The 57671-nt window shown below is 37.8% G+C and carries 59 protein-coding genes, 1 riboswitch and 1 other annotated feature (1 of these 61 running past the window's edge); of the genes, 19 read left to right on the forward strand and 40 right to left on the reverse strand.

The genetic code is table 11. The annotated features are described in order from the left end of the window. Positions 1-130: 130 nt before the first annotated feature. Positions 131-3001: a DNA translocase FtsK gene (locus BT1A1_RS12555; protein WP_034771845.1), complete on the reverse strand. Its 2871-nt coding sequence runs from the start codon at positions 2999-3001 to the stop codon at positions 131-133. A 307-nt stretch (positions 3002-3308) separates the two neighbouring features. Here BT1A1_RS12555 and BT1A1_RS18740 point away from each other — a divergent pair, with 307 nt between their 5' ends. Then, the gene (locus tag BT1A1_RS18740; protein WP_156103235.1) at positions 3309-3572 is read left to right on the forward strand and encodes a hypothetical protein; all 264 of its coding nucleotides are present in this window, start codon (positions 3309-3311) and stop codon (positions 3570-3572) included. A 59-nt stretch (positions 3573-3631) separates the two neighbouring features. On the opposite strand, the gene BT1A1_RS18745 is transcribed toward BT1A1_RS18740, so the two are convergent. From BT1A1_RS18745 to BT1A1_RS12585, 7 genes are all read right to left on the reverse strand, one after another. Next, entirely contained in the window at positions 3632-3847 is a 216-nt protein-coding gene (locus BT1A1_RS18745; RefSeq protein ID WP_156103236.1) for a hypothetical protein, read from the reverse strand. Positions 3848-3988: 141 nt separating this feature from the next. Then, entirely contained in the window at positions 3989-4597 is a 609-nt protein-coding gene (gene ytpR, locus BT1A1_RS12560; RefSeq protein ID WP_034771847.1) for a YtpR family tRNA-binding protein, read from the reverse strand. 4 nt (positions 4598-4601) lie between these two features. Next, positions 4602-5411, reverse strand: coding sequence for a DUF1444 domain-containing protein (locus BT1A1_RS12565; RefSeq protein WP_034771849.1), 810 nt, complete (start codon positions 5409-5411; stop codon positions 4602-4604). Positions 5412-5443: 32 nt separating this feature from the next. After that, on the reverse strand, positions 5444-5758 hold the full coding sequence (locus BT1A1_RS12570) for a thioredoxin family protein (protein ID WP_034771851.1): 315 nt from the start codon (positions 5756-5758) through the stop codon (positions 5444-5446). A 214-nt stretch (positions 5759-5972) separates the two neighbouring features. Continuing rightward, a complete protein-coding gene (locus tag BT1A1_RS12575) occupies positions 5973-6482 on the reverse strand; it encodes a hypothetical protein (RefSeq protein ID WP_034771852.1) in 510 nt (169 codons plus the stop codon). A gap of 2 nt (positions 6483-6484) precedes the next feature. Continuing rightward, a complete protein-coding gene (locus BT1A1_RS12580) occupies positions 6485-7012 on the reverse strand; it encodes a DUF84 family protein (RefSeq protein WP_034771853.1) in 528 nt (175 codons plus the stop codon). A gap of 247 nt (positions 7013-7259) precedes the next feature. After that, positions 7260-8336, reverse strand: coding sequence for a M42 family metallopeptidase (locus BT1A1_RS12585; protein WP_034771854.1), 1077 nt, complete (start codon positions 8334-8336; stop codon positions 7260-7262). Between the two features lie 351 nt (positions 8337-8687). On the opposite strand from BT1A1_RS12585, the gene BT1A1_RS12590 reads away from it, so the two are divergent. Beyond that, positions 8688-9002 carry a PepSY domain-containing protein gene (locus BT1A1_RS12590; protein ID WP_034771855.1) on the forward strand — a complete coding sequence of 105 codons (315 nt, stop codon included), beginning with the start codon at positions 8688-8690 and terminating at the stop codon, positions 9000-9002. 164 nt (positions 9003-9166) lie between these two features. Here the strand turns inward: BT1A1_RS12590 and BT1A1_RS12595 are convergent, their stop codons facing one another. The 3 genes from BT1A1_RS12595 to trmB form a co-directional block, all read right to left on the reverse strand. After that, entirely contained in the window at positions 9167-10012 is an 846-nt protein-coding gene (locus BT1A1_RS12595; protein WP_034771856.1) for a YtnP family quorum-quenching lactonase, read from the reverse strand. A gap of 129 nt (positions 10013-10141) precedes the next feature. Then, positions 10142-11014: a YitT family protein gene (locus BT1A1_RS12600; RefSeq protein ID WP_034771857.1), complete on the reverse strand. Its 873-nt coding sequence runs from the start codon at positions 11012-11014 to the stop codon at positions 10142-10144. A gap of 228 nt (positions 11015-11242) precedes the next feature. Further along, positions 11243-11893, reverse strand: a complete 651-nt coding sequence (trmB, locus tag BT1A1_RS12605; protein ID WP_034771858.1) for a tRNA (guanosine(46)-N7)-methyltransferase TrmB — start codon at positions 11891-11893, stop codon at positions 11243-11245. 215 nt (positions 11894-12108) lie between these two features. On the opposite strand from trmB, the gene BT1A1_RS12610 reads away from it, so the two are divergent. Next, positions 12109-12387 carry a YtzH-like family protein gene (locus tag BT1A1_RS12610; RefSeq protein WP_034771859.1) on the forward strand — a complete coding sequence of 93 codons (279 nt, stop codon included), beginning with the start codon at positions 12109-12111 and terminating at the stop codon, positions 12385-12387. A gap of 78 nt (positions 12388-12465) precedes the next feature. On the opposite strand, the gene BT1A1_RS12615 is transcribed toward BT1A1_RS12610, so the two are convergent. The 4 genes from BT1A1_RS12615 to dat all read right to left on the reverse strand — a co-directional run bounded on the left by BT1A1_RS12615 (position 12466) and on the right by dat (position 16089). Next, positions 12466-13239 carry a phosphotransferase family protein gene (locus BT1A1_RS12615; protein ID WP_034771860.1) on the reverse strand — a complete coding sequence of 258 codons (774 nt, stop codon included), beginning with the start codon at positions 13237-13239 and terminating at the stop codon, positions 12466-12468. Between the two features lie 204 nt (positions 13240-13443). Further along, entirely contained in the window at positions 13444-14403 is a 960-nt protein-coding gene (locus BT1A1_RS12620) for a hypothetical protein (RefSeq protein ID WP_034771861.1), read from the reverse strand. Positions 14404-14506: 103 nt separating this feature from the next. Continuing rightward, positions 14507-15067 carry an RNA 2',3'-cyclic phosphodiesterase gene (gene thpR, locus BT1A1_RS12625; protein ID WP_034771862.1) on the reverse strand — a complete coding sequence of 187 codons (561 nt, stop codon included), beginning with the start codon at positions 15065-15067 and terminating at the stop codon, positions 14507-14509. Positions 15068-15222: 155 nt separating this feature from the next. Continuing rightward, on the reverse strand, positions 15223-16089 hold the full coding sequence (dat, locus tag BT1A1_RS12630) for a D-amino-acid transaminase (RefSeq protein WP_034771863.1): 867 nt from the start codon (positions 16087-16089) through the stop codon (positions 15223-15225). 872 nt (positions 16090-16961) lie between these two features. Between dat and BT1A1_RS12635 the strand changes: the two genes are divergently transcribed. After that, positions 16962-17183, forward strand: coding sequence for a DeoR family transcriptional regulator (locus tag BT1A1_RS12635; RefSeq protein ID WP_034771864.1), 222 nt, complete (start codon positions 16962-16964; stop codon positions 17181-17183). A 77-nt stretch (positions 17184-17260) separates the two neighbouring features. On the opposite strand, the gene BT1A1_RS12640 is transcribed toward BT1A1_RS12635, so the two are convergent. After that, positions 17261-17977 (reverse strand): pseudouridine synthase, encoded by a 717-nt coding sequence (locus tag BT1A1_RS12640; RefSeq protein ID WP_034771865.1) that lies wholly within the window; start codon positions 17975-17977, stop codon positions 17261-17263. 494 nt (positions 17978-18471) lie between these two features. Between BT1A1_RS12640 and BT1A1_RS12650 the strand changes: the two genes are divergently transcribed. Continuing rightward, positions 18472-18732: a hypothetical protein gene (locus tag BT1A1_RS12650; protein ID WP_034771867.1), complete on the forward strand. Its 261-nt coding sequence runs from the start codon at positions 18472-18474 to the stop codon at positions 18730-18732. Between the two features lie 114 nt (positions 18733-18846). Here the strand turns inward: BT1A1_RS12650 and BT1A1_RS12655 are convergent, their stop codons facing one another. Beyond that, a complete protein-coding gene (locus tag BT1A1_RS12655) occupies positions 18847-20457 on the reverse strand; it encodes a putative polysaccharide biosynthesis protein (protein ID WP_034771868.1) in 1611 nt (536 codons plus the stop codon). A 548-nt stretch (positions 20458-21005) separates the two neighbouring features. Between BT1A1_RS12655 and BT1A1_RS12660 the strand changes: the two genes are divergently transcribed. Continuing rightward, positions 21006-22301: a BaiN/RdsA family NAD(P)/FAD-dependent oxidoreductase gene (locus BT1A1_RS12660; protein ID WP_034771869.1), complete on the forward strand. Its 1296-nt coding sequence runs from the start codon at positions 21006-21008 to the stop codon at positions 22299-22301. Between the two features lie 36 nt (positions 22302-22337). On the opposite strand, the gene BT1A1_RS12665 is transcribed toward BT1A1_RS12660, so the two are convergent. The 8 genes from BT1A1_RS12665 to BT1A1_RS12700 all read right to left on the reverse strand — a co-directional run bounded on the left by BT1A1_RS12665 (position 22338) and on the right by BT1A1_RS12700 (position 30245). Beyond that, the gene (locus BT1A1_RS12665) at positions 22338-22523 is read right to left on the reverse strand and encodes a sporulation protein Cse60 (protein WP_034771870.1); all 186 of its coding nucleotides are present in this window, start codon (positions 22521-22523) and stop codon (positions 22338-22340) included. A 178-nt stretch (positions 22524-22701) separates the two neighbouring features. Then, on the reverse strand, positions 22702-23016 hold the full coding sequence (locus BT1A1_RS12670) for a rhodanese-like domain-containing protein (RefSeq protein ID WP_034771871.1): 315 nt from the start codon (positions 23014-23016) through the stop codon (positions 22702-22704). A 343-nt stretch (positions 23017-23359) separates the two neighbouring features. Then, entirely contained in the window at positions 23360-25774 is a 2415-nt protein-coding gene (leuS, locus tag BT1A1_RS12675; RefSeq protein WP_034771932.1) for a leucine--tRNA ligase, read from the reverse strand. A 99-nt stretch (positions 25775-25873) separates the two neighbouring features. Next, positions 25874-26106 (reverse strand) — a binding site (T-box leader). Between the two features lie 288 nt (positions 26107-26394). Further along, positions 26395-27387: a biotin synthase BioB gene (bioB, locus tag BT1A1_RS12680; protein ID WP_034771873.1), complete on the reverse strand. Its 993-nt coding sequence runs from the start codon at positions 27385-27387 to the stop codon at positions 26395-26397. A gap of 37 nt (positions 27388-27424) precedes the next feature. Next, on the reverse strand, positions 27425-28009 hold the full coding sequence (locus tag BT1A1_RS12685) for a biotin transporter BioY (protein WP_034771875.1): 585 nt from the start codon (positions 28007-28009) through the stop codon (positions 27425-27427). A gap of 79 nt (positions 28010-28088) precedes the next feature. Continuing rightward, positions 28089-28337: a hypothetical protein gene (locus BT1A1_RS12690; RefSeq protein WP_034771877.1), complete on the reverse strand. Its 249-nt coding sequence runs from the start codon at positions 28335-28337 to the stop codon at positions 28089-28091. Positions 28338-28472: 135 nt separating this feature from the next. Then, positions 28473-29660 (reverse strand): MDR family MFS transporter, encoded by a 1188-nt coding sequence (locus BT1A1_RS12695; protein WP_034771879.1) that lies wholly within the window; start codon positions 29658-29660, stop codon positions 28473-28475. 318 nt (positions 29661-29978) lie between these two features. After that, positions 29979-30245 (reverse strand): YtzC family protein, encoded by a 267-nt coding sequence (locus tag BT1A1_RS12700; RefSeq protein WP_034771881.1) that lies wholly within the window; start codon positions 30243-30245, stop codon positions 29979-29981. A 335-nt stretch (positions 30246-30580) separates the two neighbouring features. Here BT1A1_RS12700 and BT1A1_RS12705 point away from each other — a divergent pair, with 335 nt between their 5' ends. Beyond that, entirely contained in the window at positions 30581-31546 is a 966-nt protein-coding gene (locus tag BT1A1_RS12705) for a tRNA modification radical SAM protein MnmL/YtqA (RefSeq protein ID WP_034771883.1), read from the forward strand. Continuing rightward, positions 31543-32115 carry a tRNA 5-(aminomethyl)-2-thiouridylate-methyltransferase MnmM gene (locus BT1A1_RS12710; protein WP_034771884.1) on the forward strand — a complete coding sequence of 191 codons (573 nt, stop codon included), beginning with the start codon at positions 31543-31545 and terminating at the stop codon, positions 32113-32115. Before BT1A1_RS12705 ends, BT1A1_RS12710 begins: the two co-directional genes overlap by 4 nt. 209 nt (positions 32116-32324) lie before the next feature. Here the strand turns inward: BT1A1_RS12710 and BT1A1_RS12715 are convergent, their stop codons facing one another. After that, entirely contained in the window at positions 32325-33326 is a 1002-nt protein-coding gene (locus tag BT1A1_RS12715; RefSeq protein WP_034771885.1) for an LLM class flavin-dependent oxidoreductase, read from the reverse strand. Positions 33327-33512: 186 nt separating this feature from the next. Next, a complete protein-coding gene (locus tag BT1A1_RS12720; protein WP_034771887.1) occupies positions 33513-34583 on the reverse strand; it encodes a tetraprenyl-beta-curcumene synthase family protein in 1071 nt (356 codons plus the stop codon). A gap of 201 nt (positions 34584-34784) precedes the next feature. On the opposite strand from BT1A1_RS12720, the gene BT1A1_RS12725 reads away from it, so the two are divergent. Continuing rightward, positions 34785-35309: a gamma carbonic anhydrase gene (locus BT1A1_RS12725; protein ID WP_034771889.1), complete on the forward strand. Its 525-nt coding sequence runs from the start codon at positions 34785-34787 to the stop codon at positions 35307-35309. Positions 35310-35353: 44 nt separating this feature from the next. On the opposite strand, the gene hmpA is transcribed toward BT1A1_RS12725, so the two are convergent. Beyond that, complete coding sequence (hmpA, locus tag BT1A1_RS12730) at positions 35354-36556, reverse strand: NO-inducible flavohemoprotein (RefSeq protein ID WP_034771890.1); 1203 nt, start codon at positions 36554-36556, stop codon at positions 35354-35356. Between the two features lie 437 nt (positions 36557-36993). On the opposite strand from hmpA, the gene BT1A1_RS12735 reads away from it, so the two are divergent. After that, positions 36994-37440, forward strand: coding sequence for an Rrf2 family transcriptional regulator (locus tag BT1A1_RS12735; RefSeq protein ID WP_034771892.1), 447 nt, complete (start codon positions 36994-36996; stop codon positions 37438-37440). Positions 37441-37642: 202 nt separating this feature from the next. Here the strand turns inward: BT1A1_RS12735 and metK are convergent, their stop codons facing one another. Further along, positions 37643-38839, reverse strand: a complete 1197-nt coding sequence (metK, locus tag BT1A1_RS12740; protein WP_034771894.1) for a methionine adenosyltransferase — start codon at positions 38837-38839, stop codon at positions 37643-37645. A 331-nt stretch (positions 38840-39170) separates the two neighbouring features. Then, positions 39171-39275: riboswitch (SAM riboswitch) on the reverse strand. A 242-nt stretch (positions 39276-39517) separates the two neighbouring features. On the opposite strand from metK, the gene pckA reads away from it, so the two are divergent. Next, the gene (gene pckA, locus BT1A1_RS12745; RefSeq protein ID WP_231553335.1) at positions 39518-41098 is read left to right on the forward strand and encodes a phosphoenolpyruvate carboxykinase (ATP); all 1581 of its coding nucleotides are present in this window, start codon (positions 39518-39520) and stop codon (positions 41096-41098) included. 363 nt (positions 41099-41461) lie between these two features. Here the strand turns inward: pckA and BT1A1_RS12750 are convergent, their stop codons facing one another. Both BT1A1_RS12750 and BT1A1_RS12755 read right to left on the reverse strand, forming a co-directional pair. After that, positions 41462-41833, reverse strand: coding sequence for a PH domain-containing protein (locus BT1A1_RS12750; protein ID WP_034771896.1), 372 nt, complete (start codon positions 41831-41833; stop codon positions 41462-41464). 157 nt (positions 41834-41990) lie between these two features. Beyond that, positions 41991-42233 (reverse strand): DUF2584 family protein, encoded by a 243-nt coding sequence (locus BT1A1_RS12755; RefSeq protein WP_034771897.1) that lies wholly within the window; start codon positions 42231-42233, stop codon positions 41991-41993. Between the two features lie 269 nt (positions 42234-42502). Between BT1A1_RS12755 and BT1A1_RS12760 the strand changes: the two genes are divergently transcribed. From BT1A1_RS12760 to BT1A1_RS12770, 3 genes are all read left to right on the forward strand, one after another. Next, positions 42503-43507: an ABC transporter substrate-binding protein gene (locus BT1A1_RS12760; protein WP_152617961.1), complete on the forward strand. Its 1005-nt coding sequence runs from the start codon at positions 42503-42505 to the stop codon at positions 43505-43507. A gap of 179 nt (positions 43508-43686) precedes the next feature. Then, positions 43687-44466, forward strand: a complete 780-nt coding sequence (locus BT1A1_RS12765; RefSeq protein WP_034771899.1) for an ABC transporter ATP-binding protein — start codon at positions 43687-43689, stop codon at positions 44464-44466. Next, positions 44444-45250, forward strand: a complete 807-nt coding sequence (locus BT1A1_RS12770; protein WP_034771900.1) for an ABC transporter permease — start codon at positions 44444-44446, stop codon at positions 45248-45250. Before BT1A1_RS12765 ends, BT1A1_RS12770 begins: the two co-directional genes overlap by 23 nt. Before the next feature lie 83 nt (positions 45251-45333). Here the strand turns inward: BT1A1_RS12770 and ytkD are convergent, their stop codons facing one another. Continuing rightward, positions 45334-45807, reverse strand: coding sequence for an RNA deprotection pyrophosphohydrolase (ytkD, locus tag BT1A1_RS12775; RefSeq protein WP_034771901.1), 474 nt, complete (start codon positions 45805-45807; stop codon positions 45334-45336). 47 nt (positions 45808-45854) lie between these two features. After that, positions 45855-46181: a hypothetical protein gene (locus BT1A1_RS12780; RefSeq protein ID WP_034771902.1), complete on the reverse strand. Its 327-nt coding sequence runs from the start codon at positions 46179-46181 to the stop codon at positions 45855-45857. 196 nt (positions 46182-46377) lie between these two features. On the opposite strand from BT1A1_RS12780, the gene BT1A1_RS12785 reads away from it, so the two are divergent. Continuing rightward, positions 46378-47454: a branched-chain amino acid aminotransferase gene (locus BT1A1_RS12785; protein WP_034771903.1), complete on the forward strand. Its 1077-nt coding sequence runs from the start codon at positions 46378-46380 to the stop codon at positions 47452-47454. Between the two features lie 149 nt (positions 47455-47603). Further along, a complete protein-coding gene (locus BT1A1_RS12790) occupies positions 47604-47855 on the forward strand; it encodes a DUF6154 family protein (RefSeq protein ID WP_043988499.1) in 252 nt (83 codons plus the stop codon). Positions 47856-47916: 61 nt separating this feature from the next. Here BT1A1_RS12790 and BT1A1_RS12795 read toward each other — a convergent pair whose 3' ends face one another. Continuing rightward, positions 47917-48351, reverse strand: a complete 435-nt coding sequence (locus BT1A1_RS12795; protein WP_034771904.1) for a Dps family protein — start codon at positions 48349-48351, stop codon at positions 47917-47919. Between the two features lie 215 nt (positions 48352-48566). Between BT1A1_RS12795 and yidD the strand changes: the two genes are divergently transcribed. Beyond that, on the forward strand, positions 48567-48857 hold the full coding sequence (yidD, locus tag BT1A1_RS12800) for a membrane protein insertion efficiency factor YidD (protein ID WP_043988500.1): 291 nt from the start codon (positions 48567-48569) through the stop codon (positions 48855-48857). 244 nt (positions 48858-49101) lie between these two features. Further along, positions 49102-50079 (forward strand): metal ABC transporter solute-binding protein, Zn/Mn family, encoded by a 978-nt coding sequence (locus tag BT1A1_RS12805; protein WP_034771905.1) that lies wholly within the window; start codon positions 49102-49104, stop codon positions 50077-50079. A 36-nt stretch (positions 50080-50115) separates the two neighbouring features. Here BT1A1_RS12805 and BT1A1_RS12810 read toward each other — a convergent pair whose 3' ends face one another. Further along, positions 50116-51618: an o-succinylbenzoate--CoA ligase gene (locus BT1A1_RS12810; RefSeq protein WP_034771906.1), complete on the reverse strand. Its 1503-nt coding sequence runs from the start codon at positions 51616-51618 to the stop codon at positions 50116-50118. Between the two features lie 77 nt (positions 51619-51695). Continuing rightward, positions 51696-52514 carry a 1,4-dihydroxy-2-naphthoyl-CoA synthase gene (gene menB / locus BT1A1_RS12815; protein ID WP_034771907.1) on the reverse strand — a complete coding sequence of 273 codons (819 nt, stop codon included), beginning with the start codon at positions 52512-52514 and terminating at the stop codon, positions 51696-51698. Positions 52515-53014: 500 nt separating this feature from the next. Here menB and BT1A1_RS12820 point away from each other — a divergent pair, with 500 nt between their 5' ends. Continuing rightward, positions 53015-53950, forward strand: coding sequence for a 1,4-dihydroxy-2-naphthoate polyprenyltransferase (locus tag BT1A1_RS12820; RefSeq protein ID WP_034771908.1), 936 nt, complete (start codon positions 53015-53017; stop codon positions 53948-53950). Between the two features lie 78 nt (positions 53951-54028). On the opposite strand, the gene BT1A1_RS12825 is transcribed toward BT1A1_RS12820, so the two are convergent. The 4 genes from BT1A1_RS12825 to BT1A1_RS12840 form a co-directional block, all read right to left on the reverse strand. Then, entirely contained in the window at positions 54029-55117 is a 1089-nt protein-coding gene (locus tag BT1A1_RS12825; protein ID WP_034771909.1) for a tartrate dehydrogenase, read from the reverse strand. A gap of 89 nt (positions 55118-55206) precedes the next feature. Next, positions 55207-56199, reverse strand: coding sequence for a hydroxyacid dehydrogenase (locus BT1A1_RS12830; RefSeq protein ID WP_034771910.1), 993 nt, complete (start codon positions 56197-56199; stop codon positions 55207-55209). 63 nt (positions 56200-56262) lie between these two features. After that, positions 56263-57450, reverse strand: coding sequence for a thiolase family protein (locus BT1A1_RS12835; RefSeq protein WP_034771912.1), 1188 nt, complete (start codon positions 57448-57450; stop codon positions 56263-56265). A gap of 5 nt (positions 57451-57455) precedes the next feature. Continuing rightward, positions 57456-57671, reverse strand: the final stretch of a protein-coding gene (locus tag BT1A1_RS12840) for an acyl-CoA dehydrogenase family protein (protein WP_034771914.1). It continues 942 nt past the right edge of the window; only the last 216 of its 1158 coding nucleotides appear in the window; its start codon lies beyond the right edge, outside the window; its stop codon occupies positions 57456-57458.

Consider the following 57671-nt stretch of genomic DNA (forward strand, 5'->3'; position numbering starts at 1 on the left):
ATATCCTTGCCCGCCAAACCTAAAATTTTCAACAAAAGCCGAGTTTTATAAAATTTTTTTTGAATCGGTTCGGTAGGATTTTTCGATCAGTCGACCCGGTTTCTGCAATTTTATTTGCATGTTTCCATCTTTATAGAAGCTCCTTCAACTGGTCTAAATCGTTATTTGTCATTAATACATCACGCGGTTTACTACCCTTTGCCTCCGAAATCATGCCTTTTTCTTCCATCAATTCAATAATTCGTGCTGCCCGATTATAGCCGATTCGAAAATGTCTTTGTAAACTTGATGTAGAGATATTTCCTTGTTCTAATGCATATTCACAAGCCTCATAAAGAAGTTCATCATTCTCGGCTAAATCAGATTTTTTAATAAGTTCTTCTTGTTCAAATAAGTAATTCGGTTCACCTTGGGTCCGAACATGGTCAACCACTTTTTCAATTTCTTCATCTGTAATAAAAGCACCTTGAATGCGGACCGGTTTTGCCGTTCCGTTTGCCACAAATAGCATATCGCCTTTTCCAAGCAGACGTTCCGCTCCACTAATGTCAATGATCGTACGGGAATCAATTTGACTCGATACGGAAAAAGCAATCCGTGTCGGTACATTTGCTTTAATCAAACCGGTAATGACATCAACAGAAGGTCGTTGGGTCGCAATCAACAGATGAATACCACATGCACGAGCCTTTTGGGCAATTCTGGCAATCGCTTCTTCGACATCAGCCGGTGCCATCATCATTAAATCAGCTAATTCATCAATAATAATCACAATATATGGTAATTTTTGTTCTTGCATTTCACACTTCTCGTTAAATTTACTAATGTCACGTACACCGGAATGAGCAAACAATTCATATCGTCTTTCCATCTCATCGACCGCCCACTTTAACGCCTGGGTTGCTGCTTTCACATCGGTAATGACGGGACTAATTAAGTGTGGAATGCCGTTATATGGAGACAACTCCACCATTTTTGGATCGATTAATAATAATTTTACTTCTTCAGGTCTGGCCTTATATAAAAGACTGATAATAAATGTGTTAATGCAAACACTTTTTCCGGAACCTGTCGCACCGGCAATTAAACCATGGGGCATTTTTTTAATATCGGTCATAATCGGTTTACCCGTAATGTCGAGACCAAGAGCCGCTGTTAATGGAGAGTTTGCATCAATGAAACTCGGTTGATCGATGATGTCTCGCAGATAAACCGGCCGGCTGATTTTATTCGGTACTTCAATCCCGATTGTGTGTTTACCCGGAATCGGTGCTTCAATTCGAATTTCTTTCGCGGCAAGACTTAGTTTTAAGTCATCCGTCAAGTTGGTAATTTTACTTACCTTCACTCCCATATCAGGGGATAATTCAAAACGAGTTACTGTGGGACCGACAGAAACATCAACGACTTTCGCACCGACATGGAAACTCCGTAACGTATTGTTTAGAATCGCTTTTTGATCCTCAATCCACTCGTCATTGGATTGTTGAAAAGTAAATTTATTTAAAAGATTACGGGACGGGAATTGATAGTCCTGTTCTTCAACTGTATTGGTTTCTGTAGCGGCAGCAGCCATTTGTTGAAAAATTTGCTGTTCCGCTTTCTTTTTCAAAAATTCCCGGTCTTTTTTCAACATAAGAACATTGAAAGGAAGATGTTTTTTCGTTGTCGGTTTCGTCGCTTGTTCTTGATCGTTTCGTTTACCAGATTGTTTTTCTTTCGCAACATTTTCCTTATGTTCATTCATTGATTTTGCTTTTTGAATTTCTTTTGCCTCTACCTTTTCCATATTGTTATTTGTTGGGTCGATCTCCACTGTATCGGTTAATTCCTCGACAGTGACTGTTTCCTTATTCAAGTCATCATCCGGTTCTTTGGCAAATTCATCTTCTCGCATGACCGGCTCTTGATTATTTTTTTCGAATTCAAGCGCTTCTTGTTGCTTGGAATCTTGATTTACAGTTGGGACATCTTGCAAATAGTGCTTCTCTGGTTTATCTGTTTCAATACTCCACTCGGTCAGTTGTATATCTTCCCCGGATTCAGCTGTTTCTGATGACGTTAAAAGGGGGGCTTCAGTCCTCTCCGCTTTCATGAAATCATCGTTAATTTCTTGATTTTTTTCTTGTTCCGGAGTTGTTTCTTCCATTTTTCCGATTGCTTCCTGCGACAACGAAGAAAGATCTTGTGTTTCGGTGTCAAAGTCAGATTGTTTTGATTGGATCATATCCGGAAATGAGGTTGACTTATCACCATTATTTTCCGTCTGTACCTCTATTTTCATTGATAAGGAATTTTCTTTATCTGTTATCTGACTATTTGTGGCAGCCCATTGCTGACTATATTCCGGCTGATCCGGTTTTTCCTTCCTATTGGGAAGTTGATTGATTGTTATTTGTTCTTTTTCTTGACCATCCTCATATAAATTTGAATGATCTCTGCTTTGAACAGTTTCCCTTATCTCATCTTGGTCATCATGGAACTCGTGACCAGACAATTTTTTATTTTCTGCATTTCTCTCAAAAGTGGTCAGTTCAAATTCAATGATGTCATCCTGTTTTTTTCTCCTTTGAAACCCGTAAATAGGTGAAGGAATTTCAGTTGGATGAAATGGTCGCTTTTTATGAATCTTTTCTTGCCGAACCTCATGAACATCATTGCTAATTGCTTCAGATGCTTGATTATTTTGTTTTGAGGTGGGTCCCAATTGCGGTGCAGAGGATGTCTTTTCCTTTTTCTTTTCATACCGGCGAATATCAGCTTCGTGGCGCCGCTGTAAAAGATCACGGATATCGGACATACCTTCTTTCATGTTTGCACGATGATGCATGATATGTTTGCCCTCACCCTTTTCAATTAAAGGCCGATTCGTGGAACTTTTTGGATATTGATATGTTACTTTTGTCTTAAGCTCTTTGCTTTGAACCGCATCGTTAGTTGGGCCTAGCCATTCATCCTCATCATCTTGGTAAAAAGAAAACCATTTTTTATACCAATCCATTTCCATCACTCTCTTTCAAAACATACAATAACATTTTACTATAAAATGAAGTTGAAAGGGGGTAAAACTAACATGACAATTGAAGCAGTCATTTTACAAGTTGATCATTTTTTTACATTTGCTCAGGAAATAGAAATTCCTCAACTAGGAAAGGGGGGTTCGCATTAATGTGACTGACGAGAGATTTGGCCTCGTCGCCAAAAACAAGCATTTTTCACCTTAAAACGGTGACGAGATTCAGGCTCGTCGCCAAAAAAGTGCGTTTTTCACCGGAAAATGGTGACGAGATTCAGGTTCGTCGTCAAAAATGGGCATTTTTCACCTTAAAACGGTGACGAGATTCAGGCTCGTCGCCAAAAAAGTGCGTTTTTCACCGGAAAATGGTGACGAGATTCAGGTTCGTCGTCAAAAAAGTGCGTTTTTCACCTTAAAACGGCGACGAGATTCAGGCTCGTCGTCAAAAATAAGCATTTTTCGCCTCAAAGTGGTGACGAGATTCAGGTTCGTCGTCAAAAATAAGCATTTTTCGCCTCAAAGTGGTGACGAGATTCAGGCTCGTCGTCAAAAATAAGCATTTTTCGCCTCAAAGTGGTGACGAGATTCAGGTTCGTCGCCAAAGAAGTGCGTTTTTCACCATAAAACGGCGACGAGATTCAGGCTCGTCGCCAAAAAATCAAGATTTTCACCCAAATACGACGACGAGAATAGGTCTCGTCGCCAAAAACAGGCACTTTTCACCTTAAAACGGTGACGAGATTCAGGCTCGTCGCCAAAAAAGAATATTTCTCGCTCCAAAATGTCAACGAGAACGTATTTCATCGATTTGATTGGTTTTCTAAAATGCAAAACTAAACCATTTTATTGTAATATTTGATTTAGGATTCTGCCTCTTATTTGAAAAGCGGAGTACCAGTGATAACACACTACCAGAATTTAAGACGCTTGAGTTGCAACTGCAGCCAATTTAATCTTGTTTTTTAGCTGCTTTTAATATTTAAATTCAGTTCCTACCGTATATGTATCTTCCAGAACAAGAATCCCTTTTTTCTCCGGAGCATTTGGAAGTGCTAATTCCCGGGCTGAACAAATCATTCCTTGTGAAGATATACCGCGAAGTTCAGCAGGTTGGATAACAAGACCGCTCGGCATCACTGCACCAATTTTAGCTACAACGACTTTTTGCCCGGCATCCACATTAGGCGCACCGCAAACAATTTGTAATATTTCGGTTCCAACATCGACTTTACAAACACTTAATTTGTCTGCTTGCGGATGCTTTTCCTTTTCTTTCACATAACCGACAACAAATTTTGGTGAAAGATCAGCAGTTAACTGATCGGTGAATCCGTGACTGTTTATGATTTCATTTAATTTCGCCACCAATTCCTCCGTCAAGTCTACAAGTCCTTTCGTCACAGTAAAAGAAACATAGTTTGAGGCATTGAAAAGGTTGAACCCTGCTGTCTCACCTGTCTCACTGTTTACGATTTTTACAACATCATCTTTTTTCTCATATGTAAAATTTGCATGATTTACCGGCTTCAACGAAATTAAAAATATATCGCCGACTCCTTCTTTATTGTAAAAAATGTTCATTCGATTACTCCTTTCTAATCGGCCGGTTTTTGGCCATAATAAAAATCGGTTCAAGTTTCCCATCTTCATAATAAAAAGAGAGGGCAGTAATTGGAATCGCCCCATTTGTAAAAAAACTCATCGTCATTTGGGCCAATATATCATATCCGATATCATTTTTTATGTCAGCAAAAATCAAAACATCTTGATGGGGAATGGAGATAGCGAGTTTCCCTTCAACCTTTTCTTCCATTTCTTTCAATAAGTTTTCATTCAAAATCCGGCTCGCATCATATCCGTCATTCGTATTTAAAAAATAAAAGTCATTCCCGCGGACGGAGTCTTTTTTCAACGGATTAGCAAGTGATCGTAAATTAAACTTGGCCATTTCCCGGATCATGTTCGGCTCCCAATTTTCTTTTGCTAACATATTTTCATCAATTAGTCGATATGTATTGCCTAAATCTAGGGCATAATAAATCCTCGTTTCCGCGGTATGCTCATCCACTAACATTTCTCCACCTGTATCTGTTCTTTTCGGAAAAGAGGTGGAACGAATGACCGGAAAGATGTTTTTCTCCTGTCCGGTCAATTCGATTGATGACGTCATCGCTTTTAATGCTTCTTCTACATAATAGACAACTTCATCAATAGCATGATCCCGTTCTTTTTCCCATTTCCCGATAATTGGTGGTAAAGAAATATTAATTCCTTTTTTGATTTTTGTATCTTCCACCCTTAGTTCATCTTTATCACGATTGAAAGTAATTTTCCGATTATCGCCTGCTAAACGTTGTTCTAAAATTTTTTTCAAGGTTGTAACCGACATTTTCATAGGAATCACTCCATATTATGGACGTTCAGGAACTACTTTAATGAATCCATAAATTTTTCCACTTCTTCTTTTGTTTTCCGATCTTTGCTGACAAAACGTCCGATTTCTTGACCTTCTTTAAAAGCAACAAAGCTTGGGATGCCAAAAATATCCAGTTCCCCGCATAAGTCGATAAATTCGTCCCGGTCAACGGAAACAAAAGTGTATTCTTTATATTCATTTTCAATTTCCGGCAAAAACGGTTCAAGGAAACGGCAATCCGGGCACCATCCGGCCGTAAATAAAAAGACATGACTTCCACTATTCTTTAGCGATTCAAATTGTTCAACGGATTGTAATTTTTCCATTTATAAACCCTCCAGCAATATTTAAAAATTTTGGTTGGAAATATTCTCTTATAGAGTTTAGCAAAGCAGGACAAGACTTTCCACTATCTTGTTTTTAGTACTTCTTTTGCAGCTTCCCTTGCGGAGGTCTCCAATGTGAAGATGTTTTACCGCGTCAACTCGTTTTTATGCTTCTTTGAGTTTCAAAGCAACATATGGTACCAATTAGCTGTTATTATCCCTTTAATTCAATAGAAGATACCACTTTCATCATCGTTTCCGCATCTTGGGTCAATCGCTTCCTATCTGTCATGGTAGTCATTTTATAGCCGCCGATTCCGACCGTCAGTTCATATTCATCTTTTTTTGTTTCTTTTAAAAAAACATAACCGAACTTATTTTTATACGTAAATGTTTCAGTAAACGTATAGGAATTAGCTTCCTTTAACATCGCCTCGTAAACAACCAGGCTATCCTCTTTTTCATTCTTATTGATGAATAAAATAAATATTTGGTCTCCTTTTGTAACAAGGATATTATTTGCATCCGATTCATTCATTTTCATTGCGAAAGGTAAATAGAAACGAATATCATCGGTCTCTTTATTTGGTTTCTCACTTTCTGCCGTCACACTTGACTCCAACAGCTCTTTAACATCTTGCTGTTTATCCTGAAGTGAAGAAGTACAAGCAGATAAAAGAAAAACGAACAACAGTAATTGAATTACTTGTAATTTTCGAAGCATGATCAGCCCCCGTAACTTGTATTGTTGGCATAATCGAATTGCCCTTTTAACAATTTCACTACATGTGTAAACATCTCAACCCGGTTTACTTGGCCATCGGTAAAAATTCCGATTGCCCCTTCATGAGAACGAATATTTTCTTGTTGACAAAAGTCATCCATTACCGGTCCCAATTCTTCCCCATTTCTTAATCTCTGACTAATATAAGCAGGCAAAACAATTCGTGCACCGCCGGCGATAAAAGGTTGTTCTGAAGATTCGCGTATAACAAGTGCTCCCCAATTACACAACATTAATCCGTGTGGTGATTCATTTACCCCTCCTTCCAAACCAATACCAATATCAGCATTTGTTTCAGCAATGGCATTTTTTGCTCGATTGATCGCTCCTTGGATCGTTTCCTCATCAGAAAATGGCTGATCGCTTACATTGGATGGAACTTTGCACGGAATTATATTCGCCCCATCATTAAATATATTATAAATAGCCTGCAATTTTGCCTGATTTGTTGTACCTGCCGCCAGTCTCATGATCATTCCTCTTTCTTTTAAAAAAATTTTTGTAAAAAAAGATAGGGTAAAAACAACAGTTCCTACCCGATGGCTTCATAATATATAAATATAGAAAGAACTCAATGATTGGGGGCGTTTCCGGGTAAAGCGGAAAACGTGAGCCCCCTAAGAATAAGGATTTCAATTTACGATCTTATTCAGTTCCGCTGCTTGCGTAAATAGCTTTCGATTAAGCTTGATCAAGGAAATATACGCAAATCGATGGTTATACATTGGCTTTTATACTCGCAACCGTTGTTTTATCAGCGGCTTTGACAAGTTTGATAAGCAATTCTTTCGCTGCCAAATAATCATCAACATGAATAATGGATGCATGCGAATGAATATACCGTGCACAAATTCCGATTACCGCACTTGGTACTCCTTCATTGGCAAGATGAACTTGACCCGCGTCCGTACCGCCACCGGAAACAAAATATTGATACGGTATATGATTCGATTCTGCCATATCTAATATGAATTCCCGTAACCCCCGATGTGTGACCATGGTTGGATCATAAATGCGAAGAAGCACACCTTCACCCAGATGACCAAATTGGTTTTTATCACCGGTCATATCATTTGCCGCACTGGCATCCAAAGCAAAGTATAAATCCGGTTTAATCATGTATGCGGAAGTTCTTGCCCCGCGTAAACCTACTTCTTCTTGAACGGTCGCTCCGGAATATAATGTGTTCGGCAATGTCACTCCTTGAAGCTCTTTTAAAAGTTCAATGGCAAGTCCACAGCCATAGCGGTTGTCCCAAGCTTTTGCCATGATTTTCTTCGGATTGGCAAGCGGTGTAAACGGGCAAATCGGGACAATTTGTTGCCCGGACTTAATTCCGATACGTAAAGCGTCTTCTTTATCGTCGGCACCGATATCAATTAATAAGTCTTTTATTTCTGTTACTTTGTTCTTATTTTCAGTACCTCTTAATAAGTGTGGGGGAATCGAGCCGATCACACCATCCACCGGCCCATTGTCCGTAAATATTTGGACGCGTTGTGCTTGTAATACTTGGGGTGACCAACCACCTAAAGGCTGAAAACGGATCATTCCGTTTTTTGTTATCGCTGTAACCATAAAACCGACTTCATCCATATGACCGGCGACCATAATCTTCGGACCGTCTTTTTCACTATGTTTTATTCCAAAAATACTCCCCAGACCATCTTGAACAATTTCATCCGCATATTTCGTCAACTGTTCTCGCATAAAATTTCGGACAAAATGTTCATTTCCGGAAGTTCCCGGAAGCTCAGTTAACACTTTAAATAAATCCATTGTCTCTTGATTCACATGATTACCCCATTTCTTTAGGATTACGAAAAATATGTACATTGTTTATTTTACAGAACTTTTATCGCTTATGCCATAAAATGAAACTTGAAGAAAATCGGACACTTACGATAAGTGAAACTCCTATCAGTGGGGTTTTTCCACTCCACTAATAGATAGTTAAACCAATCGGACCTTTACGGGCAATTCCCCCATCTATCCTCTTTGTAAACTCGAAAATTTTAAGGTGGAGACTTGACTCGCCGTTAAGGTAGGATAAAAAACCGGTTTTCTTTATATACCAAACTAAAATTAGCTATAGTATTTTATCTGAAAACTAGGTATACTTTTTCATAGTAGGAGGCGAAATGAATGAACAAAAAAAGTTTTCTTGCCGGGATCATGTGCGGAATCGCTTTTGGATTTCTCTCAAGCAAAGCAATGACAGAAAACCGCAGCAAATTTACATCTGAAGAAATTTTACATCTCATAAAAAACACTGCAGGGGCAAATGGGAAAGTGACCGGATCATGGATTATGACTAAACCCGAAACTTTGAATCAAAACTCATTCACATATCAAGCGTACCGTGGCGGGATTACGAAAATAGAAGACAATGATGAAAAACATTTTGAATTTTTAGCCGATGCCAATACAGGGGAAATTTTGGAATGGTCAATCGTTTAAACTACCACTAGGCTATAGGCGTAAGGGTTTTACGCCCATTTTAAAAAAATTTCAAACCGGACATCTCAATATGATACGAAAACCCAGGATTGCTGAAACATCCCTGGGTTTTTTCTTGATAACTCAATCGCCGTTTTAAAGTAATTTTTGCGACAGGTTAAAAATTAATTTTTTTGGATCGCAATCGACTGAACGATATTCCCTTGAATATCCCATTTAAGCGCACGATAAACAGCATCATGATAAAAGGTAAACCAAGCATTATGTTCCTCTGCATAAGGAATCCACTTTTGCTTTTCAGCGATGGAGTTCATTGGATAATCGTCATAGGCCATTACCCAAAGTACATTTTGATGTGCATGTGTCGGTAACAGGTCAGCCAGATGGATGGCCGTTTCCCCCTCTGATTCCATGATTATAATTGCATGACCGTTACTGTGCCCGCCTGTATGAACCATGCGGATACCGGGTACAATTTCTAATTCATTATGAAAGGTTTCAACTTGGTCTTCAATTCCCTTCCAATTATTTTCCCAATAGGTTGATTTTGAGCGTATATTCGGATTCCGCATTTCATCCCATTCCGTTTCTGTACAATAAATGATCGCATTTGGAAAACCGGGTACAAACTTATCTTCTTTTGGTAAAGTTAATCCACTCGCATGATCAAAATGAAGATGAGTCATCAATACCGCATCGATATCGGTTCTTTTCAATCCAAGTTCAGCCAATGATTCATCGATCTTAGATTCCTCTGTAACACCATAATTTCTTTTTTGCTTATCCGTTAATTTTCCATTGCCGATTCCTGATTCGATTAAAAAACGTTTTCCATTTACTTCAACAAGAATTGGATCTGTTCGGCACTCGATTTGGTTTTTATCGTTAACTGCATATTTTTTCGTCCATAACGGTTTCGGGACAACCCCGAACATGGCCCCGCCGTCCAAATGGGTCACGCCACCATTCAGCCAAGTCAACCTTATTTTCCCAATATGTAATTGTTCCATTCTCCCACCCTTTCCGGAAAACCTTATTTATCAAAATATTAATCTAAAGTTAAATATTATTACAAGTAAAATCTATTTTCCGTCTAGGGGGGTTGGAAAAAAATTAGATTTTTACCAATGATTCGAAAATCAATGAATGCTTTTCTTTTTGAATTGCCCACCTTTTACATCGCTAACATCCGACATAGCCAAAAAAGCATTCGGATCAAAATAGCGAACAATCGCTTTTAATTTTGCTTCCTCCAAGCGGGTTATCACACAATAAATGACCTTCTTCTCCTCTCCGCTGTAGCCTCCCTCACCGGTGAAATATGTAACTGTTCTCCCTAAACGATTCAACAAAGCTTCACCGATTTCTTTATATTTATCCGAGACAATCAAGACGGATTTTGATTCATTCATACCAACAATAACAATATCAATAACTTTAAAAGCGATAAAGTAAGCAATTAACGAGTAAAATGTACTGTCAATACTAAATACGAAACCGGCGCTACCAAGAATGAAAATATTAAAAATCATAACAACTTGTCCAACAGAAAATGAGGTTTTACTACTGATTAAAGTGGCTAAAATCTCTGTGCCGTCGAGTGCGCCATTATTTCGCAAAACCGTGCCGACACCGACCCCGAGTACGATTCCGCCAAAGATCGCTGCCAACAACGGATCGTCAGTGATTGGCTCAACATGGTGAAATAATTCCGTAAAAATGGATGCCAAAATAATCCCGTATAAACTTTGGAATGCAAACGATTTCCCGATTTGCTTGTAGCCGATGAATAAAAAAGGAATATTTAAAACAACGAGGAAAATACTGAAAGGGATAGGTACAATGAGTTCATCTAAAATTAATGATATACCGACAACGCCGCCATCGATCACTTGATTGGGAACTAAAAATGTTTCCAATCCATAAGCAAATATAATTGCACCAATTGTTATAAATATATAATTCTGAAAAATCTCCTTGAATGAATTTTTTTCTTGATAACGATCAGACATAAAATTCCTTCTTTCCTTATAAAATAAACTTATCTTTATATACTATTATAAAACGAAACTTTTTTATAAGGAAAGAATTTATTATTAAATTTCCAAAAAAAATTTTATGAGCAATATTTTCGTTACGAGAAATAGTCGCTGAAAACTTTGTTTCTCCGTGGCACAGTAAACTTATTTGGCTAACTAATCACACAGAAATCCAAACAAAAATCAAATCTATCTAAATTTTTATTTGCTAATTGTAGGAAATTGCACTTCACAACGATAAATCCGATTCCCTTTTTGTGAAAATTTCTCTTCATATTCGGTCATTATATTCCCTTGAAAATCACTATTGTGTAAATCAAGGCTAATATATTTCAATTTCAGTCCGTATTCAGAAAAACTAATAAGGGAATATTCAAACAAAGCTTGATTATCTGTTTTAAAATGCAGTTCGCCTCCACTAACCAAAACCTTCGCGTACATGTCTAAAAATGATTTATAAGTAAGCCTCCGCTTCTCATGCTTATTTTTTGGCCACGGATCGGAAAAATTTAAGTAAAGACGGTCAATTTCACCCGGACCGAAAACATCAATCAATTTTTGGGCATTCATATTGAGCAATTTTAAATTCGGTACTTCAGCTTCAATGGCACGGTCCAATGCCGAAACAATCACGCTTGTATACGCCTCAATCCCGATATAATTGATTTCAGGATTCGCCTTTGCCATTTCCGTAATAAAACGCCCCTTTCCCGTACCAATTTCTATATGAATAGGGTGATTATTACCAAAAAGGTCATGCCATTTTTCCTTCCACGTTTCCGGATGATGTACAACAAATTGCGGATAGTTCAACAATTTTTCTTTTGCCCACGGTTTATTTCTTAATCGCATCTTGCCACCTCTTTTGTTAAATGTATTACTTATTTTTGCATCAATCATTAAGTATAAAAACTGAAATTTGTTATATGATAAGAAAAACAGCAGCGCCAACTTAGCGACGTACAAATCGATCGGCTAAAAGCGCAATGCTTTGTTGATACAGCTTAAAGGCCCTGACGCCGAAGTTTTCTTTATATTATAAAAGATCTCATCAAGGGGGAATCATGATGCCTATCCAATACACTGATCAAATGAATTTGTTAAAAGATATTTTACAAAACCATTCTAAAGATTGCTGCGGATCTGTATCAGAATGTGAACAAATTGAACGACTCGCCAAGGCTTTGATGGTTAATCAAAATATTGATCAAACCGGAAAAGCAATACTAAGCGAAATTTATTCATACGGTCAGAATGGAAAATATACCCAACATCTTGATGAACATATATCAAATCACCAAGATCAATTAAACTCTTGGGTAGACCAGATTAATCAATTCAGTTAGTTCAATTCAGATAACGTGAAAAAATCTCCCTGACTTCGAAATTAGGGAGATTGTTTCAGTCGGTTTTCTTCGTACATCTTACTTGATTGTGTCTAAATATTCAAGCCAAAATACACGATCTTTTTCATTTCCTTTACTATCAAAAAATTGAATCGATAAGAGCGTCTGATAATAAACATACCATTTTAAACGATTATAGATGGAATCAGTCAAGTATATCCCATAATTATTTAACCAATTTTCCCATTCATCCTCGGGTACGTACCAATATAATAACGGTCCAAGATCGAAAGCCGGATCCCCGATAATGGCACTTTCCCAATCAATTAAAAATAATTCATTCTCATCGGTAATCATCCAATTATTATGATTCATATCTCCATGGCAAACTGCCCAATTATTCGGTCGTATTTCAGGTACATGTTGCTCCAAGTAACGAATCGTCTTGGAAATAGCGAATTCTTTTATTAAGTTCGCATTAAGTTTGCTCTGTAGTTGAGTAAGTAATATTTCAGGGGAAAAAGGTGTTTTTCCTAATCTTTTCATCATTGATAAAAGAGGCTTTGAACGATGAATTTTTTTTAATAATTTGGCAACATCTTCACCACTCATATCATTCGGTTCAAGTTTTCTGCCCTTGATCCATTTTTGTGCAGTAAACACATCCCCACTTTCCGACCGCTTTGTCCAAATCAATTTGGGAACAATTCCTTCAGCAGAAAGCACGGCCAAAAATGGTGATGAATTTCGTTTTATAAATAGTTTTTTGTTTTCATGAGAAGCGATGAAAGCCTCACCTGTTAAACCGCCGGCCGGTTCTAACACCCAACCATTTTCAAGTATATGTTCCACCGTGTTCACCCTCAATGCTGCTCTTTGGTCCCTAATAATGCATCGTATATAGAAAAGAAAAAATGATAAAGTTGCCGTTCAATAATAGTGACTTTATGATTGTATCCCTTTGTGAACGTTTGCGTCAAGTCAAAATTTCCTAAATCCTGCCATATGGAATATATTTACACAAAAATGCGAGCGCAAACTTTGTAGTGGGATGATTTAGTAAATTCTTGACTTGGAAACAGAATGACAATGAATAAGTAAAGCTCTGGCCGCTTTCAATTGTCCGTTTTTCATTGGTGCTTTAAATTCTCGCATTCTTTTAAACCATTCGGGATAGTTCCGATGGTCAACCAATGTAATTCCGTACGGAGCAGACGGAAAATCAATGAAACCGTTGCGGCTGATTAACACTTTTGATATTGGAAAATCAATATTCGCTTGCTTCCATATTCCCTTTATAATCGATTCCGTACGATTTAGTGCAATAAGTGGGTTTAAAAATTTTTTCCGTTGATGATTAACCCTTTTTTCCCAAAAATGGTCTTCCAAGCCTATATAGACTGCTTGATCCTCTGATTCTATAAATTTTATACAAACAACTTCCAACGGGGTTAACAAAATGGTCTCCGTTTGAATCTCGGCCTTTTTTAAAGAAAATACCGGTTTATACAAAAATAAAAATGTATCCGGGAACCGTAACATAAAATATTTCAGGTTTTTTTCCAAAAAATAAGAAATGTCGACATTCGATTGTTCAAAAACGGTTGAACTTGCCCACTGAATTTGAACTTTAAATATTTCCTCCAAAAATTGGTACTTCAATTCGTCAACTGTTTTAGGCATTGTTTCAAACTGGAATGGAAATCTGTTCATGTTCGCGTCTTCATCGTCTATTATTGTCCATTCCTTGACTTGACCCGCAGCATCTTCCTGCCATTCTTCTTTATTTTTTGTAAATACCGATTTCATTTTTCCCCAGATTTTTTCCTTCCCTAACGGTTCTTCTGTCGCTGTACTAATTATTTCAGGGCTTGAATGTACTAATACGCCTTCATCCCAAGCTTTATACAATTGCTGCCACTGCAATCTTTTCAAACGAATAAAGCGGGAAGGATATTTATATATATCCAGTTCATATCTGGAAACATAGTCTTGCAGCTTTATCAATTGTCCCATTATTTCTACCCTTCCTTTTTAATACATCAGAAAAAATACTGAAGAACAGCCTATACATACGCTTTATTGTCCGGCCACAGACGGCATGTTCTTTTTCTTACCATCAAGCATCCAGTTGAAACACATGATATTCTTTATATTTTGGCGTTTGATCAAGATGTGTTTCATATAAAACAATTTGATTAACAGAAAATGAAAAAGATTGCCGGAAGCTATACAGATCCAACAGGTTCATTTGGAAAGGATCGGTTCCACCCCATTTTCTGGCTAATGTAATATGAGGGCGGAATGGTTTTTTATCAAGTGAAAACCCGAGTTTTATACATTGATTATACACGTTTTTCTGTATACCTGTTAACCGTTCGCAAGTTTTAACATCCAGCCAAAAAATCCGCGGTTCCGTCGCCTTTCCAAATGTCCCCAACTGATGAAAAGTAAGCTCAAATGGTTTTTCTTCCTTTGCAATTTTCTCAACAGCAACGATTGCTCTTTCTAACATTTCTATTTCTTGATCCCCTAAAAAAGCAAGGGTGATATGATAATCTTCGGGATGGACCCAACGTTTAAACGGAAAATGCTCTTTATTCGTCATAACCCATTGGTGAATAAATTTCTTCGCTTCACTCGGTAATTTTACGGCAAAAAAATAATGATTCCCTTTCATAATGGTACTCCCTCGTACATTTTTATTCATTATTTATTGTACACCAAAAAAGGGAGTAGTACTCAAAGATTTATAAATAAACATACTGTAATTGTTAAAAAATTCTCTTATCTGGGCCATTCCGTTTCGTGTAGAAGTATATTTGTAAGAGACAATTATTCCACCTTGCTTAAAAGATGACCACATTCATGCTCTATTTCTTGTTCAAATAATGTTTGAAGTTTTCTCGTTACATCCCCTGGCGTCCCGTTTCCAATTTTTACACCATCTACTTCAACAATCGGGATGATTTCCATTGTCGTACTCGTTAAAAACAGCTCGTCGGCATTTTGTAATTGTTCCACAGTAAAACCGGTTTCTTCATAAGGCAGTTGGTTGAAGTCAAGCAATGAAATTACTTTTTGTCTGGTAATCCCATTTAAAATAAATTGATTAGCCGGATGAGTAAATAGCTTCCCGTTTTGAACCATCCATATATTGGTCGAACTACCCTCTGTAATGATGCCATCTCGATGTAAAATTGCTTCCAGACAGCCGGCATCCGTTGCTTTTTTCTTTGCCAAAACAGCTCCTAACAAACTGATCGACTTTATATCACAATAATGCCAGCGTAAATCCTCCGTAATAACGGCTTTCCCCCCGGTTTTCATTAAATCAACCGGACGAGTACCGGGCATAAGATAACCGATCAAGGTGGGTGAAACCGTTTCAGGAATAACATGATTTCTGGGAACTACACCTCTTGAAATTTGCAAATACAGATTACATGTAGAAGCATTCTCTTGTTCAAGCAAATTGATAATTAAATCCGTTATTTCTTGTTTAGAATAAGGAATCTCCATATAAATTTTTTGGGCACTTGCATAAAGCCGATCAATATGCTCTTTTAATGTAAAAGGCTTTCCATTGTAAATCCTGATTACTTCATAAACACCGTCACCAAACTGAAATCCGCGATCCTCAATATGAATGATCGCTTTTTCCCGATCAACAATATGACCATTAAAAATAACTTTTCCCAATGTTCTCCCTTCCCTTCGTTGAAATCAGCCTACATTTAAGTGAAATCTCACCTTTGCTGGAAATTTATTCTTAAACGTATAAGAAAATAACCTATTACCATTCAAACATCTATTGAATGAATTTCTTTGAATATTTTATAACATTATTCATATAATGGCAAAAAAGGAGGTGAATATTTTATTAGCTTTCTATTAAACTTCCGAAAATTTTACGTAACTTTAGAAAAGACCGTCATTACATAATTCTTGACAATAGAGTGAGCCTTCCATCAGTGGGGGTCTCATCCTACTGATGGTTAGTTAAACCAATCGAGCACTTACGGCACTTATCTTCCCCTCCTTTCCATCTTTGACTTTCTTTTACCCATAAGAGGAAGTTTTAGTGACCGTTTGTGCGGACAAATTTTACAAGATATTCAACAATTTGTTCAAAAAAATTTATTTTCTAATAATATAAAAAGACTGGCAATTTAAATGTCAATTCGTTATAATATTAGTATTACATTTTCCATTTATCAGAAATCAATGTCATGAAACCTCATGATATAGCTATTGAGATGATATGAGGAAAAATATTTTCTTAGATATGAATGGTAAGCAAAAGTTTTTAGTCGAGCCTTATCCTAATGTGAAAGTAATTTATTGGAACATGCATTGTTAGTAAAAATCCTTATCAAAACAAATGGTTCTATGTGCTGTATTACTCCATTGAGAAGTTAGGTTTTACTAAAATGGAAAAGGTGCAATTAGAAGAAGTTTGCGTAGATAAGAACCTGCCGACGATAGTTGTGCAGAGTCTCAGAGAACAGGGATGCTATTCCCCGTTGTCGTTTGCAGTTCGCCAATTAATAATTTTATAGGGGTGTGGTTTTTTGAAAAACTCAACAGACCGAATGCTAACTCGAATCAAATCCGTATACATGTTTATTTATGAAAACGGAACGGTGTCAACACAGGAATTAGTTGACGAGTTTGGCACGACTCCTCGGACCATTCAAAGAGATTTAAATGTTTTGGCATATAATGGCTTAGTTACAAGCCCAAGCCGAGGCAAATGGACAACGACAGATAAAAAAGTGAGAACTTCATCTTAGATATAAAGATTTATATAGGGATCGCCTTTAATTGGCGATTTTTTTCAGCCCGCACTTCATAATTATAAAAAAACAGGTCATTGCCTATTTTTCAGAAGATCGATTTCTTCATCGGTCAGTTCTCGATATTCCCCTTCAGCTAAATCCCCATCCAGCTTAATCGGTCCCATGGAAAGCCGCTTTAGATAAACTACTTTTTTTCCTACCGCTTCAAACATGCGTTTCACTTGATGAAATTTCCCTTCTGTAATCGTCAATTCAATTTCCGACCGAATTTCACCGCTCCGTAAAATATTGAGTTGAGCAGGCTTTGTGACATAACCATCATCAAGCTTAATTCCGGCTGCAAACGCTTTTTTGTCTTCCTCCGTAATGGTTCCATCCACTAATGCATAATACGTTTTCGGTACATGCTTTTTCGGTGACAACAGCTGATGCGCCAATCCCCCGTCATTCGTTAGAAGCAACAGACCCACTGTATCTTTATCGAGTCGTCCAACGGGAAAAGGCTCATAAACAGCATCCTCCATTTCTAACAAATCAATCACGGTTTTCTCACGGTCGTCTTCTGTCGCAGAAATCACACCGGCCGGTTTATTCATCATTAAATAAATATATTCTTTGTATTCAATTTTTTCCCCATAAACAGTCATTTTATCTTTTTTCGGGTCGACATGAGTTTTCGCATCTGTCACGGTCTCCCCATTTACAGTTACCACCCGATTCTTCAATAATTTTTTCACTTCTTTCCGGCTCCCGTAGCCAATATTTGCCAAAATTTTATCAATACGCATTCAACAGCCTCCTAACGTTTTTCTGGTATAATAACATTCTTTCCATTTTTAAATAAAGAAAGATATTGGACCCTTTATTAACCACAAATTAGCCAATATACTCTTTCATCCACATGCAAATTTCTTAGCAAACGATATTTTTCGATTGCACATTAGGGTAAAAATTCTTAAAACCATTCCCTAAATTTAAAGCAGACCATATATTTTTTTCCACGAATCAGGCTAAATTTTCTTAACTCCATTCCCAAAAATTTAAAGCAGATCATATATTTTTTTCCACGAATCAGGCTAAATTTTCTTAACTCCATTCCCAAAAATTTAAAGCAGATCATATATTTTTGCCCATACTTTAGACTAAATTTTCTTATCTCCATTACCAAAAACTTATTAAAGCAAACCACCTCTTTTTTAATCAAGAATTAGGCATTCCAATCAGTCCCTTTTAGTTATATGCACATACACTAATTACTGAGATTATAGAGGAGGTTATGTTTATGATTGATTACTACCGGCAATATCAATTTCCCGGCCAAGGACAATTTCCAGGAATGGATCAATTTCAAACCCCGGGACAATTTCCGGGACAGGGGCAATTTCAAACCCCGGGGCAAACCGGACAATTTTTCCCCGGCTTTCCGGGAACAGGTACACAAACCCGAATTGACAGATTAGAAAGGAATGTAAACCGTTTGGAACGGGAAGTCGACCGCTTGGAAAACCGACTTCGCAGAGTAGAAAGACGTTTAGGTTTTTAATTTGAAAAGTTCAGGACACGCACCTAGAGACATCCAACCAGGTCAGCTAAAGACATGATTCGTCAACTAACGATCAGCGGGGGAACGATTTCCTCCGCTGATGTAAGTTTGACTCTAACTAGATAACTTCTTTTTCAAACTTTGCATTTGTTCAGGAAACAAGAAATACAATAAGCGTGACTTGAAACTCAAGTAAAAATAAATAACCGCTCCAATTATTGTACAGACCAAAATAATCAGTAATGACATGGATTTTGTTTCCGGTGCTATGAATAGGGTGATTAGTTTATAAAACAGAAAAACAGAAATACCCATAATTACATTAAATATAATAATCAAAATCCCCCGTCGGAATACAAGACGATATTTATAATTGGCAAAATATTTTATCACGATCAAATTGATTATGATTGTGACTGAATATCCGATAACGGTAGCATAAATCGCCCCGAACGTTTGAAATCGCTCAATCATCGGTGTATTTAAAATAAGTTTAAACAAAAGCCCTAACAACAAGCTGAACACCGTAAATTTTTGTTGATTTAACCCTTGTAAAATCGCAGCGGTTACGGAAAATAGGGCAAAAAGGATGGCAACCGGTGCATATATCATTAAAATTTTGGTACCGAATGGATCCGGCTTATAAAAGAATGTATAAAACGGTTCGGCCAAAATAGAAATTCCAATCGATGCAGGCAATGTTAAAAACAATAACACTTGAAACGTTTGATTCATTTGTGATTTCAATTGCTTTTCACGATGATTAACAAACGCATCGGTAATTGATGGGACAAGCGAAACGGAAAAGGCGGTCGCCAGTGATACAGGGATAATGACAATTTTATGTGAATTTACGTTTAAAGCTGCAAGACTTGCATCAGCAATTTTTGCCAAACCGATATTTGCCATTGCCTGATTATGGATTAACTGATCGACTAATTGAAATAAGGAATTCGCGATCCCAACGACAACAAACGGAATTGCCGATATAAAAATCTCTTTATAAATCTCTTTTAAGGATATTTGAATAGTTCCCTTATCTTTTCGTAACAATTCATCCAAATACGGTTTTCGCTTATACCAATACCATAGTAAAACAATTAAACTGCCGATCGCACCAACAAAGGCTGCAAATGTCGCCACTTGGACAGCTGTAACAACAGAACCATGAAATACTTTTAAAACGACAAGTGCCCCGATTAAAAGAAATGCAACCCGAACAATTTGCTCAACGACTTGTGACACAGCAGACGGTCCCATGGATTGATGCCCTTGAAAGAAACCACGTATGAGACTCATAAACGGGACAATGATTAATGCAAAGCTGACTGCCCGAATAACTGACACAACATCATCAGACTTTATTATTTGATCTTTATCTGCAATGATAATATCAGCAAATGTCGGAGCCAATAAATAAAGAATGATAAATGAAGCCAAGCCTGTCAAAAGCATGACAACCAAGCCTGACTTAAATAATTTCCGCCCAACACCATACTCTTCCAAGGCATTGTATTTGGAAATAAACTTGGAAACAGCTAAAGGAATGCCCGCCGTCGCAATACTAATAAAAATCGTATACGGTACATATCCGTAATTATAGAGTGCGTTACCATTATCTCCAACCAATGCAAAAAAAGGAATTATGTATATTAAGCCAAGAAATTTTGAAATATATGTACCAAGGGTCAGAATAAACGTACCCCGCATAAATTTTGAACCCATACAATCCCAACCTAACAGTTTTTCTCTTTTAATAATATTATCTGCTCAACATTATGACAAATTTTTACGTTAAAATACACTAATCTAGTTTACATGTTTTTATATTGAATTGACAATTTACTTTTATATTTTTTGCGAACTTTTTAGGGATGAAGCAGATTGAACTGCTTTTTTTATTTTTCTGTCGAAATTCAAGTGATTTGTTGTTGAATTTTTCCTTCCGTAGTTGAATTTGAGGAATCTGCTGATGAATTCGATAGGTTGCTGTTGATTATAGGTGCCCTGCTGTTGAATTTTTCATTTTTACTATTGAATTAAGGCTTGTTTGCTGTTTATTTTTCTCTTTTTACTGGTGAATTAGATGGGGGGACTGTTGAATAAATTAAGATATCTTACGGTTGAATTCGGCAGCGGTACTGTCAAGTCGCCATGGGAACTGCTGATTTCACCCTGTACGATCACCCACCTTGATCTATCAGTAAAAAAACTTAAATCCACTTTCTTTCTGATTTCCCCTTTTATATAATGAATGAAGTTATAACCTGATAATGAAAAAGGTGATTGTTTTGAATGTAGATGTATTCGTAATAGGTGGCGGTCCGAGTGGATTGATGGCGGCAATTGCAGCAGGAGAAACAGGGGCGAACGTGTTGCTTGTCGATAAAGGTGATAAGCTTGGTCGAAAGCTTGCTATTTCCGGTGGCGGGCGCTGCAATGTAACAAACCGTCTTCCGGTTGATGAAATTGTTAAACATATTCCCGGGAACGGCCGCTTTCTTTACAGTGCCTTCTCTATTTTTAACAATGAGGACATTATAAAATTCTTTGAAAATTTAGGTGTGAAGCTGAAAGAAGAGGATCACGGACGAATGTTTCCGGTCACAAACGATGCAAAATCAGTCGTCAATGCATTACTGAACCGATTGAAAGAACTTGACGTAATGATTAGAACAAATACCCCTGTTGCGGATATCAATTACGAAGACGGTCATGTGGCAGAAGTTATTTTAAAAAATGGTGAAAAAATAAAGGCCCGCTCTGTCGTTGTTGCGGTCGGCGGTAAATCGGTCCCTCACACCGGTTCTACAGGTGACGGATATCCTTGGGCGGAAAAAGCCGGACATACAGTAACTGAACTCTACCCGACAGAAGTTCCTTTACTTTCGGATGAACCTTTTATAAAAAATCGTACATTACAAGGATTATCGCTTCGAAATGTAGCTTTATCGGTATTAAATCCAAAAGGAAAACCGATTATTACCCATCAAATGGATATGATTTTTACCCATTTCGGTATTTCCGGACCGGCTGTTTTACGGTGCAGCCAATTTGTCGTTAAAGCAATGAAAAAATGGAATCTGTCACATGTAACCATGAAACTGGACACAATTGTTGACCGGACCGAAGAAGAAATTTTTCAGGAAATTGTTTCTCATGTAAAAGAAGAAGCGAAAAAAGCGGTCAAAAATGCTTTGAAAGGTCTTTTACCGGAACGTTACCTTTTATTTTTATTGGAGCAAGCAGAAATTGACCAAGACCAGCCGATGAACACCATTGCAAAAGAGAAGCTCCGAAAGCTCGCTCAACTTTGTAAAGATTTCCGCTTTACTGTTAACGGTACCTTACCTTTAGAAAAAGCCTTTGTAACAGGCGGTGGAATTTCTATAAAAGAAGTCGAGCCAAAGACAATTGCATCGAAAAAAATGGAAGGACTTTATTTTTGCGGGGAAATTTTGGATATTCACGGCTACACAGGGGGATATAATATTACGTCGGCTCTTGTCACCGGAAGACTTGCAGGCTTAAATGCGGCAAAATTTGCTTTAAAACTGGAAAACGAGTAAAAAACCAGGAGCACTGTGTTCCTGGTTTTTTTCAACTCATTTCCGATAAATAACCATAGCCGAAAAACAATAGATTTGATCTTCATCATCTTCTTCATACATTGCCGCAACATGATATTTAATATCTATTAGCTGATCTTCATCAAGTTTTCCTAAAAAATTATTCATTTCATGTTCCAAGTCTTTTTCATGTTCATAATCGAATACCTTTACCTTGACCATTTTCCTTTAACTCCTTTTTTACAGTATAGGAAAATATAAAAATATTGGTGAAAAAGTAGACTAAGTTTTATTGTCCGGATTTACAAGAGAAGTTCCGCCAACAAACAAAGCACTTTCACTATTGTTATTTTCATCATGGCCAAGTTATCCGAATTTTATAACACTTTATTTAAAAATTTTATGAATTTTGCTCATTCCATTCTAATTCACCGGTCCACTCAAGCATTCCGCCAATCATATTGACGACTTTATAGCCATGGCCTTCTAAAAATCCACACACTTGCCCGCTCCGATTTCCCGAACGGCAAATGAAAATATATTCTTTATCTTTGTCAAGCTCTGTCATTCGTTCCGGAATTTGCATCATTGGGATATGTTTCGCACCCGGAACCATTCCTTCTGCTATTTCTTCTGGTTCACGAACGTCAATGATGTGCAGCTTTTCCCCTTTTTCTATTTTTACTTCAAGTTCTTCAGGCGTAATGACCTTCATCTTCCATCATCCTTTGTAAAAAATATCATGCGTTCATTTTAGCATAATAGATTCCGTAACGAGGAATAGTTTGATTTGGTTAATTAGTGATGAAATGCATGAATCTTTTATTAAAACAAAATTAGCGACGAGAAACGAGGCTCGTCGTCAAAAAAGAGCGTTTCTCACCGAAAAATGATGACGAGATCGGGTTTCGCCGCCAAAATAGAGCAGTTTTCACCTCAAATTGGTGACGAGAATAGGTCTCGTCGTCGAAAATGAGACTTTTTCACCCCAAAATGGTGACGAGATTCGCCCTCGTCGTCAAAATAGGTCATCCGTAAAAGATGACCTTTTTCCAAAATTAATTTGCCACGATATTTACCAATTTTCCCGGTACGGCAATCACTTTACGGATTGTTTTCCCGGCCAATTGGGCTTGAATGGCTTCATCCGCTTTTGCCAATTCCTCCAATTGCTCCTTACTGCTATCCACCGGCACCATTTTCTTAGCCCGAACTTTGCCATTCACTTGAATAACAATTTCGATTTCATTATCAACTAATTTACTTTCGTCAAAAGTCGGCCAAGTCGAAAAAGTAATCGATTCATGATGCCCTAATTTTGACCATAGCTCCTCAGCGATATGCGGGCAAACCGGTGATAACAATTGCAAAAATCCTTCCGCAAATTTCCGCGGTACTTCCCCAACTTTATAGGCCTCATTGATAAATACCATTAATTGGGAAATTGCTGTGTTAAAACGAAGGCCTTCATAATCCTCCGTCACTTTCTTCACGGTACGGTGATATGTTTTTTCCAATTCATCGCCAACTTTGTCGACAATCTTATCAGAAAGCGTGCCATCCTCGTTAACAAAGAGACGCCAAATCCGGTCCAAGAACCGGCGCGAACCGTCAAGTCCGGTTGTTGACCAAGGTGCGGATGCTTCCAGCGGTCCCATGAACATTTCATACAAGCGCAATGTATCGGCTCCGTGGCTTTCCACAATTTCATCCGGGTTTACAACATTGCCTTTCGATTTACTCATTTTTTCATGATTTTCACCGAGGATCATCCCTTGGTTAACCAATTTTTGGAATGGTTCCTTCGTAGGGACTACCCCAATATCGTATAGTACTTTATGCCAGAACCGGGCATATAGCAAGTGTAGGACTGCATGTTCAGCTCCACCGATGTACAAATCAACCGGCAACCAATATTTCAATTTTTCCGGATCTGCGATAAATTGATCATTGTTCGGATCGATGTAGCGGAGATAATACCAGCAGCTACCGGCCCACTGTGGCATTGTATTTGTTTCCCGACGTCCTTTTTTGCCTGTCACCGGATCAATGACTTCCAACCAGTCTGTCGCATTGGCAAGCGGTGATTCCCCGGTTCCGGACGGTTTAATTTCTTTCATTTCCGGTAAAAGCAGCGGCAATTCTTCTTCCGGAACAGTTGTCATGGTACCGTCTTCCCAATGAATAATCGGAATCGGTTCACCCCAATAGCGTTGACGGCTGAACAACCAGTCACGCAATTTGTATTGAACTTTTTTCTGCCCGATGCCTTTTTCTTCTACCCAAGCAATCATTTTTGCAATGGCATCTTGTTTATTCAAACCATCAAGAAATCCGGAATTTACATGCACGCCGTCACCGGTATACGCTTCTTTTTGAATATCCCCGCCGGCAACAACTTCACGGATCGGCAAATCAAATTTTTTCGCAAATTCATAGTCACGTTCATCATGTGCCGGTACCGCCATAATTGCCCCGGTACCATAAGTGGCAAGCACATAATCGGCAATCCAGATGGGCATTTTTTCACCGCTTGCCGGATTCACTGCATAAGCGCCGGTAAATACACCCGTTTTTTCTTTTGCCAAATCCGTCCGCTCCAAGTCAGATTTTGTTTGGACTTCTTTAAGGTACGCTTCAACTGCATCCTTTTGTTCAGCTGTCGTAATTTTCTCGACTAAACCATGTTCTGGAGCCAAAACCGCATACGTGGCACCGAACAAAGTATCCGGACGTGTTGTGAAGACGGTGAAAGTATCGTCGTGACCGTCAATTTGGAAGTTAATTTCTGCACCCTCTGAACGGCCAATCCAGTTCCGTTGCATTTCTTTAATACTTTCGGACCAGTCCAATTCATCCAAATCTTCCAATAGACGATCGGCATATTCAGTAATCTTTAACATCCATTGTTTCATCGGTTTCCGAATTACCGGGTGGCCTCCGCGTTCACTTTTCCCATCGATGACTTCTTCGTTGGCAAGAACTGTTCCAAGCGCCGGACACCAGTTAACCGGCACTTCATCAATATAAGCCAGCCCTTTTTCATACAATTTGATAAAAATCCATTGGGTCCATTTGTAATAATTCGGATCGGTTGTATTCACTTCCCGCTCCCAATCATAGGAAAAACCTAGATCGTTTAATTGTTTCTTAAATGTTTGAATATTTTTTTCAGTAAATTCAGCCGGATCATTACCTGTATCAATTGCATATTGTTCGGCAGGTAATCCGAACGCATCCCAGCCCATTGGATGAAGAACATTATAGCCTTGCATTCTTTTCATACGTGCAGTAATATCAACCGCCGTAAAACTTTTCGGATGTCCGACGTGAAGACCTGCCCCTGATGGATAAGGAAACATTCCCATTGCAAAAAATTTCGGTTTATCTTTGTCTTCGGTTGTTCGAAATGTATGATGTTCTTGCCAATAGTTTTGCCATTTCTTCTCGATTTGTCTATGGTTGAAACTCACTGAAATTGCCTCCTTTAACTTTTTCAATTATCCTCCATTTTGACCAATAGCTTTCTTTTCAAAACATTCACAAATAAAAATCCCCCCATCCCAAAACTGATTTGGGACGAGAGGATTGTCTCCCGCGGTACCACCCAATTTAATATATATCAGCATATAATGCCGAAATATATTCACTTGATTAGCCCGTAACGTGGGTCGAGCCGGCAAATATTACTCAATTCATATTTGCAACTCAGAGGCGAGTTCATGTTGCTGATGACTAACTCCCACCGACCGTTAGCTCTCTTTGAACAACAGCGGACATTACTACTCCTCGTCACCGTTTTTATCCAGTTAGTATGGCAATATTATAGTGAAAAATTTGGAAAAAAGCAAGCAAAGTTCGAGGAATTTCGATAATTCACCCCGCTCATTAACAATCAACAGGGGCCATCTATCTCTCACTTAGTAAAAATGAATCGGACATTTGCAAAATTGCTCTTTTCCTTCCCCTTATTATCCCGAGTTTTGAGACGGAAGTTTGATTTGTCGTTAAACTCGGGATAAACTTACATTGCCATGCTATCGGGATTAAACTTTGTCAGTGGTAGGTGACTGAGAACATAGTTTTTAAAAGCTTATCTGGTCGAAACGAATTGATAGTTAAAGTCAATTTCAAAACCGAGATCTTCCAACATTCGTAAATCGGCTGAATCTGCTTGACCTTCTGTAGTTAAATAGTCTCCAACAAAAATTGAATTGGCAGGATATAACCCGAGCGGCTGCAGACTGCGTAGATTTACTTCCCGACCACCTGCTACCCGAATTTCTTTTGAAGGATTGACAAACCGCATCATCGCTAATACTTTTAAACAATACCGGGGATTTAATTCCTTTGTTCCTTCCAAAGGGGTCCCGCTTATGGCATTTAAGAAATTTACTGGAATGGAATCAGCATCTAAAGCTTTTAAACTGAAAGCCATATCAACGACGTCTTCTTTCTTTTCTTTCATACCAACAATAATTCCTGAGCATGGAGAGATTCCCGCCTGTTTTACCCTTTCAACAGTATGTATCCGATCTTGATAGGTGTGGGAAGTGGTAATTTCGGGATGATGTCTTTCTGATGTGTTTATATTATGGTTATAACGATCGACTCCGGCTTCCTTCAGTTTTACCGCTTGTTCCGGTTTTAAAATACCTAAGCATGTACAAATCGTTAACGGATATCGCTCCTTTATCTCCTTGACAGCTGCAGCAACGGTTTCAATTTCGCGATTACTTGGTCCTCTCCCACTTGCAACAATACAATACGTACCTATTTTCATATCATAAGCTTGTTTCGCACCGGCTAAGATTTCTTCTTTTGATAACATCGTATATTTTTCAATCGGTGCTTTGGAAATGCTTGATTGCGAACAGTAGCTGCAATTTTCCGGACAAATACCTGATTTGACATTTTTTATTTTATTTAACTTCACTTTATTTCCATAATAATGGCGACGAATGATATATGCACCGTGAAGAAGTTCCAGTAATTGTTTATCAGGTGTTAGTAATATTGTTAATGCCTCTTCATATGTTATTTCCTTGCCATTTAGTACTTCATATGCCAGTTCTTTCCAATCCACAAAATTTCCTCCTTTTCCCCTTGTTTCTCTGTCAAAGCTATGCACCTAATTTCAATTTTTTGAATTGGCCTTTTGAAAGGATGGAAACCCGCATGCGATGAGCAAAGATTCCGGCAACTACTGCAAGAATAATGTCTTTAGGAAGCGGCGGCAACATCCAAAGCCATGCCAATCCATATGAAAATCCGTCCGGTGCATCTGCCCAAAATTTATAAGCGAAATACATCCAGTTCGTCCCGAATAAATAATTAATCGCAGTGGCAACTAATGATGCAAAAACATACCATGATACAGTTTTTTTCTTTTCAATAATTTTTCCGCCCACGTAAGCAGCCAAAATGAAAGAAAGTATAAAGCCAAAGGTTGGGCTAAGAAGTGAACCAAATCCACCGCTAAAACGGGCAAAAACCGGTAATCCGACAAGTCCCATAAATGCATAAACACTTGTCGTAATCGCACCTAGGCGACTCCCTAGTATTAAACCGGATAACACGGCAAAAAATGTTTGTAAAGTGATCGGCACCCCACCTACTACCGCAAAGGGAATAATGGATGTAATATTTGCCCCGATTGCAATTAAAACAACAAACATACTAACCAATGTGATTTCAATAGTTTTCATTCGCGTTACCTCCTTTAAACAGTTGATATTTTAAAAATAATGAATAAGGAGGTATTTGTCAACTTATTTTTAGTATTAGTTAACATATTTTAAAAATAATTTTTAGTTCGCCTAGTTCAACAATCTTACCCGGATTTAACAGTATAGGACCAATTTCAATAGTGACATCACGATATTTCAACAACAAGATTCCCAATTCAATAAACCCACCCTTGAATTTAACAGTAACCCCCGTCAATTCAACAGTAAAAGGGAAATATTCAACAGTAGATAGACGGGAATTCAACAGTAAATAGAAAAAATTCAACAGTGCACTCTTAAAATTCAACAGTACCCCCACCGATTTCAACAGTAAGATACCTTAATTCAACAGTGCACTTCTAAATTTCAACAGTGCCATACCAAAATTTCAACGGCAAAAAATCGCTGCCCGAAATGAGGCAGCGATTCAGTGAAGACAGCTTTACACAACTTTTGTCTGAAATTTTTTGTCCAAACCTTTATCATAAAAAATCGTTGTAAACATTGAAATAACGTACAGAAAAAATAAAATAATAATGAGGATAGACATCCCAAAATGATCGACAAGAATACCACCTAAAATCGGTCCGACCATCCTTCCTGCGGTTGCAGCACTGTTAATAATACCTTGGTAAAATCCTTCTTTCCCTTTTGGTGCCAATTGATCTGCGATAGTCGGAATGGCCGGCCAAACGAGCATCTCTCCACAAGTCAAAATAATCATTGCAGACATAAAACCGCTGAAATGGTGAGAAACGGCAACAACACCAAAGGAGACCAAGAATATGAAAGTGCCGATGATAATTTGTATTTTTAATGATCGGGCAAACTTTTTCACAAATACGGCCAATAGCGGTTGTGCCAAAACAATTAATGCACCGTTCACTGTCCATAGAAGGCTGTATTGCTCAAGGGAAATATGAATTTCTTGCGTGTACGTTGCAATTGTTGTTTGCCATTGAACATAGGCTATCCAGCAAAGCGCATAACCAATAGAAAGAATAAGTAAGGCACGCATATTCCGTCTATAATGATGTACATTTTCTCCTTGAATTTTTATGGAGGAGATTCCACTGACAGCCTCGTCGGAAATATTTCGATAAGACATAAATGCAATGATAAAAAAGATAAGGTATAAGACCATATTGGAAACAAAAATTAAATCAAAAGAAATAGATGCAATAAAGCCTCCCATTGCGGAACCGATAGCAACACCGATATTTGCCGCCACATACATCGCATTAAATGCTTTTCTGCCTCCATCTTTCCATGCTGCACCGGCTAAAGCGTAAATAGAAGGGTTGACAATCCCGGATCCCAAGCCGATTAAAACAAGTAGAATCGCATAACTTGGCCAACCATGTGAAAATGTTAGAGCAATTAATGCGGCCAGTGTAATTCCGGCACCGGTAATAATGGCCTTAAAACCACCAATTTTATCAAACAAATAACCGCCTAACAAATTCCCAATGACCGAAGCTGCCGCATTTAACATTAAAACAAAACCTGCCAAAGATAACGATTTTCCTAAATAGTCGTGTAAATAAATGGTATTTAACGGCCATAAAAAAGAGCCTCCGGTAGTGTTGATCAAATGACCAATAAAAATAAACCAAAACGGACGAGGCATGAATAACACTCCTTATAAAGTTTCATCCGTGGGATTATTCTCCCGCGGATAGTTAGTTGAACCAATCGGACCTTTATGGACATCTCAAAATCTTGAGGTGAGGTCACACTGCTCAATAAGGTGGGATAAGAATTTTTTTAACAAAATATTTAAGTTCACAAATTATTGTAGGAGTTTTTCTATAAACATGCAAAGAAAAGTTTTTTGTGCAATAATATTTCTTTTTACATCAAATCATAAATATATTCAAAATCATTTCAAAAAGGGTACCTAGAGGAATAAAAAAATAATTCCTCATTCTAGGCACCCTAAAGTTCATTAATGATGGTCGAGCAATGTCATTTCATTTTGCAAAGATTGGATCTGTAATCTCATCCGGTGAAGACGGTCTCTTTGCACGGCATTAGCACTCCTGTACACGGCCATTAGTTCATTATATTGGTCTTCCAGCCTTTGTTGTGCCTCACGATATTCCTGATCATGAAAATACCCTTGTTTTGAACCGTCAATTAACTGTTCTTGTGCAAATTCAACCGTTTGCTGACATTGGTAAAGAAAATCCTCCATAGACTTTCTTGTTGTCATCCACGCCCCTCCTCAATACCATCATTCATGTCCTTTCACATTTATTTTCCTCGTTTCATTGTAAATATTGTCTCTCAATTAATGGGAAAATTGTCAAACACGATTTTTCCTTTAAGAACATGCAAGATATGAATAGGGATGATAAAATGAAAGTTATGGAATAAGTTAGTCATAAAAAACGCTCCTTATAAAGTGAAACTTCCATCAGTAGGGATTTGATGGTTAGTTAACCAATCAGACGCATGCGGGCATTTTCTTTGTAAACTATAATCTTGAGGGTGGGTCTTGACTCGCCGTTAAGATGCGATAAAACTGAAAGGAAGTTACGTTACGCAATGAATCCATTTCCGTATACAAATGATTATAAACGATACCATACTTGGAATTATCATCTAAGAAACCATTTTGGCCATAAAGTTTTTAAAATTTCGTTGGACGGCGGGTTCGATTGTCCAAACCGGGATGGCACGGTCGCCTATGGGGGCTGTACGTTCTGCAGTGCGGCCGGATCCGGTGATTTTGCCGGTAATCGAGTTGAACCGATTGAGGTCCAATTTCAGTCAATAAAAGAAAAAATGCATCAAAAATGGAAAGACGGAAAATATATCGCTTATTTCCAAGCTTTCACCAATACACATGCCCCCGTTGATGTTTTACGGGAAAAATATGAGACGGCACTCAAGCAAGACGGTGTTGTCGGTTTATCGATTGCAACAAGACCGGACTGCCTTCCCGATGACGTCGTCGAATATTTAGCTGAGTTAAATGAACGGACCTATCTTTGGGTTGAATTAGGTTTACAAACGGTCCACGAGCAAACAGCCAAACTCATTAATCGCGCCCATGATTTTCAAACCTATGTAGATGGTGTTGAAAAATTGCGCAAACATCATATTCGCATCTGCAGTCATATTATTAACGGGCTGCCAATGGAGACACCGGAAATGATGATGGAAACCGCAAAAGCAGTCGCAGCTCTTGATGTTCAAGGAATTAAAATCCACTTGCTCCATTTATTAAAAGGAACTCCAATGGTAAAACAATATGAAAAAGGAATGTTGAAATTTTTAACCTTTGATGATTATGTCAATCTTGTTTGCGACCAATTAGAAATTTTACCCCCGGAAATGATTGTTCATCGGATTACCGGTGATGGTCCGATTGATTTAATGATTGGTCCGATGTGGAGTGTAAACAAATGGGAAGTGCTGAATGCGATTGATGCCGAATTGGAACGGAGAAACAGTTATCAAGGGAAGTTTTATCATGCAACTGTTGATCAGGAAGTGCATGGGGTATGAAGTTAGAAAAAATCTTGCCCTATTCACATTCTTTGTTGGAAAAAGCGGCTGCGACCGGTGATGTTGTTGTTGACGCCACGGTTGGTAACGGCAATGACACAATTTTTCTTGCCAAATTGGTCGGGCCGACTGGAACGGTTTTTGGCTTTGATATTCAGCAGGAAGCGATTGAGCGGACGAAGGAGAAATTGGCAAATAATGGTTTGCACGATTCGGTTATTCTGTTCCAAAGTGGGCATGAAAATTTGCTGGATTGCATTCCGGATTTATACCACGGGAAAATTAAAGCGGCCATTTTTAATCTTGGTTACTTACCAAATGGTGATCATTCAATCGTTACAAAACCGGAAACAACAATTACAGCCATTGAACAGCTGTTAGAAATAATGGATGTGGAAGGGATTATTGTCCTTGTGATCTACCAAGGCCATTCGGAAGGAAAAATTGAGAAGGAAGCTTTACTTAAGTTTGTAACTAATCTTGATCAACAAAGAGCACATGTATTACTTTATCAATTTTTAAATCAAAAAAATGACCCGCCATTTATTGTTGCAATTGAAAAACGGTAAGGGGGAAGTAAAAACCTTTTGGGAAGTAGCCAAAAGGTTTTTCTTTACTGTCTGATAGTGAGCACTCAAAAAGCTAATTGAATATTTTCCGTGTTGCTAAATGGCCATTCGTCCTGTATCTACGTTAAAAAAACATTTTTCATCCTCTGTAGTGTAGCCCGCTACATGGAGACCTTGAGAATTTTATCACAAAATCTATTCAGTACCAATCAAAGCATCTCATCCGCAATCAACGCATATGACTTCAGCTTATCTTGAAAGTCATAAGTGATTGAAACGAGCATGATTTCATCTGTTTGGTAAAGTTCACTTAATTCTTCAAGCTTTTGTTTGATTTTATTCGGATTCCCGACAATCATCCGCTTCCGATTTTCCTGAATTCGCTTAAGCTCAAAAGGACTGTACCGATAACTTATCGCTTTTTCCGGACTCGGTGTTCCTTTCGATTCCATACCTTGCTCCAACATAATCATACTTAAATCTATACTTGATGCAACTCGTTCTGCTTCTTCATCCGTTTCGGCACAAATAGCAAATACCGCTACCATATTTTTTGGCTTCTCCAAATAGTTTGACGGAGTGAAATTATTTATGTAGTGATTCATGAACGATACCCCGCCCTCGCCATTAATAAAAAGGGCAAAATTGTAGGGCAACCCCATTTTTGCCGCCAACACAGCACTTGCCGGACTGGAACCTAACATCCAAAGCTCCGGTACAGTCTTAACCATTGGAGATGCCTTCAAGCCATATAAAGGGTTCGTCTCCGGAAGATCATCATATAAATATTGCAGCAATTCTTCTACTTTTTCGGGATAATCATCGACATTCCGAGTACGACTTTTATTCAAAGCGATTGTTGCACGCGGCATTCCACCGGGAGCACGTCCGACACCTAAATCAATTCGTCCCGGCGCCAATCCCTCCAATACGCGAAAATTTTCGGCAACCTTATACGGACTATAATGCGGCAACATCACGCCACCTGAGCCGACTCGTATATGCTCAGTTTTTGCAGCCAAATATGCTAACAACACTTCCGGGGAAGAACCTGCTAAACTATACGTATCATGATGTTCTGATACCCAAAATCGGGTGTATCCCCATTTTTCGGCAGATTGAGCTAATTCTACCGTATTTTTCAAAGCTTCCTCGGCACTTTGCCCTTCTGATACCGGTGATTGATCTAAAATACTTAGTTTTAAAGACATTTTTCCATCCTCCTTAAGCGTTTTTGTTCAAATGATATGAATTCGCATATAGTGGAAAATTTCAAGTTTTAAGTATTAGTTCGCAAGCCGAAAAAATTTTATATTTTTTCGGTGACCAGAGACTTCGATAGCATTACCTCGCAAGCGAAAATGATTTTTCGCTGATTCCGGCTCTCCTCCTACCTATTACTGAGTTTTCCTTGCTTGATATTTTCGATAGGCTTTTGCATTTATATAAAAGAAGTAGCTTTTCGTACCACCTAATTTTAATAATTTTTGTGACAGTTCCTTTAATGATTGTTGTTCATCAACTTTCCCGTCGGATAAATATAAACCAAGTAAGCCGCGATTAATTAACTGATGAAATTTCCGATCCGGTAATTCCTTCGTATGTGTATCTGCCTCTTGTAAAAATAATCGAAACCTACGATACAGCTGTTCATGATTTTTATAATAAAAACAAAAGTTCAAATCACCGCCTTCCCGATCTTCTTCCTGGTCAATGAAATAATCGAGGAGGATGTGGAGCCCCTGAATATATGGAAAATAACCGTTGCGAATGGCTAATCCATCTTTTTCGGTAAAATCATCCCGCGTCGCATAGGCAACTAAACAAAAAATCCCTAATGTTGAACCGGAACAAGCGGAAAATTCAAACCATTCCATTTCCGGGAGATTCGTTTTTGACTCGTTAAACCATTTTTGTAACCGGGGAATCCGCTCCTCTACTTTCACATGTTTATGTACCTGTAAATCACAGTAATACTGGCATAGCTCAATTAAATATTCTTTAATCATTGGGTAATGCTTTATTTTTTTCAATACATTTTGGCAAGTTGTTACCAATTCCTGCAAATAGTTGCCATCCTCTTGATCATCCCGGTACCTGTAATAGTTCGTTCCCCCTTTTCCGACAGTCAATGCGGTTATCATGGATTCATGAAGTGCTCGAAAATCTGTCGGGTCTTGTGAATTGGAACGATCACATAAATTATCCAAGTAATCACTGATTGTTTGATAAGCAATAATGAAGGATATGACTTCCGGATAGTTTTTCTCTGCCAAAAGAGCCAATATTGATCCACCTTCACAATGGAATCGTTTATTCTTAATACTTAAAAGCGCCTGTTTTCGTAATTCTTCATTCGGTATTTCATTCGCCCGCTTTTTCCAATAGTCTAGTTCCTTATGAACAGCTGGAAAAATTTTCTTATATGAATGAATCATTAACGTTATTGGGCCAGATGGAACTGCCACTTGATTCGCCTCACTTATCACTTATTACAATATAGTTTTTTTATATAAAGTATATTATATCGAAAAACAACTTGAATTTGTAATGACCTGTTTTTCCGGCGTAGTTTTCTTTATTCTAACTTTACTCCTATGTTAAGCGTGAATAATTAATTATTTTCATGTAAAATAGACTAGTTAGATTTTCATGAAAGGTGGAGTTGGATGTATAAAATATATCCCTATAAAGGGAAATACCCAAAGATTGCTGAAACGGCTTATTTGGCTGATTTTGTTACGGTAACCGGAGCTGTGGAAATCGGGGAATATTCCAGCGTGTGGTTTCAAACGGTAATTCGTGGCGATGTGGCGCCGACAAAAATCGGGAATAACACAAATATTCAAGACTTATGCATGCTTCATCAAAGTCCCGGTAATCCGTTGATTTTGGAAGATAATGTGACAATTGGCCATCAGGTTACCTTGCATAGTTGCATCATTCGTAAAAATGCGCTTGTCGGTATGGGCTCCATTGTTCTTGATGGCGCGGAAATTGGCGAACATGCTTTTTTAGGTGCCGGAAGTCTTGTCCCACCCGGCAAAAAAATCCCGCCACATACAATGGCTTTCGGCAGACCGGCAAAAGTAATCCGGGATTTAACTGACGAAGATTATGAAGAAATGAATCGGATTTACAAAGAATACCGGGAGAAAGGGCAATATTATAAAAATTTAAGAGACAATTACTAAAAAGACCGGATACCTCATTTCCCGGTCTTTTCATGCACTGCAAACTATTGAATAAAGTCCACCTTTGGACCAAAGAACTCATAGCGAATATGGTGTTCAGGCAAACCCATCTGATTTAATATTTGAACAACAGCTTTCATAAAGGGTACCGGTCCACATAGATAACAAATAGTATTTTTAGATACAACTTTTTGTAAAAATGAAAGATCGATATAGCCGATATGATCACAGTCGGTCTCCTCAAGATTTTTTTGTTCTAAAACTGTATAAACTTTTGCCTTATTTAGTTTTTTCGCAAGCTCCTTAACATAATCACCGAACGCTTGCACATTTTCGTTTTTGGCAGCTTGGATAAATGTGATTTCACGTTCGCTATTATCCTTAACCAATGTCTCAAACATGCTTAATAACGGCGTAATTCCGACTCCACCGCTAATGAATGCGACAGGTTCAGTTTCTTCCGTATTTAATACAAAATCTCCAGCCGGTGCACTGATGTCTAGTTGATCCCCGACATGTACATGATCATGTAAATAATTCGATACCACACCCAACGGTTCACATTCATTTTCCCGTTTTACAGAAATGCGGAAATAATCATTCCCGGGTGCACATGATAAACTATAATGGCGATTATGTTTGAATTTTTCATCGGGTATGCTTAGGCGAACTGTTATGTATTGCCCGGGTAAGTAAGTTGGAATAGATGCGCCATCCGTTGGTTTTAAATAAAAAGATGTAATTGCTTCACTTTCTTTAATTTTATCAATAACTGTAAATGCTTTAAGGTCAGTCCAACCGCCTTTTTGTAAGCTGGCTTCCCGATACATTTCCCCTTCAACTTGAATAAATACATTGGCAATTTCCTCATACGCTTCTGCCCACGCTTGCAAAATTTCATCTGTTGCTGCTTCACCTAATACCTCTTTAATTGCGGCCAATAAGTTTTCACCAACAATCGGATAATGTTCCGGTCTAATGCTTAAAGCCCGATGTTTATGGGCAATTTGTTTTACTGCCGGTAAAATTATCTCTAATTCATCAATATGTTTTCCTGCAGCAATGACTGTGTTGGCTAAAGCAGTCGGTTGAGTTCCTCTTCGTTGGTTCACATGGTTAAAATAATTTAACAGTTCAGGATGATTTTGAAACATTCTTTTGTAAAATGTGCTTGTAATCGTTGTGCCATATTCCTCTAATACAGGTACGGTTGATTTTACAATTTTGACTGTCTTTTCAGATAACACTATTACCATCTCCTTTAACATGTAAATTAAATACATCTTTAATCTAAAATAATTCTCTCTTTAAAGCAATATTTAAAATACATCTTTTAAAAAACGTTCACAATTAATAAACTGGTACTTTAATCGGTGGAAGAATTGATTGTCAGTTGAACTAATCAGATGTATGTGGGTACCCCCTCTCCTACCTATTTTCCTCGTTGACTATAATTTTTTGGGGCCTAACCTTGCTGTTATCTGTGGGATTTTCTCCATTCCCCACTCATGGTCAGTTTTGAACCAAACGGACGTATGCGAACAGTTCATCCTCTACCTTCTTTATAAACTCGAAAATATTGAGATAGGGATCTTCCTGCCCGTTAAAATAATAAATGTAGTATAATTGAGATAGCCGTAGTGATAATAATCTATCCATGCAAAATCTATGATTGGTGATGATAATGAAACTGACTTCTTATACAGATTATTCTTTACGAACATTGATCTATTTAGCTTCACTTGAAACAGATAGACTTTGCAATATTCAGGAAATTTCAGATGCCTATGGTATTTCAAAAAATCATTTAATGAAAGTGGTTCATCACTTAGGAAAGCTTGGAATTATTGAAACCGTACGGGGAAGAAACGGGGGTTTTCGTTTGGCCCTTCCACCCGGCGACATCAATATCGGTAAACTTGTCCGGCAAACAGAAGATGGTTTTTATTTAGTTGATTGTTTTAATCCCGACACCCCGAATGCTTGTGTCATTACTCCGGTTTGCGGACTTTCTCATATATTAAGAGAAGCTTTACAGGCGTATCTTCATGTTTTGGATAAGTATACACTGGCCGATATTGTAAAGTCGCCCGAGGCCTATCGGGAATTACTATTTAAAGAAATACAATGAGTAGCAAACCATAGTTATACAAATCTAAAATCAATTTCTAAAATCTCTTTATTAGGATTTAACTTCTCCCATGGACTTTATAACTCAAGAAAGGGGCTGTCCAGAAAGTCATTTTTTCGACTTTTGGATGCCCCTTTCTTGTTTAAAAAACTTGATAAATCAATATTTTAAATGATTCGATATTAGAAGTTCGCCACAATAGTTATCTCATTGCTGCTTTTTTCAATAACTCAGCTTTATCCGTTCGTTCCCACGGCAAGTTTATATCCGTCCGACCAAAATGTCCGTATGCCGCTGTTTGTTTATAAATCGGTCTGCGTAAATCAAGCATTTTGATAATTCCGGCCGGTCTTAAGTCAAAATGTTTACGGACTAGATCAACTAAAACTGCTTCATCAACTTGCCCCGTCCCGAATGTATCAATAGAAATTGAAACCGGTTGGGCAACCCCAATCGCATAAGCAAGCTGTACTTCACATTTATCGGCAAGTCCGGCTGCAACAATATTTTTCGCCACATAACGGGCAGCATAAGAAGCGGAACGATCCACTTTCGTCGGATCTTTTCCGGAGAACGCACCGCCACCATGATGAGCATAACCCCCATATGTATCGACAATGATTTTTCTCCCCGTTAACCCGGCATCACCTTGTGGTCCACCGACAACAAAACGGCCAGTCGGATTAATAAAAAATTTCGTTTTATCATCAATAAACTCGTTTGGAACAACCTTTTTAATAACGAATTCATGAATATCCTTTTTTATCTGATCCAAATTTACTTCCGGGTGGTGTTGTGTTGAAATAACAATTGTATCGATTCGAACCGGTTTGCCATTTTCATCATATTCTACAGTTACTTGAGTTTTCCCGTCCGGACGCAAATATGGAATAATTTCTTCTTTTCTAACTTCAGCAAGCCTCCGTGCCAGCCGATGCGCTAACGATATCGGAAGCGGCATCAACTCACTCGTTTCATTGCAGGCAAAACCAAACATCAACCCTTGGTCACCGGCACCGATTGCTTCGATTTCATCATCAGTCATCAAGCCTTCGCGCGCTTCCAAAGCTTGGTTAACGCCCATCGCAATATCTGGTGATTGTTCATCGATGGCTGTCAATACGCCACAGGTCTCTGCATCAAACCCATATTTTGCCCGCGTATAACCAATTTCTCGAACCGTATCCCGCACTATTTTTGGAATATCAACATAAGAAGTTGTGGAAATTTCTCCAAATACCAGCACTAACCCGGTTGTAATGGATGTTTCCGCAGCAACACGGGCATTCGGATCTTCGCTTAAAATCGCATCCAGAATCGCATCTGATATTTGATCGCAAATTTTATCCGGATGTCCTTCCGTTACCGACTCTGAAGTAAATAGATGTCGTGTCCCCATAATTTTCCTCCTTAAAATCGCGCTGGCATTCATTTTATAAAAGCAAAAGCCAGCTTTTTATTTGAAACGGATACAAGCCAATGCCCAGGATCAACATCGGAACGTTTTTAAACGATCTGCTTTATTATATTAATAAGCATTCCCCATTCAAATTGGAGATATAATTATACAAAAATCTAAAGAAAACTCGGCGACTGCCGAGCCATTAGGCGAAAGCAGAGCCGTAATTGCACTTATGCGTTAGGAAAGTAGAAATTGAAAAATTTCTACTTTCCTATTAGCAAAAAAAAACACCTTCCCATGAGGAAAGGTTGCGCACGTCTTCCTTTCACTCTTATCGTTCAAGGAATCACCTTGCATCGGTTAGCACCTTACTTGCAATAAGTAGGTTGCCGGGTTTCCTCGGGCCTGTCCCTCCACCATCTCGGGATAAGAGTATCCGTTATAGATAAATCATACATGATATGAGAAATATGTCAATTGTTTTAAACAGAGATTAAAAAAGTTTTTTAGAAAACCAATTCAATTCCGTTATCTAAATTAGAAAAATGAGCTTAAAAATGAATGGAAAATGGGGCAATTTTTTTCTTTGAATAGTATAGACTAATAAAATATATATGTTATACTATTTTTCGAAGGGTATGAGAAAATAACAAAGGGGAAGGTTTACTAATGAAAATGGTAAGTAAGGTAAACAGTCTGTATGAATTAGTAAATGGAAATAATATTTTAGTACAATTATCCGTTCCACAGTTAATGGAAAAAATTATTAACAATAAAGAAGGCTTACTAACTGACAAAGGTGCAATCAGTGTAACAACCGGGAAGTATACGGGGAGATCACCGAAAGATAAATATATTGTTCAAGAAAACTCTGTGCTGAATAAAATCGATTGGGGCAGTGTCAACCAACCAATCTCAAAAAAAGTATTTAACAGATTGTATCATAAAGTTTTGCATTATTTAAAACACAAGAAAGAACTGTACGTGTTTAAAGGATTTGCCGGCGAAGACAAATTATATCAACTGCCAATCCAGGTGATAACCGAATATGCATGGCATAATTTATTTGCCCATCAGTTGTTTATCCGCCCAACCGAAGAAGAATTGAAAAATCACCAAAGTCAATTTACAGTTATTTTTGCACCGGATTTCAAAGCTGATCCGGTCATTGATGGCGTTAGATCGGAAACATTTATTATTATTTCTTTTGAAGAGAAGGTTGTTCTGATTGGTGGAACAGAATATGCCGGTGAAATGAAAAAATCAATTTTTACAATTATGAACTATTTGCTTCCCGAGCAAGATATTTTCTCTATGCATTGCTCTGCCAATGTCGGGGATGACGGGGATGTTGCACTGTTCTTTGGCTTATCCGGTACCGGTAAAACAACGCTATCAACAGATAAAAACCGGCGTTTAATCGGGGATGATGAACATGGCTGGTCGAATCACGGCGTGTTTAATATTGAAGGCGGATGCTATGCGAAGTGCATTCATCTATCCCGAGAAAAAGAACCGCAAATCTATGATGCGATTAAATTCGGGGCCGTTTTAGAAAATGTTGTAGTAAACGAGAATACAAGAATACCGGATTTTGATAATGGTAGTTTAACGGAGAATACACGGGCCGCTTACCCGATTGATGCGATCGATAATATTGTTCAACCAAGTGTAGCCGGTCACCCGTCAACGATTATTTTCTTAACGGCCGATGCATTCGGCGTACTTCCACCGATTTCAAAATTGACAAAAGAACAAGCCATGTATCATTTCTTGAGCGGGTATACAAGCAAACTTGCCGGGACAGAACGTGGGGTGACTGAACCGGAAGCGACCTTTTCCACCTGCTACGGTGCACCGTTCTTACCTTTACCGGCCAAGCGTTATGCGGAAATGCTCGGCAAAAAAATTGATGAGCATAAGGTGCAAGTATTTTTAGTCAATACCGGTTGGACAGGCGGCGTTTACGGTGTAGGCAACCGTATGAAGCTTGCTTACACTAGGGCAATGGTGCAAGCTGCGATTGAAGGAAAATTGAAACATGTGGAGACCGTCAAGGATGAAATTTTTGGACTTCATATCCCGGTTCATGTTCCCGGTGTTCCGGATGAGGTGCTTTTACCGAATAAAACATGGAAAGATGAATTGGCCTATAAAGGAAAAGCAAAAGAATTAGCAGGGAAGTTCCGGGAAAACTTTAAGAAATTTACCGATATTGATGCGGAAATTGAGAAACTTGGAGGACCAATTGCGTAATAACTGATAGAAAAAACAAGGACCGGATATGGTCAGCAATCCACCGTTCACGTTTACAGGGCTGTCCTAAAAGTACAACTTTCTAAATTTTATTGTTAAAAGAATAGATTCGGTTTATTTTCGTTTCAGTGGCGGACGCTTTCCGCGGGCACGGCCTCAGCCGCTTCGTCGCTCGTTACCTCGCTCCTGCAGGGTCTTCGGCTCGTGCTGTTCCCGCAGGAGTCGCCGCCACCTTCACTTCAATCAAACTATTCAAATTAAATTAATTTTTGACTTTCTATACAGCCCTGTTCTTTTAATTACTCCCAACATGGAATATCATTTGTCATTCTTTTTGCCAAAGTCCATTTTCTTTCAGTCTAGTCATAGTAAAACCGCTTCGGCAATGAGCTTGTCGAGTTTACGGATATCGACTCCTTTTTTTACATTCACTTTAATATGGCCGGCTCTTGTCCATAATTCTACTTCGGCATTAACATCCAAAAAAGTGCCTGCATTTTCAGTCGACCACATATTGATTGATGAATAAGGAAGCGAGTATATTTCAACCTTTTTCCCGGTTATTCCTTGAGCATCTCTGACAATTAATCTTTTGTTTGTAAAAATGGCACTGTCGCGAAATGTTTTATAAGCAGCAACAGCAACTTCCCCTTCCACCAAGATGTCTTGAACGTCATTTGGAATCGGACATTCGGAAATCAGCGTCCATTCCAAAATTGCTTGTGTTTCAGCCATAAATAATACCCTCCTTTTATTTTTTCATTCTAATTAGGATTGCAAATCGACTTCTGGAATTTTCCATTTAAAAAAAGCATACCATGAAAAGTGTGACCCAACATATTGTTTTTGAGCGTTTTTAGAAAAACCAGCTTTTTTTGTGTTTACTTGTGCCTTAATTAATTGTTTTTAATGCTGTCAACCTGTATATGATCGTTGTTTTTCCTTCAGACCATTCCAGCTTGTTAATTACACCTGAGCCGACAATTTCATCATCTTCCATTCTTTTCACTATTAAAGATGTATCCAATGGAAAAAGATGATATCCTTCTTTGACAATTTGAAAATAGTTTTCTTTTAAACGTGTTTCTTTTCCTGTAATGACAATTACCGACTCCAATTGAACCGGCATACCCATAAAAAAACCTCCTTATTTTTGTTAGTTTTCCTTTATATAAAAAATGTGTAATCAAAGTTTGAAGACAATCCGGTACATCTCAATTATATCATTTGTCATATTAAATATACGCCTTATCTGACAAGAATCCCTGCAATGATGTGGAATGCTAATGTAAAAGTCGTAACTTTTCACATGCTCGTCCCTTTAAAAAAATAGGCATTCACACATTTTTTTCAACTTCATACAATAATGTAACAAATTGACTCAATCATTTTGGAGGAATGAGTATGAATAAGTTGATGAAGAGAGGTTTGATCCTTCTTGTAACAGTAGTTGCTGCAATTGGATTAACGGCCTGTAAACAGGAAGATAAACATTTACAAAAAATTCGTATTGCCGAAGTTACCCGGTCCGTTTTCTATGCCCCACAGTATGTAGCCATTGAAAAAGGTTTTTTTAAAGAAGAAGGGCTCGATATTGAACTAACAACTGTTCCGGGCGGTGATAAAACGATGACTGCCCTGATTTCTAACGGGGCGGATATTGCTTTGGTTGGAGCCGAAACGAGTATTTATGTAAACAGCCAAGGAACTGAAGATGCAATCATTAATTTTGCCCAACTAACACAAACAGATGGAACTTTTCTTGTTTCGCGGGAACCAATTGACAATTTTACTTGGGATATGTTAAATGGTTCAACATTCCTCGGACAACGAAAAGGCGGGATGCCACAAATGGTCGGAGAATTTGTCTTAAAAAAACATCATATTGACCCGAAAAACGATCTTGAACTGATTCAAAACATTGATTTTGCCAATATTTCCTCCTCCTTTGCTTCCGGTACAGGTGACTTTGTTCAACTATTTGAACCGACGGCCAGTATTTTTGAAAAAGAAGGAAAAGGTCATATTGTTGCTTCATTTGGAAAAGAAAGCGGCCATGTTCCGTACACCGTTTTTATGACAAAAGAAAGCTATTTAAAAGAAAACAAAGAAACAGTTGAAAAATTTACTCGGGCGTTATATAAAGCACAACAATGGGTTTATGAACATTCGTCAGAAGAAGTGGCAAAAGTAATTCAGCCATTTTTTGAAGATACGGAACTGGACATCCTTACGTCCTCCATTGAGCGTTATAAAGAACAAAAATCGTTTGCGGAAAATCCGTTATTGGATAAAGAGGAGTGGAATCATTTACAAGATATTATGGAGGAAGCCGGAGAACTTCCGGAACGATTGGATCACAGTAATTATGTGAATACGGAAATAGCCGAAAAAATTACAAACGAGTAATATACATCAAACGAAAATTATCATTAGTTGCCGAAAGAACAATGAATCATGTGGATAATCTTTTATTTTTTATCCCAAAAATATTCTCGTTTAGTACTTTTATCCAATTATAAAAACCGTATTTGAATATATTGAAGTATCGGGAATTTTTTCAAAAAAAAAATAAGGAGGCTGAAAAAATGAGCTTTTTGGAGATTCAAGATGTAACCCACAGTTATTTTTCGAAACAATCAAAGACGACAGCTCTTATTGATGTTAGCCTCTCCATTCAAGAAGGTGAATTCATATCTTTTCTCGGACCGAGTGGATGTGGAAAAACGACATTATTATCCATCATTAGCGGATTAATTGAACCAACTATTGGTCATGTTTTACTGGAAAATGAAAAAGTAACCGGGACGAACAAAAAAACAGGCTATATGCTGCAACAAGATTACTTATTCCCATGGAAAACAATTGAGGAAAATATTTTCATCGGTTTAAAACTAACAAAGCAACTAAATGAAAAAACAAAACAAAATACTATTACCCTTCTTGAAAAAATGGGATTAAAGAATGTAAGTAAACAATTTCCCTCCCAGCTGTCGGGCGGCATGCGACAACGGGTAGCACTTGTTCGTACACTTGCGACAAATCCGAAATTATTGCTTCTTGATGAACCATTTTCAGCACTGGATTTTCAAACAAAATTAAAGTTGGAAGATCTCGTTTTTTCGACATTAAAACAATTTCAAAAGACAGCTATCCTTGTCACTCATGATATTGGAGAAGCGATCGCAATGAGTGACCGAATTTATTTATTTACTAACCGCCCCGGTACAGTCCACCGTGTCTTTCATGTACCTGATGAACTAAGAAGAGAAATCCCTTTTCATGCTAGAAGTCATGAGCAATATTCGGATATTTTCCAGGAGATTTGGAAGGAGTTGGAAGAACTTGAGCAAACAAACGATGATTGAACAGCTCCATCGAGATTACAAAAGGTCATTGACCAGAAATAAGCGTTGGGTCCACTTTTTCCAGATTATTATCTTTCTCACATTCTTTGTTTTATGGGAAATTGCCAGTCGCTTTCACTGGATTGACCCGTTGATTTTCAGCTCACCATCCAAGGTATGGGAATTATTAAAGGAAAATATTTTAGATGGTTCTATTTTTCCACATATTTGGACCACTGTATTTGAAACGATACTGGGCTTTATAATCGGGACGGTTGCCGGTACAATCTTGGCTGCGATTCTTTGGTGGTCACCGTTTTTGTCAAAGATTTTGGATCCATACTTAGTTGTGTTAAATGCGATGCCAAAAGTGGCAATCGGCCCGATCCTGATTGTTGCCCTTGGACCGACCATGACGTCTATCGTTGTCATGGGAGCGATCATTTCCGTTATTATTACAACCATTGTCGTTTATACGTCCTTTCGGGATGTCGATCAAAATTATCTGAAGGTCCTGCAAACATTCGGTGCAACAAGATGGCAATGTTTTAAAGAAGCGATTCTTCCCTCTTCCTTTCCAACCATTGTTTCAACATTGAAGGTCAATGTGGGGCTAAGTTGGGTTGGGGTTGTTGTCGGCGAATTCCTTGTTTCTAAACAAGGACTCGGTTATTTGATTATATATGGATTTCAAGTGTTTAACTTCACCCTTGTCATGCAATCCCTATTCATCATCGTCATCTTTGCCACCATCATGTATAAGTTGGTTGAATATATAGAGAAAAAAATCGTAAAAAACGGATAACAATCGTTGTCCGTTTTTTTTAAAGTATACAAAATGGTGAACAGCTTTTTAAAAAAACTTTATCCGGACGATCTGGGCATTTCTTAAAGTACATGATTCTCTTTAATAAATGCAATACATGATTGGATGACTTCATCTTTCATAATGAAACTATATTCATCCGTTAAACTTTCAGGTGTTAATGATGCCGAACTTAGAACCGGGCCATCCGTTTCAAAATATTGGTCATATTTTTCCATGCTTTTAGTTTTTGCATAGTAAACGTTTTTGACAAAATGCTCATTTGAGCCAATAACCTCATATTGACCAATATACAGTAAAGAATCGATTATTGCCCCGGTTTCCTCCTTCACTTCACGAATCGCCGCATCTTCGGGTGTTTCCCCTGGTTCCACCTTACCACCCGGAAATTCCAGTCCTCTTTTTTTATGTCTTGTAAACAACCACTGATTTTTATAACGGCAAATGATCAATACATGTTTTGGTTCCATGGCAAAAGCCTTTTTGGAAAACGATAAGTGCACGGTATTTCCATTTACATCTTGAAACGTCTTCATTTCCTGTCCCTCTTTCCAACCTTATCCACATCATCTTATCATATAAACTATAAATGGTCCGAATGATCGCTGTTTAGAACGCCCATTGATTGAATATGATTTTTTGTTTCCTTGTCTCCAAGTTCATACAACAGCGAATACATTTCCTTTATTCCATTATCATATATCTCATTCTGTCTGTCATGATGATATTCTAAAAAAGGGATATGTGAACGGACAAACGTTGCTAAGTTCGCCTGATGAAGATTGTTAAATATTTCTCTTAATTTTTTTATATCACTATCTGCCGCATGGATTACATAATGATATGTATCCAATTCACTTTTACTTATTTCACCATTTACTATATCTATATAGTATTTTTGTGTTTCCATCAATCTTTCACTCCCTGCAAATTTTTGCCTTTTCAAATATCATAACTAGTTTTACATCAAATAATTACACATTTCCTAAGTTAAAATTTTTAAAATTTATTGACTAAATAATAAATCAGCTATAAAATTATCATTACAAATAATTTTTGAAAATAACTTAGAATGATTTTATTTCATTTAGGAAGGAAGACAACAAATGAATCAAGTCTCAAAAATTGATTTTATCAAAGCAGAGAAATTAAAAGAAAAACCGGACCCGGATACGCTTCAATTTGGTAAAAACTTTACAGACTATATGTTCATGATGGATTTTGATGGAGAAAACGGTTGGGTAAATCCGATCATCAAACCGTTTGAGTCGATTACATTATCACCGGCATCTTTTGTTTTCCATTATGGTCAAGCTGTTTTTGAAGGGTTAAAGGCTTATAAAACCATTGATGAGCGTTCAGTCATTTTCCGACCGGAAAAACATATCGCTCGCCTGAATGCTTCTTGTAAAAGATTATGTATTCCACCATTAGACTCTGAATTAGTATTGGAAGCCTTGACCACACTTGTAGAATTGGAAAAAGATTGGATTCCGGAAAAAGAAGGCACCTCATTATATATACGGCCTTTTGTCATTTCCACAGAACCATATCTCGGTGTTCGGCCTTCACACCATTATAAGTTTATGATCATCTTGTCGCCGGTAGGGGCTTATTATTCAGACGGACAATTAAATCCGGTAAAAATTTACGTGGAAGATGAATATGTTCGTGCGGTTAAGGGCGGTGTCGGTCATGTTAAAACCCCGGGAAATTATGCAGCAAGTATTTTGGCCCAAGAAAGAGCAAACGAGGTCGGCTATGAACAAGTACTTTGGCTCGATGGCAAGGAAAATAAATATATTGAAGAAGTTGGAAGTATGAATATCTTCTTTAAAATTAACGGAGAAATTTATACCCCGAAATTGAACGGCAGTATTTTACCCGGGGTCACGCGTGATTCCGTTATCCAAATTGTACATGATTGGGGAATCCCGCTCCATGAAGAACTAATTTCGATTGATGATCTTTATGAAACATATCAAAAAGGACAACTGGAGGAAGTATTCGGTACAGGAACGGCTGCAACCATCTCACCGGTGGGAGAACTAAAATGGGAAGAACATGTGATGACGATCAATCATTTTGAAACCGGCGAATTTGCCAAAAAATTATATGAAACAATGACCGGTTTCCATTACGGTAAAATTGAAGATAAATTCGGTTGGATTAAAGAATTATAATCAAGAAAACTCGGCGACTGCCGAGTTTTCTTTAAATGGTGTTATAAGTTTGTTTATTTTTACATATAGATATAAAATATAGGTAGTAAGGCTGACAGATTGTTTGTTCGATGATTGCTCCCAATTACAGATAAAGGAGGTTTTGGATCATGAAGTTCGTCGATGAATTATATGATTTTTACAAAAAGAAATTGACTGCTGACGACGAAGATATCGAGATTTTAGTAAGTTCGATCATGCAGGAATTATCCAAACAAGATATGTTAAACATTCTTTCCGAGCTGAATCAGCAGGAACTTTATCAAATAACCGGTACATATATAGCCTATAAATTGCGAGAAAAACTAGTCCAAGATCAACAATTAGGCTCAATTCATGACAAGGATACATATATTCATTAATAAAAACGGCTGTTATTGGTAATAACAATACATATTACCAATAACAGCCTTTGTCATTTGCTTATTTTCCTAAAAAAGCTTTAAACATCCAAATATGTTTTTGGAAGCTTTCACTGATTCCCAGTAATAAATCGGCGGTTCCTTCATCATCACCGGCCAATTCCATTGTAGCTGTTAATTCCTTGTCTATCGTTTCTAAATCGTTAACAAGCTCTTCCACCATTTCAACATCGGTTCCGACTTTACTTGCTTCTTTCACTGTAGCAAGATCGAGACATTCTTTTAATGTGGAAATTGGTTTTTCATTTAATTGCAATAACCGTTCAGCAATACTGTCGTTATGTTCGGTTACTTCATTATACAGTTCTTCAAATTTTGCATGTAAAGTAAAGAAGTTCGGGCCTTTCACAAACCAATGGAAGTGATGAATTTTCATATAAAGGACATTTAAATCCGCAACCAATTTGTTCATATTTTGTTTTAATTCTGCGTTCATAATAATTCCTCCTTATTTATGACACATTTCTTTATATACTTTTTTCAGAACATGATACAATTATGTAAGAAAAAAGCAAATAAAAAAATCATATTAGAGAATTAGGAAATTTTTACTAAGCAATCCTTAATTCTCCATAACTTTATTTTAAAACAATTACTTTGAACAAGCTATAGATATAATTTGAACATTTCCCAAAAAGGATGAAGCAAACAATGTTAAAAAACATATTTATCGGGCTCATTCGTTTCTATCAAAAATTTATTTCCCCGGCGACACCACCAAGCTGTCGATTTTATCCTACTTGCTCCCAATACGGTTTGGAAGCAATTCAGCGATTCGGCGTATTAAAAGGCGGCTATTTAACGGTCAAACGAATTTTAAAATGCCACCCTCTCCATCCCGGTGGTATCGACCCCGTTCCACTTGAATGGTCGTTTCGGTCTAAAAAAGGAGATGCGAACGAAAAGAATTCGAACCCAAATATGAAAAAAGTTGAGAAATAAAGAAAAAAGTTTCCCACCTTAACGGGCAGTAAACCCGCCCCAAGATTTTCGAGTTTACAAAAAAATAGGTGGGGGTTCAACTTAACCATCAAGACCCAAGTTTCTTTTTCAAATTTTTTCTTGCATAATGGAAAAAAATAAATTATGATATTAATATGCTAAATCGTAATGAATACGATTTATCTTAGAAACTAAATCGTAATTATTCCGATTTATAAATCACCAATTATTTAAGGAGGAATTTATGGGTAAAGGAAAATTAGCTATTCTCACACTCACTTTTATTTTTACCGTTATTTTAAATGGTTGTGGACCAGAAAATAAAACAAACTCTGCCGACACAAAATCAGATGGAAAAATTTCCGTTTACACGACCGTATTCCCGTTGGCTGACTTTACGAAAAAAATTGGCGGTGATTATGTTGATGTTCAATCCATCTATCCGCCCGGTGTTGATGAACATTCCTATGAACCGACACAAAAAGAAATTATTGACATGGCGAATGGCGATTTATTTTTTGCAATCGGATATAACCTTGAAGGATTTGTTAAAAAAGCACAACCGATTTTAAAAGAAGAAGGAGTTAAGGTTGTTCCGGTTGGGGAACAAGTTCATCTGGCAACACATGAAAATGACAACGGGCATTCAGATCATGCAGAACATTCAGAAGATGAAGAGCATGGACATGATCATGGCGGCGTGGACCCTCATATATGGTTAGACCCAGTTTATTCCATTGAGTTGGCCAATGCAATTAAAGAGAACTTAATAGAAAAAATGCCCGAACAAAAAGAAACGTTTGAAAAAAACTTCGAATCATTAAAAACTCAGTTGGAACAGTTAAATAAACAATTTACAGAAGTTGCCAACCAGGCAAAAGTGAAAAAATTTATTGTTTCCCATGCAGCCTACGGATATTGGGAAGAACGCTACGGACTCGAACAACTCAATATTTCCGGCATATCTACTTCTCAAGAACCGACGCAAAAGCAATTAATGGCAATAGTCGATGAAGTAAAAGCCAATCAATTGAAATATATTCTCGTGGAACAAAATGTCCACAATAAACTTGTTGATGTGATTCAATCTGAAACAAATATTTCAACACTACCGATTCATAATTTATCGGTTTTGACTGAAAATGATCTGAAAAACGGTGAAGATTATTTCTCATTAATGGAGAAAAACTTGGAAACATTGAAAACAGCATTAAATGAATAGTCCAATTAGCACTCAAAAAGGTCCCCGGAGAAATTATTATTCCCGGGAGACCTTTTTATTGTTAAGCTTTTCTTTTAACACTCTGCGAAGGACTTTATTCGCTGCGTTTTTCGGTATTTCATCCAATTCAATCCACCGCTTTGGAACTTTATACTTTGCTAATTTTTTTACACAAAATTCCTCCAACTCGATATTTGTCACTTGACAGCCATCTTTTGCGACAAAAAATGCCACCGGAATTTGTCCCCAAAAAGAATCTTCCATTCCGACCACACTGACCTCTTTTATGGCAGGATGTCTATGAATCACGTTCTCAATTTCAGAAGGATAAATATTTTCGCCACCGGAAATAATTAAATCCGAACGTCGATCTAAAACAAACAAAAATCCTTCTTCATCCAAATAACCGATATCCCCGGTATGAAACCAACCATCTTTTGTAAAACTTGTTTGATTCGCTTCATTTCGATTAAAATATCCCTTTGTCACATTCGGGCCTTTGACAACAATTTCCCCTACTTGATTAGGCGAGGCAATTTCGCCATCTTTTTCAATGCGAATATCACTAAAAAATAATGGCTTACCGGCAGAACCAAGTTTTCTAATACTATCTTCCGGTGCCAACGTAACAATTTGTGAGGAGGTTTCCGTTAATCCATAGGTCTGAAAAACGGGAATATTTTTCTGATTACATGTTTCTAAAAGGCTCAACGGAACCGGTCCCCCACCGGTCAACATACAACGAAATGAAGGATGATAATTTCGGCTGCCAAGTTGCTGAATCATTCGTTGGAGCATAGTGCTTACCACTGACATGATTGTTGCTTTTCCGTCAACTAATGCTTGATTAATTTTTTCCTCCTCAAATTTTTCAAACAATACAATCGGAATCCCGTATAAAACACTTCGAATTAAAGTGGAAAAACCGCTAATATGGAAAAGCGGTACAGCAGTCAACCAGGCATCGTTTTCCTGTAAACCTAAATTCAATGCAGAGCCAATTGCACTTGACCAATGATTCCCGTAAGTTTGCAAAACCCCTTTAGGTTTGCCTGTTGTTCCCGATGTATACATAATGGTGCAAACCTCATCAAACGGAAAATCAGCCACTTCTTCAAAGGACATCCTTCCATAATGATGAAATTTTTCAATCCATAGTATCGGCTTAGAACAAAATGATTCTATTGCTGAACATTGGTCCGTGAAATCCGCTTCACTAATTAAATATTGTGCACGACTGTCTGTAATTTGAAAAATCAGTTCATTCGCTTGAAGCCGACCGTTTAATAAAACGGCCGGACAACCAAGCAATTGTAAAGCATGAAGAATAACGACCATATCTAGATGATTCTTTAGTAAAACCGCAACATGGTCACCTTTTTGCACTCCGGCACTATGGATTTTTTCCGCTGCTTCTTTTGCCTTTTCGTACAACGCTTGAAAAGTTATTTCTTGACCATTGAAATGGACAGCAACTCGGTTCGGAGTTAAATATGCCCGTTTCCGTAACCAGTTCGGAATTGTTTGAAAACCTGTCATTTTTCCACCTGACTTTACTTTAATGCTTAAGAATGAAAATTAAAGGGGCTCAGTTCAGCCCCTTGTCTACTTGAGTTTTACGGAAATCTCGGGAATTGATCAAAATCCGGTTTCCGTTTTTCTTTGAAGGCATCCCGACCTTCTTTTGCCTCATCCGTTGTGTAAAATAATAATGTTGCGTCCCCTGCCAACTGTTGAATACCTGCCAACCCGTCAGAATCAGCGTTAAAGGCAGCTTTTAAGAAACGGATAGCTGTCGGACTCTTTTCTAAAATTTCTTCACACCATTTCACAGTTTCGTCTTCCAACAGTTCTAACGGTACTACTGTATTGACAAGTCCCATTTCCAGTGCTTCCTGTGCATTATATTGGCGGCATAAATACCAAATTTCCCGCGCTTTTTTATGACCGACAATTCGGGCCAAATAACCGGCACCATATCCGCCGTCAAAACTGCCGACTTTCGGACCGGTTTGTCCAAAAATGGCATTGTCTGCAGCAATCGTTAAATCACAGACAATATGTAATACATGTCCGCCACCAATGGCATACCCGGCTACCATTGCAATTACCGGCTTTGGAATTACACGGATTAGCCGTTGCAAATCCAAAACATTCAGGCGTGGAATATTATCTTCACCGACATATCCTCCATCCCCACGGACCTTTTGATCACCGCCGGAACAGAATGCTTTATCGCCGGCACCGGTTAAAATAATCACCCCGATTTTCGAATCATCACGGGCATAACTGAATGCGTCAATCATTTCTGTAACAGTTTTTGGTCGGAAAGCATTTCGAACTTCCGGACGATTGATCGTAATTTTGGCAATGCCATTATAGGTTTCATAAATAATATCTTCATATTCCCGTTCACGAATCCATTCTCTCGCCATTATAATCCTCCTTCTTTAACTGTATTCACGAAAATTTATTGGATATTTTAACAAAATGTCCATATTTATTTTACCAAACTTATCCCATTTTTCCACGGGATTAACCCGGGGAAGAGCAAAATTTGATTTCCATCTTATTTTTTCATTTTTATGAGGGATATTTCTTGAACTTTTATCCTTTTATTAAAATTGCACGTTTTTACTATACTGATCCCGGTTTTCTACGTGATTTGCTTTTAGAATCTATCTCTTAAATTTGATACTTCCATTTAATATTGTGAGTTTATGATCATTCTATTTCCCCGGAAACTTTTTTCGATTATCTGCTAAAGTCCGATGTTCTGATGTTCTTTACCGGATAATCTTATTTCCAACAATTACATACAGATTCGCTGAAAAAACTTGTCTATTTAATTGACACAATTGTACCGAATCCATAAACTGAAGATAGGGATGTTCACAAGTTTTTCAAAAATATTTCTTTTAGAGGAGAGAGTTTTATGCAACCTAGGATTCAGTCAAATCAGGCAAACTTGAATCCTAATAAAAAGGAATGGCAAGTATGGTGGCAGCTGACGAGACCGCATACATTAACCGCATCATTTGTGCCCGTCATTTTAGGAACGGTGATCGCCTATGAAATAACGCCAATCAAATTCGATCTGTTTCTTGCCATGCTAATTGCCAGTTTATTAATTCAAGCCGCTACAAATATGTTTAATGAATACTATGATTATAAAAGAGGGTTGGATAACGAAAAGTCCGTGGGAATTGGCGGTACCATTGTTCGTGAAGGAGTTCACCCAAAAGTAATTTTAAATCTTGCCATTACTTTAATTGCCCTGTCTGTTTTATTAGGGGTCTATATTTCCATGAACAGCAGTTGGTGGGTAGCACTCGTCGGGTCGGTATCCATTCTTATCGGTTATTTATATACCGGCGGACCTTTACCAATCTCATCAACACCCTTTGGCGAGTTGTTGTCAGGTTTATTTATGGGAATAAATATCATCTTGATTTCATTTTATATCCAAACGGGGACAATCACTGCAACAAGTATTCTTGTCTCTATCCCGACTACGATTTTAATTGGGGCTATTAATCTATCGAATAATATTCGTGATCTGAACGGAGACAAAGAACATGGTCGAAAAACCTTGCCGATTCTGGTCGGACGGGAAAATGCCATCAAAATACTGGCAGTTGCTTTTCTTATTTCTTATTTATGGATTCTTGCACTAATTTTATTTGCAGATTTATCTCCATGGTTACTTGTTGTCTTTCTCAGTTCACCAAAAGCTTATCAGGCAGTAAAAAAATTTATTGGAAAGACGATTCCCATTGAAATGATGCCGGCAATGAAAGCAACCGCCCAAACCAATACCTATTTCGGATTCTTACTTTCAATTGGGTTTATTATTTCATATCTTTTTTAAAACAATGGTTTATTCATATGCCCATCCAATTGGTTCAACTAACCATCAGTGGGGAAGAAAACCCCCACTGATGGAGTTTCACTTACTTTTGTTCTCCGTTACCATCTGAGTCAATATTTCTATCAATCGATCTCCTGTTTCAGTTGTAAGAGATTTCCCACCTAAATCCCTCGTTAAGTACCTTCCTTCTTTTAATAGGACTCTTATGGATTCAATAATATAATCTTTCCAATTACCTTCATGAAAATATTCCATCATTTGAGCAACAGACCAAATTGCGGCAAGCGGGTTCGCAATACCTTTCCCGGCAATATCAGGTGCGGAACCGTGAATGGGTTCGAACATTGGTGGAAATTGCCTTTCCGGATTAATATTTGCACCAGCAGCAAGACCAAGCCCTCCAGTAATGGCAGCACCCAAATCTGTAAGAATATCGCCAAACAAATTGGTCGTTACAACAATTTCAAATCTTTCAGGTTCCTTTATAAAATACATACTCGCGGCATCAACTAAATACGAGTACGTTTTTACGTCCGGATATTCCTGACTAATTTCATTGAACACTTGATCCCAAAATACCATTGAATAATTCAATGCATTTCCCTTACTGATACTCGTCAACGATTTTTTTTGGCGTCGTGCTTCTTCAAAAGCATAACGAATAATTCGTTCCGTGCCCTTTCGAGAAAAAACACTGGTTTGCAACACAACTTCTTCCGGGGTTCCTTTATTCATCCATTCACCAACGCCGGCATACTCACCTTCACTATTCTCTCTAATAACAAGAAAGTCAATATCTTCTTCACTTTTATCCTTTAATGGTGTTAATGATTGATTTAATAACGTTATCTCCCTTAAGTTGACATACTGATCAAATCCTTTTCGAATTTTTAACAACAAGTCCCATAATGACACATGGTCCGGGACGCTCGGATGACCCACTGCACCAAGATAAATTGCATCAAAATCTTTTAATTGTTCCAAACCATTATCGTCCATCATTTTTCCGTTCTTAACATAGTAATCACAGCCCCAAGGGAACTCTTCAAATTCAAAAAATAAGTTATTATCGATTTTATCAATTGTTTTTAATACTTTTACACCCTCCTGAAGAACTTCTTTTCCAATACCATCACCAGGTATTAAAGCTATTTTCAAACGTTTCATTATAAACCCACCTTGCGAGTTAATATTCGATTTTCTTTCAGTTGCAATGATATTCGGGAAAACTTAAGTATCATTAATTTCGAACCGGATTATCCAAACAATTGGTTATAATTAACCATTGTAGACGGTTTTTCCCCTTTTATCGTTTTTATTAAATTTTCCGCAATAATTTCTGAAGTCTTCCTTGCAGCTTCAACACTTATTCCCCCCATATGAGGAGTCATAATTACTTCATCCAATTCAAAAAATGGGTGATTTTTATTCGGGGGCTCTTCAGAAAATACATCAATTCCCGCTCGAAAGATTTTTTTCTCTTTTAGTGCTTCATATAAATCGATTTCATTTATGATTCCGCCTCTTGCTGTATTAATAAGTACAGCAGTTGGCTTCATCATATGGAAAAATTCCTTGTTTATCATGTTCCTCGTATCGTTGGTTAATGGAATATGCAAGCTAACAATATCGCTTTCTTTAAATACTTCATGAATTGATGTTGTTAGTTTCAAATCCAAAGATTTTGCTATTTCCATCTTTTTTTGGTTCATTTCACGGACATAGGCAATCACTTCCATATCAAAACCAACACGCATAATTTTCGCAACTTTTTGGGCAATGGTACCGAAACCAACTAATCCAAGTGTTTTTCCCTTCACTTCATAAGTAAATTGACCATCACGGAAATTGAAATTCCCTTTTTTAGTTTCTTGATGAAATTGAATGAGATTTTTCATTGTTGCCAAAATTAAACATACCGTATGTTCAGCAGTTGCCTGACTATTTAATTTAGGTGCATGTAGTACAGGAATACCTTTTTTCGTCGCATAGTCCACATCAATATTATCTAAACCAACACCTGCCCCTGAGATTGCCTTAACATTTTTACACGCATCAATGATTGCTCGGGTAATTTTTGCAGGCGCGCGCAAGATGATTCCATCAACATCCTCATTGTCATGTAAAAACCGAATAATTTCCTGTTCATTAAATGTAACAAATTTCGTTACTTTGGCACTCCTTTTTAAAATTTCTTCACCATGAACATGATACATGGGCAGAATTTGGAGAATATGGATTTCACACATAGAAAACCTCCCGTAAATTTATTGGAGCTTATAAACAATGGAATTTCCGGCAATCTTATTATATTAATATAATGATTCTACAACAGTTGTAATTCCTTGCCCTCCACCAATGCAAAGTGTGACTAGACCGTACTTTTCTCCTCTTCTCTCCATTTCATACAGCAATTTTGTCATTAAAATCGCACCTGTAGCACCTATCGGGTGTCCGAGTGCAATCGCTCCACCGTTAACATTGACTTTATCCACGTTCAAATCCAGTTCTTTGATGACGGCTAAAGCTTGGGCTGCGAATGCCTCATTTAATTCGATTAAACCGATATCTGCCAAAGTTAACCCACATTGTTTTAAGGCTTTCCTTGTCGATTCAACAGGTCCGATTCCCATGATTTCCGGGGATACCCCACTTACGGCTTGTGCAATGATTTTTGCCTTAGGTTTCAGTCCATATTGCTTCACTTTTTCTCCACTCATCATTAAAATTGCAGCCGCACCATCATTTCTTCCGCTTGAGTTTCCTGCCGTTACCGAACCGTCTTGTTTAAACACTGCGGGAAGCTGTCTTAATTTTTCTGTTGATGTTAATCTGGGGTGTTCATCAACTTCAAACAATATTGTATTTTTTCTATTCTTTATTTCAAAAGGTACAATTTCATCTTTAAATCGTCCCTCTTTAATTGCCCGGTCGGCTAAAATTTGGCTGCGATGGGCAAATTCATCTTGCTCGTCACGGGAAATACGATATTTTTCCGCTAAGTTTTCTGCAGTAAGTCCCATTGTTAAGTTTCCATATTTCTCCCTTGGTTGTGAACAAGGCTGACTTTCTGTATTTGGATCAAGTAATTCACCGTTTCCGGCACGGTACCCAAATCTGGCATGACGCAAATAATAAGGTGCAGTACTCATACTTTCCGCTCCACCGGCAATAATCACATGAGATAAACCGAGCATGATTTGCATATGTGCATTATTAATGGCTTGCAGTCCTGAACCGCATTGACGGTGAACAGTATACCCGGTCACGGTGACAGGCAACTCCGCACGTAATGCAGCTAACCGAGCTAAGTTCGATGTGTCGGCACTTTGTTTTGCTTGACCTAAGATGACCTCGTCCACTTCCACCTCTTTTCCATATCGATATAAAACCTCTCGAATAACCTTCTCAGCAAGTAAATCGACGGTTACATCTTTCAATGTACCCCCAAGTTTTCCAATTGCAGTACGAACAGAACCAATGATATACGAATCTACCATTTCCTTTACCCCCGTCTTCTAAACTCTCTTAATAATTCATTGGCAATGATGTTGCGCTGAATTTCTGAGGTACCTTCATATATTTTTGTGATGCGGGCATCTCTGTAATATCTTTCAATTGGATAATCTTTCATATAGCCGATTCCGCCATGAATTTGTACGGCCAAATCCGCCACTTTATTATAGACTTCCGATCCATACAGTTTTGCAATGGCCGCTTC

The sequence above is a fragment of the Caldibacillus thermoamylovorans genome (genome assembly GCF_000751775.1).
Lineage (GTDB): Bacteria > Bacillota > Bacilli > Bacillales > Caldibacillaceae > Caldifermentibacillus > Caldifermentibacillus hisashii.

Excerpts from the sequence above, each read along its gene's own strand:
- yidD (WP_043988500.1), top strand. The coding sequence starts at position 48,567 with ATGTTAAAAAACATATTTATCGGGCTCATTCGTTTCTATCAAAAATTT.
- ytkD (WP_034771901.1), bottom strand. The coding sequence starts at position 45,807 with ATGAAGACGTTTCAAGATGTAAATGGAAATACCGTGCACTTATCGTTT.
- metK (WP_034771894.1), bottom strand. The coding sequence starts at position 38,839 with ATGGGGACACGACATCTATTTACTTCAGAGTCGGTAACGGAAGGACAT.
- BT1A1_RS12620 (WP_034771861.1), bottom strand. The coding sequence starts at position 14,403 with ATGGGACAATTGATAAAGCTGCAAGACTATGTTTCCAGATATGAACTG.
- BT1A1_RS12715 (WP_034771885.1), bottom strand. The coding sequence starts at position 33,326 with ATGTCTTTAAAACTAAGTATTTTAGATCAATCACCGGTATCAGAAGGG.
- BT1A1_RS12750 (WP_034771896.1), bottom strand. The coding sequence starts at position 41,833 with ATGGCTGAAACACAAGCAATTTTGGAATGGACGCTGATTTCCGAATGT.
- BT1A1_RS12595 (WP_034771856.1), bottom strand. The coding sequence starts at position 10,012 with ATGGAACAATTACATATTGGGAAAATAAGGTTGACTTGGCTGAATGGT.
- trmB (WP_034771858.1), bottom strand. The coding sequence starts at position 11,893 with ATGCGATTAAGAAATAAACCGTGGGCAAAAGAAAAATTGTTGAACTAT.
- thpR (WP_034771862.1), bottom strand. The coding sequence starts at position 15,067 with ATGAAAGGGAATCATTATTTTTTTGCCGTAAAATTACCGAGTGAAGCG.
- BT1A1_RS12600 (WP_034771857.1), bottom strand. The coding sequence starts at position 11,014 with ATGTCTGATCGTTATCAAGAAAAAAATTCATTCAAGGAGATTTTTCAG.
- BT1A1_RS12735 (WP_034771892.1), top strand. The coding sequence starts at position 36,994 with ATGAAACTGACTTCTTATACAGATTATTCTTTACGAACATTGATCTAT.
- BT1A1_RS12665 (WP_034771870.1), bottom strand. The coding sequence starts at position 22,523 with ATGGTCAAGGTAAAGGTATTCGATTATGAACATGAAAAAGACTTGGAA.
- BT1A1_RS12670 (WP_034771871.1), bottom strand. The coding sequence starts at position 23,016 with ATGAAGGTCATTACGCCTGAAGAACTTGAAGTAAAAATAGAAAAAGGG.
- BT1A1_RS12685 (WP_034771875.1), bottom strand. The coding sequence starts at position 28,009 with ATGAAAACTATTGAAATCACATTGGTTAGTATGTTTGTTGTTTTAATT.
- BT1A1_RS12805 (WP_034771905.1), top strand. The coding sequence starts at position 49,102 with ATGGGTAAAGGAAAATTAGCTATTCTCACACTCACTTTTATTTTTACC.
- BT1A1_RS12575 (WP_034771852.1), bottom strand. The coding sequence starts at position 6,482 with ATGCTTCGAAAATTACAAGTAATTCAATTACTGTTGTTCGTTTTTCTT.
- BT1A1_RS12810 (WP_034771906.1), bottom strand. The coding sequence starts at position 51,618 with ATGACAGGTTTTCAAACAATTCCGAACTGGTTACGGAAACGGGCATAT.
- BT1A1_RS12785 (WP_034771903.1), top strand. The coding sequence starts at position 46,378 with ATGAATCAAGTCTCAAAAATTGATTTTATCAAAGCAGAGAAATTAAAA.
- BT1A1_RS12725 (WP_034771889.1), top strand. The coding sequence starts at position 34,785 with ATGTATAAAATATATCCCTATAAAGGGAAATACCCAAAGATTGCTGAA.
- menB (WP_034771907.1), bottom strand. The coding sequence starts at position 52,514 with ATGGCGAGAGAATGGATTCGTGAACGGGAATATGAAGATATTATTTAT.
- BT1A1_RS12705 (WP_034771883.1), top strand. The coding sequence starts at position 30,581 with ATGAATCCATTTCCGTATACAAATGATTATAAACGATACCATACTTGG.
- BT1A1_RS12755 (WP_034771897.1), bottom strand. The coding sequence starts at position 42,233 with ATGGGTATGCCGGTTCAATTGGAGTCGGTAATTGTCATTACAGGAAAA.
- BT1A1_RS12655 (WP_034771868.1), bottom strand. The coding sequence starts at position 20,457 with ATGGGTTCAAAATTTATGCGGGGTACGTTTATTCTGACCCTTGGTACA.
- BT1A1_RS12650 (WP_034771867.1), top strand. The coding sequence starts at position 18,472 with ATGATTGATTACTACCGGCAATATCAATTTCCCGGCCAAGGACAATTT.
- BT1A1_RS12695 (WP_034771879.1), bottom strand. The coding sequence starts at position 29,660 with ATGCCTCGTCCGTTTTGGTTTATTTTTATTGGTCATTTGATCAACACT.
- BT1A1_RS12555 (WP_034771845.1), bottom strand. The coding sequence starts at position 3,001 with ATGGATTGGTATAAAAAATGGTTTTCTTTTTACCAAGATGATGAGGAT.
- BT1A1_RS12790 (WP_043988499.1), top strand. The coding sequence starts at position 47,604 with ATGAAGTTCGTCGATGAATTATATGATTTTTACAAAAAGAAATTGACT.
- BT1A1_RS18740 (WP_156103235.1), top strand. The coding sequence starts at position 3,309 with ATGGGCATTTTTCACCTTAAAACGGTGACGAGATTCAGGCTCGTCGCC.
- BT1A1_RS12660 (WP_034771869.1), top strand. The coding sequence starts at position 21,006 with ATGAAAAAGGTGATTGTTTTGAATGTAGATGTATTCGTAATAGGTGGC.
- BT1A1_RS12700 (WP_034771881.1), bottom strand. The coding sequence starts at position 30,245 with ATGACAACAAGAAAGTCTATGGAGGATTTTCTTTACCAATGTCAGCAA.
- BT1A1_RS12795 (WP_034771904.1), bottom strand. The coding sequence starts at position 48,351 with ATGAACGCAGAATTAAAACAAAATATGAACAAATTGGTTGCGGATTTA.
- BT1A1_RS12640 (WP_034771865.1), bottom strand. The coding sequence starts at position 17,977 with ATGCGTATTGATAAAATTTTGGCAAATATTGGCTACGGGAGCCGGAAA.
- BT1A1_RS12830 (WP_034771910.1), bottom strand. The coding sequence starts at position 56,199 with ATGTGTGAAATCCATATTCTCCAAATTCTGCCCATGTATCATGTTCAT.
- BT1A1_RS12780 (WP_034771902.1), bottom strand. The coding sequence starts at position 46,181 with ATGGAAACACAAAAATACTATATAGATATAGTAAATGGTGAAATAAGT.
- ytpR (WP_034771847.1), bottom strand. The coding sequence starts at position 4,597 with ATGAACATTTTTTACAATAAAGAAGGAGTCGGCGATATATTTTTAATT.
- BT1A1_RS12610 (WP_034771859.1), top strand. The coding sequence starts at position 12,109 with ATGCCTATCCAATACACTGATCAAATGAATTTGTTAAAAGATATTTTA.
- BT1A1_RS12825 (WP_034771909.1), bottom strand. The coding sequence starts at position 55,117 with ATGAAACGTTTGAAAATAGCTTTAATACCTGGTGATGGTATTGGAAAA.
- BT1A1_RS12820 (WP_034771908.1), top strand. The coding sequence starts at position 53,015 with ATGCAACCTAGGATTCAGTCAAATCAGGCAAACTTGAATCCTAATAAA.
- BT1A1_RS12835 (WP_034771912.1), bottom strand. The coding sequence starts at position 57,450 with ATGGTAGATTCGTATATCATTGGTTCTGTTCGTACTGCAATTGGAAAA.
- BT1A1_RS12760 (WP_152617961.1), top strand. The coding sequence starts at position 42,503 with ATGAATAAGTTGATGAAGAGAGGTTTGATCCTTCTTGTAACAGTAGTT.
- BT1A1_RS12710 (WP_034771884.1), top strand. The coding sequence starts at position 31,543 with ATGAAGTTAGAAAAAATCTTGCCCTATTCACATTCTTTGTTGGAAAAA.
- BT1A1_RS12765 (WP_034771899.1), top strand. The coding sequence starts at position 43,687 with ATGAGCTTTTTGGAGATTCAAGATGTAACCCACAGTTATTTTTCGAAA.
- BT1A1_RS12565 (WP_034771849.1), bottom strand. The coding sequence starts at position 5,411 with ATGAAAATGTCGGTTACAACCTTGAAAAAAATTTTAGAACAACGTTTA.
- pckA (WP_231553335.1), top strand. The coding sequence starts at position 39,518 with ATGGTAAGTAAGGTAAACAGTCTGTATGAATTAGTAAATGGAAATAAT.
- BT1A1_RS12570 (WP_034771851.1), bottom strand. The coding sequence starts at position 5,758 with ATGGAAAAATTACAATCCGTTGAACAATTTGAATCGCTAAAGAATAGT.
- BT1A1_RS12590 (WP_034771855.1), top strand. The coding sequence starts at position 8,688 with ATGAACAAAAAAAGTTTTCTTGCCGGGATCATGTGCGGAATCGCTTTT.
- BT1A1_RS12580 (WP_034771853.1), bottom strand. The coding sequence starts at position 7,012 with ATGAGACTGGCGGCAGGTACAACAAATCAGGCAAAATTGCAGGCTATT.